Annotated in this window: 63 protein-coding genes; 14 read left to right on the top strand and 49 right to left on the bottom strand. The window is 66.2% G+C overall.

The genetic code is table 11. The annotated features are described in order from the left end of the window. The 8 genes from ACO1BU_RS24955 to ACO1BU_RS24920 form a co-directional block, all read right to left on the bottom strand. On the bottom strand, positions 1-241 hold a 241-nt coding region (locus ACO1BU_RS24955), incomplete at its 3' end, for a hypothetical protein (RefSeq protein ID WP_424138685.1). A 31-nt stretch (positions 242-272) separates the two neighbouring features. After that, positions 273-1,061: a hypothetical protein gene (locus ACO1BU_RS24950; protein ID WP_424138684.1), complete on the bottom strand. Its 789-nt coding sequence runs from the start codon at positions 1,059-1,061 to the stop codon at positions 273-275. A gap of 14 nt (positions 1,062-1,075) precedes the next feature. Next, entirely contained in the window at positions 1,076-3,367 is a 2,292-nt protein-coding gene (locus ACO1BU_RS24945; protein ID WP_424138683.1) for an SGNH/GDSL hydrolase family protein, read from the bottom strand. An 11-nt stretch (positions 3,368-3,378) separates the two neighbouring features. Then, positions 3,379-3,813, bottom strand: a complete 435-nt coding sequence (locus ACO1BU_RS24940) for a hypothetical protein (RefSeq protein WP_424138682.1) — start codon at positions 3,811-3,813, stop codon at positions 3,379-3,381. A gap of 31 nt (positions 3,814-3,844) precedes the next feature. Further along, a complete protein-coding gene (locus ACO1BU_RS24935) occupies positions 3,845-4,768 on the bottom strand; it encodes a tail fiber domain-containing protein (protein WP_424138681.1) in 924 nt (307 codons plus the stop codon). Further along, entirely contained in the window at positions 4,768-5,538 is a 771-nt protein-coding gene (locus tag ACO1BU_RS24930; protein ID WP_424138680.1) for a hypothetical protein, read from the bottom strand. Before ACO1BU_RS24930 ends, ACO1BU_RS24935 begins: the two co-directional genes overlap by 1 nt. A gap of 1 nt (position 5,539) precedes the next feature. Continuing rightward, a complete protein-coding gene (locus tag ACO1BU_RS24925) occupies positions 5,540-7,156 on the bottom strand; it encodes a hypothetical protein (RefSeq protein ID WP_424138679.1) in 1,617 nt (538 codons plus the stop codon). Beyond that, complete coding sequence (locus ACO1BU_RS24920; RefSeq protein WP_424138678.1) at positions 7,153-11,007, bottom strand: coiled-coil domain-containing protein; 3,855 nt, start codon at positions 11,005-11,007, stop codon at positions 7,153-7,155. Before ACO1BU_RS24920 ends, ACO1BU_RS24925 begins: the two co-directional genes overlap by 4 nt. A gap of 151 nt (positions 11,008-11,158) precedes the next feature. Here ACO1BU_RS24920 and ACO1BU_RS24915 point away from each other — a divergent pair, with 151 nt between their 5' ends. The 4 genes from ACO1BU_RS24915 (at position 11,159) to ACO1BU_RS24900 (ending at position 12,374) form a co-directional block, all read left to right on the top strand. Further along, positions 11,159-11,407 carry a hypothetical protein gene (locus ACO1BU_RS24915; RefSeq protein WP_424138677.1) on the top strand — a complete coding sequence of 83 codons (249 nt, stop codon included), beginning with the start codon at positions 11,159-11,161 and terminating at the stop codon, positions 11,405-11,407. After that, positions 11,404-11,616 (top strand): helix-turn-helix domain-containing protein, encoded by a 213-nt coding sequence (locus tag ACO1BU_RS24910; protein WP_424138676.1) that lies wholly within the window; start codon positions 11,404-11,406, stop codon positions 11,614-11,616. The genes ACO1BU_RS24915 and ACO1BU_RS24910 overlap by 4 nt, the downstream gene beginning before the upstream one ends. A 227-nt stretch (positions 11,617-11,843) precedes the next feature. Next, positions 11,844-12,098 carry a hypothetical protein gene (locus ACO1BU_RS24905; protein ID WP_424138675.1) on the top strand — a complete coding sequence of 85 codons (255 nt, stop codon included), beginning with the start codon at positions 11,844-11,846 and terminating at the stop codon, positions 12,096-12,098. Positions 12,099-12,110: 12 nt separating this feature from the next. After that, positions 12,111-12,374 (top strand): hypothetical protein, encoded by a 264-nt coding sequence (locus ACO1BU_RS24900; RefSeq protein WP_424138674.1) that lies wholly within the window; start codon positions 12,111-12,113, stop codon positions 12,372-12,374. Between the two features lie 37 nt (positions 12,375-12,411). On the opposite strand, the gene ACO1BU_RS24895 is transcribed toward ACO1BU_RS24900, so the two are convergent. From ACO1BU_RS24895 to ACO1BU_RS24885, 3 genes are read right to left on the bottom strand one after another with little or no spacing between them, the layout of a single operon-like run. Continuing rightward, positions 12,412-12,822, bottom strand: a complete 411-nt coding sequence (locus ACO1BU_RS24895) for a hypothetical protein (protein WP_424138673.1) — start codon at positions 12,820-12,822, stop codon at positions 12,412-12,414. Next, positions 12,822-13,250, bottom strand: a complete 429-nt coding sequence (locus tag ACO1BU_RS24890; RefSeq protein ID WP_424138672.1) for a hypothetical protein — start codon at positions 13,248-13,250, stop codon at positions 12,822-12,824. Before ACO1BU_RS24890 ends, ACO1BU_RS24895 begins: the two co-directional genes overlap by 1 nt. Continuing rightward, positions 13,250-14,131 carry a KilA-N domain-containing protein gene (locus tag ACO1BU_RS24885; RefSeq protein WP_424138671.1) on the bottom strand — a complete coding sequence of 294 codons (882 nt, stop codon included), beginning with the start codon at positions 14,129-14,131 and terminating at the stop codon, positions 13,250-13,252. Before ACO1BU_RS24885 ends, ACO1BU_RS24890 begins: the two co-directional genes overlap by 1 nt. A 392-nt stretch (positions 14,132-14,523) precedes the next feature. On the opposite strand from ACO1BU_RS24885, the gene ACO1BU_RS24880 reads away from it, so the two are divergent. Both ACO1BU_RS24880 and ACO1BU_RS24875 read left to right on the top strand, forming a co-directional pair. Then, entirely contained in the window at positions 14,524-15,027 is a 504-nt protein-coding gene (locus ACO1BU_RS24880) for a hypothetical protein (RefSeq protein WP_424138670.1), read from the top strand. Between the two features lie 350 nt (positions 15,028-15,377). Further along, positions 15,378-15,956, top strand: coding sequence for a hypothetical protein (locus ACO1BU_RS24875; protein WP_424138669.1), 579 nt, complete (start codon positions 15,378-15,380; stop codon positions 15,954-15,956). Here ACO1BU_RS24875 and ACO1BU_RS24870 read toward each other — a convergent pair. The 3 genes from ACO1BU_RS24870 to ACO1BU_RS24860 form a co-directional block, all read right to left on the bottom strand. Then, positions 15,953-16,720, bottom strand: coding sequence for a DUF6441 family protein (locus ACO1BU_RS24870; protein ID WP_424138668.1), 768 nt, complete (start codon positions 16,718-16,720; stop codon positions 15,953-15,955). The two genes, ACO1BU_RS24875 and ACO1BU_RS24870, sit on opposite strands and share 4 nt — an antisense overlap. After that, positions 16,717-16,842 carry a hypothetical protein gene (locus ACO1BU_RS24865; protein ID WP_424138667.1) on the bottom strand — a complete coding sequence of 42 codons (126 nt, stop codon included), beginning with the start codon at positions 16,840-16,842 and terminating at the stop codon, positions 16,717-16,719. The genes ACO1BU_RS24870 and ACO1BU_RS24865 overlap by 4 nt, the downstream gene beginning before the upstream one ends. Positions 16,843-16,961: 119 nt before the next feature. Then, positions 16,962-17,570 (bottom strand): hypothetical protein, encoded by a 609-nt coding sequence (locus ACO1BU_RS24860; protein ID WP_424138666.1) that lies wholly within the window; start codon positions 17,568-17,570, stop codon positions 16,962-16,964. A 150-nt stretch (positions 17,571-17,720) separates the two neighbouring features. On the opposite strand from ACO1BU_RS24860, the gene ACO1BU_RS24855 reads away from it, so the two are divergent. Continuing rightward, entirely contained in the window at positions 17,721-18,065 is a 345-nt protein-coding gene (locus tag ACO1BU_RS24855) for a hypothetical protein (RefSeq protein WP_424138665.1), read from the top strand. Between the two features lie 338 nt (positions 18,066-18,403). On the opposite strand, the gene ACO1BU_RS24850 is transcribed toward ACO1BU_RS24855, so the two are convergent. The 16 genes from ACO1BU_RS24850 to ACO1BU_RS24775 all read right to left on the bottom strand — a co-directional run bounded on the left by ACO1BU_RS24850 (position 18,404) and on the right by ACO1BU_RS24775 (position 29,439). Beyond that, positions 18,404-19,573, bottom strand: coding sequence for a hypothetical protein (locus ACO1BU_RS24850; protein ID WP_424138664.1), 1,170 nt, complete (start codon positions 19,571-19,573; stop codon positions 18,404-18,406). Between the two features lie 32 nt (positions 19,574-19,605). Next, complete coding sequence (locus tag ACO1BU_RS24845) at positions 19,606-20,070, bottom strand: hypothetical protein (RefSeq protein ID WP_424138663.1); 465 nt, start codon at positions 20,068-20,070, stop codon at positions 19,606-19,608. Further along, entirely contained in the window at positions 20,070-20,384 is a 315-nt protein-coding gene (locus tag ACO1BU_RS24840; protein ID WP_424138662.1) for a head-tail joining protein, read from the bottom strand. The genes ACO1BU_RS24845 and ACO1BU_RS24840 overlap by 1 nt, the downstream gene beginning before the upstream one ends. Beyond that, complete coding sequence (locus tag ACO1BU_RS24835; protein WP_424138661.1) at positions 20,384-20,659, bottom strand: hypothetical protein; 276 nt, start codon at positions 20,657-20,659, stop codon at positions 20,384-20,386. Before ACO1BU_RS24835 ends, ACO1BU_RS24840 begins: the two co-directional genes overlap by 1 nt. Before the next feature lie 14 nt (positions 20,660-20,673). Continuing rightward, a complete protein-coding gene (locus ACO1BU_RS24830) occupies positions 20,674-21,006 on the bottom strand; it encodes a DUF2190 family protein (protein WP_424138660.1) in 333 nt (110 codons plus the stop codon). Positions 21,007-21,069: 63 nt separating this feature from the next. Continuing rightward, a complete protein-coding gene (locus tag ACO1BU_RS24825; protein ID WP_424138659.1) occupies positions 21,070-23,172 on the bottom strand; it encodes a prohead protease/major capsid protein fusion protein in 2,103 nt (700 codons plus the stop codon). 42 nt (positions 23,173-23,214) lie between these two features. After that, positions 23,215-23,484 carry a hypothetical protein gene (locus ACO1BU_RS24820; RefSeq protein ID WP_424138658.1) on the bottom strand — a complete coding sequence of 90 codons (270 nt, stop codon included), beginning with the start codon at positions 23,482-23,484 and terminating at the stop codon, positions 23,215-23,217. Between the two features lie 5 nt (positions 23,485-23,489). Next, the gene (locus tag ACO1BU_RS24815) at positions 23,490-24,989 is read right to left on the bottom strand and encodes a phage portal protein (RefSeq protein WP_424138657.1); all 1,500 of its coding nucleotides are present in this window, start codon (positions 24,987-24,989) and stop codon (positions 23,490-23,492) included. Continuing rightward, entirely contained in the window at positions 24,989-25,243 is a 255-nt protein-coding gene (locus ACO1BU_RS24810; protein ID WP_424138656.1) for a hypothetical protein, read from the bottom strand. The genes ACO1BU_RS24815 and ACO1BU_RS24810 overlap by 1 nt, the downstream gene beginning before the upstream one ends. A 15-nt stretch (positions 25,244-25,258) precedes the next feature. Beyond that, positions 25,259-27,181 carry a phage terminase large subunit family protein gene (locus ACO1BU_RS24805; RefSeq protein ID WP_424138655.1) on the bottom strand — a complete coding sequence of 641 codons (1,923 nt, stop codon included), beginning with the start codon at positions 27,179-27,181 and terminating at the stop codon, positions 25,259-25,261. Then, a complete protein-coding gene (locus tag ACO1BU_RS24800) occupies positions 27,144-27,728 on the bottom strand; it encodes a hypothetical protein (RefSeq protein WP_424138654.1) in 585 nt (194 codons plus the stop codon). The genes ACO1BU_RS24805 and ACO1BU_RS24800 overlap by 38 nt, the downstream gene beginning before the upstream one ends. Before the next feature lie 198 nt (positions 27,729-27,926). After that, entirely contained in the window at positions 27,927-28,523 is a 597-nt protein-coding gene (locus tag ACO1BU_RS24795) for a hypothetical protein (RefSeq protein ID WP_424138653.1), read from the bottom strand. A gap of 4 nt (positions 28,524-28,527) precedes the next feature. Continuing rightward, positions 28,528-28,677 (bottom strand): hypothetical protein, encoded by a 150-nt coding sequence (locus ACO1BU_RS24790; RefSeq protein ID WP_424138652.1) that lies wholly within the window; start codon positions 28,675-28,677, stop codon positions 28,528-28,530. Then, entirely contained in the window at positions 28,674-28,811 is a 138-nt protein-coding gene (locus ACO1BU_RS24785; RefSeq protein ID WP_424138651.1) for a hypothetical protein, read from the bottom strand. Before ACO1BU_RS24785 ends, ACO1BU_RS24790 begins: the two co-directional genes overlap by 4 nt. After that, positions 28,808-29,134, bottom strand: coding sequence for a hypothetical protein (locus ACO1BU_RS24780; RefSeq protein WP_424138650.1), 327 nt, complete (start codon positions 29,132-29,134; stop codon positions 28,808-28,810). Before ACO1BU_RS24780 ends, ACO1BU_RS24785 begins: the two co-directional genes overlap by 4 nt. After that, positions 29,131-29,439: a hypothetical protein gene (locus ACO1BU_RS24775; RefSeq protein ID WP_424138649.1), complete on the bottom strand. Its 309-nt coding sequence runs from the start codon at positions 29,437-29,439 to the stop codon at positions 29,131-29,133. The genes ACO1BU_RS24780 and ACO1BU_RS24775 overlap by 4 nt, the downstream gene beginning before the upstream one ends. Before the next feature lie 101 nt (positions 29,440-29,540). Here ACO1BU_RS24775 and ACO1BU_RS24770 point away from each other — a divergent pair, with 101 nt between their 5' ends. After that, the gene (locus ACO1BU_RS24770) at positions 29,541-29,792 is read left to right on the top strand and encodes a hypothetical protein (protein WP_424138648.1); all 252 of its coding nucleotides are present in this window, start codon (positions 29,541-29,543) and stop codon (positions 29,790-29,792) included. Further along, on the top strand, positions 29,789-30,013 hold the full coding sequence (locus ACO1BU_RS24765; protein ID WP_424138647.1) for a nuclease: 225 nt from the start codon (positions 29,789-29,791) through the stop codon (positions 30,011-30,013). The genes ACO1BU_RS24770 and ACO1BU_RS24765 overlap by 4 nt, the downstream gene beginning before the upstream one ends. Here ACO1BU_RS24765 and ACO1BU_RS24760 read toward each other — a convergent pair whose 3' ends face one another. The 19 genes from ACO1BU_RS24760 to ACO1BU_RS24670 all read right to left on the bottom strand — a co-directional run bounded on the left by ACO1BU_RS24760 (position 30,014) and on the right by ACO1BU_RS24670 (position 40,300). Continuing rightward, on the bottom strand, positions 30,014-30,268 hold the full coding sequence (locus ACO1BU_RS24760; RefSeq protein ID WP_424138646.1) for a hypothetical protein: 255 nt from the start codon (positions 30,266-30,268) through the stop codon (positions 30,014-30,016). It lies immediately after the preceding gene. Continuing rightward, positions 30,258-30,515, bottom strand: coding sequence for a hypothetical protein (locus ACO1BU_RS24755; RefSeq protein ID WP_424138645.1), 258 nt, complete (start codon positions 30,513-30,515; stop codon positions 30,258-30,260). Before ACO1BU_RS24755 ends, ACO1BU_RS24760 begins: the two co-directional genes overlap by 11 nt. Positions 30,516-30,520: 5 nt before the next feature. Further along, on the bottom strand, positions 30,521-30,808 hold the full coding sequence (locus tag ACO1BU_RS24750; RefSeq protein WP_424138644.1) for a hypothetical protein: 288 nt from the start codon (positions 30,806-30,808) through the stop codon (positions 30,521-30,523). After that, positions 30,805-31,200 carry a hypothetical protein gene (locus ACO1BU_RS24745; RefSeq protein WP_424138643.1) on the bottom strand — a complete coding sequence of 132 codons (396 nt, stop codon included), beginning with the start codon at positions 31,198-31,200 and terminating at the stop codon, positions 30,805-30,807. Before ACO1BU_RS24745 ends, ACO1BU_RS24750 begins: the two co-directional genes overlap by 4 nt. Beyond that, a complete protein-coding gene (locus tag ACO1BU_RS24740) occupies positions 31,197-31,475 on the bottom strand; it encodes a hypothetical protein (protein ID WP_424138642.1) in 279 nt (92 codons plus the stop codon). Before ACO1BU_RS24740 ends, ACO1BU_RS24745 begins: the two co-directional genes overlap by 4 nt. Continuing rightward, positions 31,475-31,774, bottom strand: coding sequence for a hypothetical protein (locus tag ACO1BU_RS24735; protein ID WP_424138641.1), 300 nt, complete (start codon positions 31,772-31,774; stop codon positions 31,475-31,477). Before ACO1BU_RS24735 ends, ACO1BU_RS24740 begins: the two co-directional genes overlap by 1 nt. Then, a complete protein-coding gene (locus tag ACO1BU_RS24730) occupies positions 31,764-32,165 on the bottom strand; it encodes a hypothetical protein (protein ID WP_424138640.1) in 402 nt (133 codons plus the stop codon). Before ACO1BU_RS24730 ends, ACO1BU_RS24735 begins: the two co-directional genes overlap by 11 nt. A gap of 285 nt (positions 32,166-32,450) precedes the next feature. After that, positions 32,451-34,592, bottom strand: coding sequence for an AAA family ATPase (locus ACO1BU_RS24725; protein ID WP_424138639.1), 2,142 nt, complete (start codon positions 34,590-34,592; stop codon positions 32,451-32,453). 2 nt (positions 34,593-34,594) lie between these two features. Further along, complete coding sequence (locus ACO1BU_RS24720) at positions 34,595-35,458, bottom strand: hypothetical protein (RefSeq protein ID WP_424138638.1); 864 nt, start codon at positions 35,456-35,458, stop codon at positions 34,595-34,597. 432 nt (positions 35,459-35,890) lie between these two features. Then, positions 35,891-36,559 (bottom strand): hypothetical protein, encoded by a 669-nt coding sequence (locus ACO1BU_RS24715; RefSeq protein ID WP_424138637.1) that lies wholly within the window; start codon positions 36,557-36,559, stop codon positions 35,891-35,893. 1 nt (position 36,560) lies between these two features. Then, a complete protein-coding gene (locus ACO1BU_RS24710; RefSeq protein WP_424138636.1) occupies positions 36,561-36,884 on the bottom strand; it encodes a hypothetical protein in 324 nt (107 codons plus the stop codon). Between the two features lie 3 nt (positions 36,885-36,887). After that, positions 36,888-37,298: a RusA family crossover junction endodeoxyribonuclease gene (locus ACO1BU_RS24705; RefSeq protein WP_424138635.1), complete on the bottom strand. Its 411-nt coding sequence runs from the start codon at positions 37,296-37,298 to the stop codon at positions 36,888-36,890. After that, the gene (locus ACO1BU_RS24700; RefSeq protein WP_424138634.1) at positions 37,295-37,834 is read right to left on the bottom strand and encodes an HNH endonuclease; all 540 of its coding nucleotides are present in this window, start codon (positions 37,832-37,834) and stop codon (positions 37,295-37,297) included. Before ACO1BU_RS24700 ends, ACO1BU_RS24705 begins: the two co-directional genes overlap by 4 nt. Continuing rightward, on the bottom strand, positions 37,834-38,217 hold the full coding sequence (locus ACO1BU_RS24695) for a hypothetical protein (protein WP_424138633.1): 384 nt from the start codon (positions 38,215-38,217) through the stop codon (positions 37,834-37,836). Before ACO1BU_RS24695 ends, ACO1BU_RS24700 begins: the two co-directional genes overlap by 1 nt. Then, on the bottom strand, positions 38,214-38,627 hold the full coding sequence (locus ACO1BU_RS24690; RefSeq protein WP_424138632.1) for a helix-turn-helix domain-containing protein: 414 nt from the start codon (positions 38,625-38,627) through the stop codon (positions 38,214-38,216). Before ACO1BU_RS24690 ends, ACO1BU_RS24695 begins: the two co-directional genes overlap by 4 nt. Before the next feature lie 120 nt (positions 38,628-38,747). Beyond that, positions 38,748-38,915 carry a hypothetical protein gene (locus tag ACO1BU_RS24685; protein ID WP_424138631.1) on the bottom strand — a complete coding sequence of 56 codons (168 nt, stop codon included), beginning with the start codon at positions 38,913-38,915 and terminating at the stop codon, positions 38,748-38,750. Next, on the bottom strand, positions 38,915-39,382 hold the full coding sequence (locus tag ACO1BU_RS24680) for a hypothetical protein (RefSeq protein WP_424138630.1): 468 nt from the start codon (positions 39,380-39,382) through the stop codon (positions 38,915-38,917). The genes ACO1BU_RS24685 and ACO1BU_RS24680 overlap by 1 nt, the downstream gene beginning before the upstream one ends. Then, complete coding sequence (locus tag ACO1BU_RS24675; protein ID WP_424138629.1) at positions 39,366-40,070, bottom strand: hypothetical protein; 705 nt, start codon at positions 40,068-40,070, stop codon at positions 39,366-39,368. Before ACO1BU_RS24675 ends, ACO1BU_RS24680 begins: the two co-directional genes overlap by 17 nt. Next, positions 40,070-40,300 carry a hypothetical protein gene (locus ACO1BU_RS24670; protein ID WP_424138628.1) on the bottom strand — a complete coding sequence of 77 codons (231 nt, stop codon included), beginning with the start codon at positions 40,298-40,300 and terminating at the stop codon, positions 40,070-40,072. Before ACO1BU_RS24670 ends, ACO1BU_RS24675 begins: the two co-directional genes overlap by 1 nt. On the opposite strand from ACO1BU_RS24670, the gene ACO1BU_RS24665 reads away from it, so the two are divergent. The 5 genes from ACO1BU_RS24665 to ACO1BU_RS24645 all read left to right on the top strand — a co-directional run. Next, positions 40,289-41,092: a helix-turn-helix domain-containing protein gene (locus ACO1BU_RS24665; RefSeq protein WP_424138627.1), complete on the top strand. Its 804-nt coding sequence runs from the start codon at positions 40,289-40,291 to the stop codon at positions 41,090-41,092. The two genes, ACO1BU_RS24670 and ACO1BU_RS24665, sit on opposite strands and share 12 nt — an antisense overlap. 565 nt (positions 41,093-41,657) lie before the next feature. Then, positions 41,658-42,458 carry a hypothetical protein gene (locus ACO1BU_RS24660; protein WP_424138626.1) on the top strand — a complete coding sequence of 267 codons (801 nt, stop codon included), beginning with the start codon at positions 41,658-41,660 and terminating at the stop codon, positions 42,456-42,458. Positions 42,459-42,907: 449 nt separating this feature from the next. Continuing rightward, positions 42,908-43,387 carry a hypothetical protein gene (locus tag ACO1BU_RS24655; protein ID WP_424138625.1) on the top strand — a complete coding sequence of 160 codons (480 nt, stop codon included), beginning with the start codon at positions 42,908-42,910 and terminating at the stop codon, positions 43,385-43,387. A gap of 327 nt (positions 43,388-43,714) precedes the next feature. Further along, positions 43,715-44,284, top strand: coding sequence for a hypothetical protein (locus ACO1BU_RS24650; protein ID WP_424138624.1), 570 nt, complete (start codon positions 43,715-43,717; stop codon positions 44,282-44,284). A 146-nt stretch (positions 44,285-44,430) separates the two neighbouring features. Next, the coding region (locus tag ACO1BU_RS24645; protein ID WP_424138623.1) for a Gabija anti-defense Gad2 family protein at positions 44,431-44,966 on the top strand (536 nt) is incomplete at its 3' end.

Here is a 44,966-nt window from a genome sequence, read left to right as displayed (position 1 = left end):
CGTCCAGATGCAGCGCCAGGGGCTGGCAAATCGCGGCCAAGCCAACGACGGTAAACCAGACCCACCAGGGTGCCTTGTCCCCGATGAAGGACATGCTGGGCGCGACATCTGGGTCGCTGTGGTTCCAGGCACCCAGAGCCACGAACAGCGCCGTGGATAAGCCTGAGGCTATGTCGAAGAGGTCGGCCGGTCGGTGAACGAGACGGCTGAACCATAGGCGGATACGACGAATAGTAGCCATCGTCACCCTCCGATCAGCGCGGCGGGGCGGGTCATGCGACTGTCAGCCCATAACGGTCGCGCGCGTACTGCTTGAGCAGGCCGAGCAGTGCAGCATTGCTGGACGCGGAGAGGTCCACGTTGAACATCCCGCAGTCGAAAATGTCGCCGCATCCCGCGAAACCGCCGATCGGGGCCACGCCGCCGATGACCAAGGCCGGATCGCTACAAACGGCCGCCGCATTGGTTCCGCTCGTCCAGCTTGCGCCGTTGATTGCGACCCGCGTGGTGCGGGTGGCGCCGTCCCAGGTCGCCATGGCCAGGATCGGCACGCCCGGCGTGTAGGCGACGCTCGCGCTGGCCTGCGTTCCGCTCGTACCGACGCGGGAATGGATCGTGTTGGTTCCGCGGATGGCAAAGCGGTGCAGGCCAGCAGAGGCAGACTGCCCCGACAGGATGTCGTGGAAGACGTTGCTGGTGGCCTCGGCCACGGGGGTCAGCACAGCCCATTTGGTCCAGGCCGTCCCGGGCACGACGATGGGCGACAGGAGGCAGTCCCCCCGCGCGGCGTCGAAGGTCATGCTGGGGCGGTTGCCCATGGCCGCGACGGAGGGGTTAAGGAGGGGGCGCTTGGCGTCCGTCGCCTGCGAGGCACCCTTCGCGGCCGAGGACCGGTCCGCCAAGGCAGACACCCGCCCGCTCACCAAGGTCAGCCGGGCGGGGTCCGGCACATACCAGCCCAGCATCTCGGCGCGGGTGGCCAGCAGCTCATCAAAGGTCCGCGCATCGCCGAGCCCGGGCCCGGTGATGGCGCCATTCAGCGTAAGGCCGCTACGGGCCATGGGCAGTCCTCCAGTCAGGCGAACAGGTTGGCGATGACGCCGTCGATCTTGGGCGCCACGAAGGCTGCCTCCCTGGCTCGGGCAAGGTCGGTCTGGTGCGAGCCGTCCGCGAAATAGGCGTTGTTGTTCGCGTCGGCGGTTGACCAGAGCAGATCAAAGTCAATGAGGAGGGCGGCCCCGAGGTCCGCGGCGTAACCAGCCCGGAGAAGATCGTTGAAGGCCAGGCGCACCGCCTCCTTTGTTGGGTCGGCGTTGAATGCGGCCCTCGGTCGCACAGTTCCAACCACGATCGCGGCGTAACCAGTGGAGCGCGCCAAGTCGCAAATGCCCTTGGTTCCAGCGTACATGTCCTGAGCCGTGGGCATCGTCGTCCCGCCGATGTCGTTGGTTCCAAGGCCGTTGATGAGCAGGACATTGACCGCGTCGCCGCTCGCGAAGGCCGGCACCACCTCCGAGGTGAAGGTGGCGGTCTGGCTGGCGATGGTTGCGCCGGAGATAGCGAAGTTCCGCACGTTCATCGGTCGTTGGAGGAGCCGGGCCAGGCGCCGTGGCGTGCTTTCGAAATACGTTCCGAAGGCTCCGTCCGTGATGCTGTCCCCGAGCACATCCATGGTGCCCCGCACCTGCGGCCTGAGATTGAAATGCGCGACACTCGACTGCCGGAAGGCTGCGATTTCATCCCCGGACAAGCCGCGCCCATAGATCGCGACCGCGCCCGCCATATAGCCGCCGTTGCGGCGCGTCACGCCGTCGCCCGCAACGAAGATGTCACTGGTATTGCCAATGGTGCCCCCGGCGAGGGCAACAGAGGACAGGGCGGCGAAGGAGGCTGTCTGCCGGTCGCTGCCGTAAAGGGTGAGGCCGCTTGGCGACGACGAAAGCGCAATCACCTGCCCGGCGAGCGATGGCTGGTAGCGCCCGAGGCTACGCCATCCGGCGAAGTAGGCGGCCACACTCTCCAGCCCGCGCTGGGAGGAGTGCCCGAGCGCGAGCTTGGTGGAGCCCGAAAGCTCGACTACCGGCACGTCCCGGCCTGAATGGGAGAAGCACCCCACCGCCAGCACCGCGACGTTGTCGCTCTGCGCCGTGACACCGGCCGGAATGGCGATGGCCTGGTCGGGCGTCTGCTGGCCGTTGTAGATGACACTGTTCTCGAAGACGGCCGCGAAGCCGCCGCCGCACTGCGGGGCGGGCGCGACCGCGGGACGGCTCGTCCCAGCCCAGGGGGCCAGCGTGCCACGCAGCAGCCCGGCCTGGATGAAGAGGCCCTCGATCCGCAGCGTGGTGCCGCGCGCCCAGGCGATCGCCTCCGCCATGCTCGCGGCGTCGAGGGTGGTACTGTCGCTGTCCCGCCCGAAGCGGGCGATCGGGCCATAGTAGTCTGCCCGCAGGCGAGACAGTCCGGCCAGGAAGATCGGCTCCAGCCCAGGCACGGCATCACCCGGAAGTGGCAGGCCACCGCCGGCGAGCGCATCGCCGGCTGGGGGAAAGGCCGCCACAGCAGGCGTCCAGATTGCGTCCGCACCGACGCTCCGCGCGACAAAGACCGACCCGCCAGGCGCACCCCACTCATGCCCCGCCGAAAAGCCCACCGTATCGGTATCAGTTGGTGCACGACCAGCGACGGTGTAGCCGTCCATAGGCGACCGGCGGATCGTGCGGGCGGTGTCGGGCGTGGCGTTGAAAGCCAGCCGCCCGGCGGCATCCCGCGCCAGAATCATCTTATGGTCAGCCATGGCGATGACCGGGATGAGCGGCTTCTCGCCGTCCGCCTCCCCGCTGAGCACCACCTCATCGGCCGTGAGGCTGGATACCGACAGATCGTCCGGGAGCACGGGCGGAGGAAGCTGGCCGGCGATGCGCCCGATCAGGGTCGGCGACGGGATCGCATCAAGGCGCGCCTGGTCATCCCACTCTGCGAGCCCAATCCCGTTCGCGCTGCGCAGGAGGATCTTGTTTTCGGGTCTTTCGTCGTCACGGTACTGCGTCGGATTGACCGCGCTGGCCGCCGCCTGCCGCGCCACATTCGCCTGGGTCGTGGCCTCCACCGCTTTGGCCTCGGAGGTGGAGGCAGAGCCTGCGGCTTTGCCGGCTTCGGCGGTGGCTGTCTCGGCGTTCCTGGCCGCCTCGCCTGCCGCAGTGACGACCGCCTCCCGGTTCCCCTCCACCTCCACCCGCGCCTCCTGCACGGCGGCGGCGGTGGTGGTGACGGTGTCGGCGGCCCCTGTCAGGATCGTCCCGAGCGGCGTTTCGGCAAGCACAAGGCTTATCCCCTTGTGGCCAAGGGGAGGCGTCGTCTCTGACATGCGAGGCTCCGTCAGGCCGTAATCAGCGCGCCGTCGTCAGACAGCAGTAGAAACAGGCCGGTGTCATCGGTCACGAATGTCTGCGGCGGGGGCGGGGTTCCGGCCGGAAGGGGGTCTACGAAGAAGGACCGCACGTCGACTGAGGCAGTCGGGCTGGTGCAGCGCCCCACTGCCTGCCAAGTCCCTCCGAGCGCAGGGACAATGCGGCAGCCGTAGCGCCCCTGAGCAAGGCGGAGCATGAAGCCCTCCGGCGCCACTGCCTGGTCCTTATCTGGACGGAGGAAGGCAATCGACACGCCCTCCACGTCCGTCAGCGGGCCGTTGCGCCCGTTGCGGAACTGCAGCTCGAACGGCACGCTTTCATAGGCCCAGACGCGAACCGGCCGGCCCGCGATGCCGTTGACCAGCAGCGTCGTCACGACGTCTGCCGGTAGTGTCTCCGACATCCGCGCACTCCTGATTGTGGGTGGTGGTCGGCTAGGCGCCGGACCGGGTTTCAAGCGCCTCAAGGCGCGCCGCGAGTGCCTTCGTCGCCTCGATCAGCAGGGCGATGAGGGCGTTGTAGTTGAGCCCGAGGAAGGGCTCGCCGTTCGGGTCGCTCGCGGGAGGCGCCATGTTGGCAAAGACCGCCTCAGGCAGCACGCGTCGCACATCCTGAGCAATCACGCCGACATCGCGCCGCCCGCCCATGTCCGCACGGGTGTAGGTGAAGCCGGTCAGTTCGCGGACCTTCGCCAGCGCGTCCGTGATAACCTCGCGCTCCACCTTCACGCGACCGTCGGAGCCGCTGATCCAGGAGCCGTTCGCGACCGCGGAGCCGCTGTTATAGAAGCTGAAGGGACTGCCGATGAGCAGTTGGACGATGGCCTCGACGCTGGGCTTGTGCAGCGTGCGAAGGAAGCCCTCATAGCCACCGGCGTTCATGCTTATGCCCATGGAGGCGTAGTAGCCGTCGGGCTGGAGTACGGAGCCCAGCTGGATGAAGCCGTAGCCGTCCGGGTAGTTGGCCGCGAAGGACCTGGAGGTACGAAAGCTTTCCTCTGACGACACGATCCCGTCGGTATCGCGCAGGACCTGCCGGTCGGCATGCACCGTGAGGAACAGGTACTTGGTCCCGGCGCTCCAATTCACGGCCGAGCCCCCATTGGAACTGGCCTTGATGGTGGAGCGGCTCAGGGTTTCGGGCGGACCAGCGCCGAAGATGCCCTCTCCTTCTTCGAACTCCGTGGGTGCGCTGATGCTGTCCTGGACCGTGTACATGTAGCGACGCCCAGCCACGCCGCCGGCCTGGCCGATGGTGCGGAAGGTACCGCTCGCAGCAGCCGCCAAGGCATAAGCGCCAGTGCCGGTCGTGTTGGTGATCGCCAGGACACGGTCCGCGGTGAAGACCGGGTCGCCCATCAGAAGTCCTCCTCAAGCGAGACCTTGGTGGTGAAGGCAGGCTTGCTGGTCTGGGATGGAGCCAGCGGTGCCGCGAGGCGCCCGAACATGGCACGTCCCATGTTGTCGAAAGGTGCGGCCAGGATCTGACCGGAGGTGCCTGCGGCGAGGGCGATCCGGTCCAGCGCATCCGCTTCGGCCCCAGTCAGCAGCAAGTCGAAAGCCAAGGTCCGGGCGACGGCCCCGCGCTGGACGCTGCGCACGCCCGAGATGGCCGCGCGCTCCGAGGAGCCCGTGTCCAGCACACCCCTCTGCCACCCGTAGGAGGGGTTCCGCTGCGTCACCAGCGCCTCCCCCGCCCAGACGCGGCCGAGCTGCAGGTAGGGGTCGGATGCCGCGCCGTAGAAGCTGAACTGCACGTAGCGGCCGCTAACCGTGGCGGGTGCCAGGAAGGCAAGAGTACCCCGTCCGCCATCGGCCGGCAGGACGCCTGAATTCAGAACTTCACTCTGGCCGATCGCGACGTTGCTCACCCGCACGCGCCAGGTCGCGCCAGGGCCGGGCAATACGCCGTCCCGGGGCATGGCCGCGGCGAACACCCGAAGTGGCTTGGCCGCGCCCAGGTTTGCCCCGATGCGATGCGTGGCGGATCCGCCCAGGTCCGAACGCCACACGTCGGCGATGGTGGTCGAGAGCACGGACTGCACGCCAAGACCCGGAGCCTCGGATGAGGCGGACAGGCTCACGCCCGCGCCCTCCAGCGCGTTCACCCATGAGAAGACCGCGCCCATGCTACCCCCAAAGCTCCAGCGTCAGGCGGTCGCCGCGCGCGGAGAAGGCGCGAACGACCAGGGGACGGCCACCCTGCAGGGCGCGCACCGCCGGCCAGACAAGGCTCACCACCGCACCGGGCTCTGCCACGCCCCAGAAGCGCCAGGCCTCTTCCGGCCGGATACCGATCTGCCAACCGCGCCGCGGTGCCGCGAAGATCCGCAGCAGCTCGTCCGCCAGGTCTTCAGCATCGTCGAATGTGTCGAAGGCGGTTTCCACCAGCGGCCCATCGATCGCGCCTGGAAACCGGGTCTGGGTCTCGATGCTGTAGGAAGGTGCCACCCGGTAAGGCTGGGCGAGATAGGCCCGGTACTCCTCGGAGACGACGCCGGCGACATCCTCGCCCGTCTGCACGCTGCCCAGCGTCTCGAAGGTGGTGCGCACCCGGTACCAGGGCCCCTGTGAACTCTCGGGAACCTCCTCGGGCGGCGCGGACAGCATCCAGGGCTGGATGGTCAGGATAGGTGTGGCGGCCTCCGGACGATGGAGAACCGCGCCGCGGAAGGCGCCATCCAGGCCGGCGCCCCACCAGCCGCAGACACCAGATGCGAGGCGGTCCAGCGCGCCGGCGACGGTCAGGCCGGTCGCGTCCAGCCGCACCTCGCCCGCGGGCCAGGCGAAGGAGGCAGCGACGGCCCGGGATGCATCGATGCCGCCGGGCGCCCTGAGCAGATGCGCCGCAATGCCGGCAGCCGTGCCCAGATAGCCAAATCCAGCCGGGGCCGCGCCGCGGAAGTTCACCGACAGGAACCCGGTCGGGGTTCCGATCCGCAGCACCCCGGCTGCCCGGCAGGTCGCGTAGGTACCCTCGGCGAGGGCGGCGGCGGCCAGCGCGGGCCAGGAGGGATAGTCGCCCGCGAAGGTCACGTCGGTGCCGCGGGCATGGACCGCCGAGACCTCCTGGATCGGCCCGTCGTGCAGCATGTAGGCGAGCAGCCCCGGGTGGAATTGCACGGGCTGGACATTGATGTGCTTGCCGTAGCGGACGGGCTTGTCCTGCCCCGCCATGTCGGCCGTCCCGTCCAGGTCGCCCGTGCCCGCGAAGATGGACGAGACCGGCATGGTGAGATCCGCCGCGGCGCTGCCCAGGGGCAGGCGGAGCTTGCTGGTTCCGGCCGCGACCCCCGCCACCCGGAAGCGCGCGACCGTCGTGAACTCGGCCCGGGCGGCGCGGAACGGTGCCCGGTAGGGGCCGCGCAGCACCTCCAGCATCCGGCCGGCAAGACGCCAGTCCGTAGCCAGGTTGTCGAGCGCGCCGTCCCCGTTCGCCAGGATCACCTCGCCGCCGTTCACCTCTGACCGCCGGGTCTCGGTCGGATAGATCGGGATGGCCCGCTCCATCGCCGGCACGTCCAAAATGCGTGCCGGCCAATGCTCATTCGGCGCGTCCGGGTCGTCCGGCTCTCCGGTCCATCCCCGATCGGAGAAGCGCAGCGTCGGCAGGTCACTTGCCGCCATCACGGGGAAAGCCACGACGGCCGTGGGCAGTCCGGCGGTCAACCCGAAGGGCACCAGGACAGGCTCCGGCGACGCCGGGCTGTCCATGGCGATAGCCCAGATGGGCGGCGCGGCGCTCATGCCGCCGCCCGCAGCCGGTAGGAGCGGAACTCCTGGCGCAGACTGGCCACCTCAGCCGCCAGGGCCCGGTTCGCCGCCGCCTGGTCGCTCTGGGCCGCGATGAGGCGGTCCGCCGTCGCATCCCACCGGTCGCTGAAGGCGGGCAAGCCAAGCACGGCACCCACGGAGGTGATCTGGCTCATCACCCCCGAGCGGATCATCGCGGCCTGCGAGCCCTCCCCGTAGAACGAACTCGTGGCGCTCAGCAGCGTGTTCGCCGCGCTGGTGAGGCCGCCGAGGTCCGCCGTGTCCGCCGCAGCCCCCCGCGCCGCCTGCAGGGCCCGGTCGTACTGCTCCTGCGCCGCGCGGAACGCGTTTTGCGGGCTCACCGCGGCGCCCACCGCCTGCTGATCCAGGAAGGAGGTCAGGACCCCACTTTGCGAGGCAAGCGTCTGGAGCGCGTTCCGCTCGTAGCCGAGCCGGGTGTTTTCCTCCTGCGCCGTCGTATTCGCCGCGACGGCGTCGGCGTTCGCCAGCATCTGCTGGGCGAGAGATGCCATGGCGTCATCCCAGCCCACGAAGTTGGTCGCCACATCGCGCAGGGCATCGGTGGTCAGCTGGCTCAGCGCGGCGATGGCCTGCTGGTTGAAGAGATCCTCCGGGTTCCGCCCGACGCTGCGGTAGAGGCTGGAGTTGGTCTCGTAGTTCTCCCGGATGCCGCGCAGCGTGGTGATGTAGCCGCGGCCCTGCGCTTCCCACATGGCTTGGTCATAGCCCTGCGCGACTTGCCACCGGGCGTAGTCCACCGCCTCCTGCTGCCGGGCGTAGAGCTGCTCCGTCGCCAGTCCCAGGTCACGAGCCTTGGCCGCGGCCTCCTCGAAGGGAGCCTTCAGCGCCTCGATCTGAGCCTGGAAGGAGGCCAGGCCGGAGCGGGTCTGCTCAGGCGCCTCCTGCATCGCCTTCCAGGTGTTCTCGTACCAGTCGAGATTGGCCATGATGGCGTCCGGGTCACCGCCCGGCGTGCGCCCGATGATGCTGCGGATGTTCGCGTCCGGCGTCTGCTCGGCAGCGGCGGCAAGAAAGGACTGCACCACTCGCGCGGTGACCGCCTTGACCCCTTCCTCGTCTATCGTGGTGGCCTGCGCGATGGTGTCGCCGTTGACGAACTTCAGGCCGTCGCGAGCGCCAACCTCGACGCGGTAGGTGGCATTCACAGGGCCGTTCATCCCCGTGGCCTGCCCTACCTGCCGGGCCAGTTCATCGAACGAACGCGCGAACTGCTCCGCCTGCGCCCGGTTCTCCGCCGAGTAGCGTTCGCCGGAGAGGCCGCCGATGTCCATCTGGCCCGTCAGCGTGTTGTAGGTCGCCGCGCCCGTGCGGTCGCTGGGCTTCTGGCCAGGGAGCAGGGCGCCTAGGACCATGAGCGCGGCGGCGGCGATCCAGCCGTAGACGGGGACGGCCATGCCAGCCATCGCGGCGGCGCTCAAGCCCGCCGTGGCCGCGCCGCCGGTCGCCTGGGTATACCCGCCCACGCCGCCTCGGTTGACACCCTGATAGGCCGCGTAAGCCCCGCCCGCGATGCCAAGCGCGCCCATCGCAGCGCTGCCGTACGACATCGCCGGGCTCACCGCCCCACCACCTCCGGTGAAGGCGCCCGCCTCCCCGGACAACGCCGTGCCAGGGATGAAGCCGGAAGCGTTCGGGCCGGCTCCAAGGGCCTGCGTTGTCCCGATGCCGCCCCCCCACGCCGGCGCGTTCAGTATGCTGTCTGCGGAGCCCCAGCCGGTGCTGAAGGAATAGCCAGGGCTCATCATCGCCCCCGGGTTCAGGCTGGAAACTCTGTTGTAGAGACTGTAGGCCGAGCCCGCCTGCTGCGCGTAGCCTACAACTCCGGAGCCACCGCCGCTGGTGCCGGTCACCCCTTCGACGGTTCCGGCGACGCCACCGCCCCCCACGAACTGCTGCACCACCGGCATGATGATCGGGCGAGCGGCGGCCTCGAATGCGATCTTGGCGAAGGTGGCAATTGCCACCCTTTCCAGGTTCGCCATGGTCTGCTTCCAACCACCCTCAGTGTTGAGGAAGACGTCCGCGAAGGCATTGCCGGCGTAGTCGGAGATCCGGTCGAAGGTGCGTTCCGCCGTGCGCTGCTGGGTCTCGTAGGACTTCTGCCACTCGCGCTGGGTCTTCTCTGCCGCCTGTCCCTCTTCGCGCTGTCTCCGCTCAATATTTGCCTTGAGGCGCTCCTGCTGTTGGTCCTCAAAGGGCCCGAGTGACGCGAGCCCAGTACGCGGATTGATCGTCGCTTCGCTGTAGAACTGGGCCTCCAGGCGAAGCAGGTCCTCCATCTCCTTCTTTGCTTCACTATTCGCCTGAGACTGGGACTTGCGTGCAGCTGCCTCGGCTTCCTGCTCACGCTTGGCGACTTCTTGGCGGCGAGTGGCATAGGTCTGCGAGGCGGCGTCGGTCTCGGAGAGCTGGCGTCGGATCTCCGGCTCGCGCTGCTGACGCTGGTCGTAAAGACGAGCTTCGCCTTCGCGAAGAAGATTGGTGGCTTCTTCTCGCTTACCCTGTTGCGCTAGAGCATCAGCCTCGGCCTTGATCACGGCCCGCTGCGCTGCCTGCTCGCGATCCAACTGAGCGCGCACCCGTCCGTCCAGGCTTTCAGTGGCGGCCTGCTGCCGCTGCAACGCCTCGGCCGCCTTTGTGCCCTGGCTCTCTAGTGTCGTGAGGAGCGCCTGCGCATTAGCAAGAGCCCGCTCCGGCGCGGCGGCGGCCTGCGTGGCCTGCCCCTGCAGATCGGCCAACTTTGCCTGTGCGCGGCCAGCCGCAGCGGTCAGGGCATCGAGGCCGTTCGCCGCAGCAACGTTGCGAAGGCCAAGAGCCTCCAGGCGAGCATTCAGCTGCTCGGACGCCTCGGACAGCTGGCGCGCCTGTGGCGCCGCCTTCTCCAAGGCGTCGGCCACCCGGTTCAGTTCGCGAGCAGCAGGCGCCGAGGCAGTCTCAGCCATCTCACGCAAGCGAGCGATGATTTGGGCCAGGGCCTCGGACGTGTTGGCGCCGTCCGTCTGCACCGTCTTCGTGAAGTCGATGACAATGCGCTGCGCTTCCTCGTAGTCAGCGCGCAGCCGGGCTAGGTCGGGCGACGTTAGCATGGCCTCCCGCTCGGCCGACCCCGCCGGGTACAGTCCAGCCTGCCCTTCGATGTCGCGGACGCGAGAGCTGAGCGTCTCCGGCAAGTTCTGCAGTCGCCCGATCTGGCTGCTGGAGAACTCGTTCAGCTGGTCCTGCAATGCAGCCCGATCGCGCTCGACTAAGCGCGTCTCCAATTGGCGGCGAGCAGTGGACAGGGATGCATAGTAACTGGTCAGGTCTTGGACCTGCTGAGCTTCCTTCTCCAGGCCATTCCGCCAGTTGTCAGCCGCCCCAAGGGCAGACCTTAACCCCTGCTCTTGGGCCTCCAATGCGCTCTTGAACGCCCTGGATGCGTCAACGGCGCCCAGGATCTGCGTGACCAGAACACCGACCGTCACAGCCGCGCCAGCGATGGCTCCGCCCGTGCCGAAGACGCCCAGCAACTGCGGCGCCTGCTGCCCAAATGCCACCAGTGCCGACTGACCGGCCGACACCTGCACGGCGAAGTCCTGCACCTGATAGCCGGCCTGGCCCATGACCTGGCCGAACCGCTGCATACCGCGGCCTGACTGCTCCGAGGCGGTGTCGATCTGGCGAAGCGCCGGCGCTACCCGACCCGCACCAGTCTCCAAAGCCTCCAGCGCCGCCTTGCCGTCGTCCTTAATGGCCCGAAGTCCATTCCGGACAGCATCGGCCTGCTCAAGGGTCAGCCGGATTGGAATCGTGCGACCAGCCATCCCCGTTCACCCCCTTCCCAACCAAAAAGGGCGCCCCGGATGGGACGCCCTACACCGATCCGCACAGTGCAGACTTGACCTTTAGCTCTACCGACCGCATATTGCGGTCACGGCAAGGGGCTGACCCGGCCGGAACCGAGTGGAGACACCGATGAGCGCTTCAACCGCCGACCTAAATGACCGCAACGTCCTCGCCCAGATTGACCGGGCACAGGAGGAGACCCGCAAGTTCGCGGCCGAGCAGCACAAGCTGGCCGCCGAAGCGGCGAAGCTGACCGCCGAGGCTGCGAACCTTCGCATCGCCCGGTTCGTCACCCCGGTCGCCGCTGTTGTAGCTGCCCTCGGCGCCCTGACGGCCGCCGCTCCCGTAATCGCCCGGTGGCTAGGAGGCGGGGGATGACCCCTACCCGCCTCCGCGAGTGCATCGCCCTTCTACGCTGGTCGCAGCGGGGTCTCGCTGACGCTCTCGGCATCGATGAGGCCCGCGTCCGAAAGTGGGCGCGCGGCGTGGGCGAGGTACCCGAAGACATTGCGGCCTGGCTGGAGCGCCGGGCCGAAGCTATGGCCTCCGATCCGCCTCCTAGCCGCAGAGCGGCCGAGGCCGCTTAGAAAAGCCCCGGTTTTTGTGTGTCAGGATGACCGGGAACCCCGCGGCAGCAGCCCATCCTGCATTTCGCTCCGGCGGAGGCTGATGGCCCGAAAGCCCTAGGCAGGTCAGCCGCCCGCAAGATACTCAGCTCGACCGACCTCCTTCAACAGCGAAGCACCGGAGCCACGACGATGACCTGGCATTAGGTTCGCCCTGGATCGTCCAGGGTGTTCAGGAGGGGACCAATGTGTCCCGCACCCGTCACCACTCCCGTAAGTGGGGCCCGGACCACCGCTGGGCCGACTTACCCGACCGCGCCCGCTACTCCGGTAACCGGGATGCTGGCGAAGCACCTGGGTGGCACGTCCGTCTTTACGACGAGCGCCCCGGCCGCCGTGCCGACAAGCTGACCATCGGCAGGCTCATCGTTGGCAACGAAGACCCTGAGGAAGCCACCTTCATCCGGCAGGGTAATCGGAAGCCGCATACTTGGTACTGGTAAGGAGATCCGGTCATGGATAGGCCTCGGCCCATAGACACCGCCCCGAAGAGCCCTGAGGCATTCATCTGGCTCTACCTTGAGGAAGGGAATGTCATCCTTGGCTCTTGGCGGCACGTGCTCGATGAGAACGCGCCCACCTCGAACAATCCGGACAGATCTGATTACCGCCAGGGCTTCGTCGCTGAACGTGAGCCTGACACGATTCTGCACCCTACCCACTGGGCACCCTATATCGCCGGCGAAGCGCCTCCGCCTCCGCCAAGTGAGATCGCCTGAAATGCGAAGGGCCGCCACCGGGCGGCCCCTCAGTCTTCTACGCCACGCCCACCCTAAGCCGGGCGAGATCCTTCAGCACGGACCATGCGGCTACCTCGCTGAAGGTCATCTCCGCCTCGGGCTGCGCCAGCATCTCCCAATAGGTCCAGACGCAGCGGCCCTTAGCCGCAGCGCCTTCGAGAGTGAGCGCAGGCAGCGCGATGACGCAATCTAAGGCGTCGTAGGACACATCGCCAGCGGCGTCCCAGGCAGCCAACGCCGCCTTCTCTTCTGGACTATCAGATGCTGCCCGATAGATAGCGAGCAACTGATACTCCTTGGCCGCAGCAGCCCTGTACCGCTCGCAGGCAGCGAGCAGTGCCGCGTCAGGATGAGGCGGGCTGGCGGCAGCGAGCACCATGGCCGCACCCGGTACCGCGAGCGCTGCGCGGCGGGAGAGGACGGGCATCAGTGTGCCTCCCCATGCGCGCCATGCCGCTTGAAGGCGTGCATGACATACTCGAATTGCCCCACCGGATCGGCGATATCTGCCGTGATGACTTCCATCGCGGCCGACGCGCCGTGGCAATAGTCGGCATCCACATCGTCAGTGAGACGACCGATCTGCTTCATACCGTCGATCATGCCGCGCGCCATGAAGTGCGGGGCAATCACGACGATTCCGTCCGCCGTGGCGACAGTCCGGATATCGCTCTTCCACTCAGAATGAAGCCGGCTGATCTGCTGCCGCCGGAACTCCCGGGGGAGGTCCAGCGCCTTCAGCAGGTCCTCGGCGCCATGCCAGGGCATATCCGGCCCCTGGAAGGGGGACCGGAAGAAGCGGACAGGGTGGCCGTTCACCACGTGGGTGTGGATGGGGTCAACGATAACAGACATCAGTGAGATTCCCCCTTCAGAAGGGCCACCACCCCCGAACGCCACCGAAGCTGCCGCACCGGTGTTCCATCGCCTTGCTTCTTGCCGACATCGACCATGACCGCGTACCGCTGGCCTGCCTCCGTCGGTTCCCAGACGATGTTGCCCTTAGCGTCGCGGCTGTCGCTCTGAAGCCCCTTCGCCTTGAGCATCCGGTTCACGTTCCGGCCGGACTGACCGCCGATCTGCTTCCCAATGTCGCTGGCGTTCAGGTGCATCTCCGCCTCAGGCGCCTCCAGCATGGGGATGCCCATCATCTCCATCGGGTTAACCCCAATGTGCCGCTCCGTAGCGCGTGAGGCCATCAGCAGGGCTTGGTTGCCCCGGATGCCGAAGCGGCTTGCAATCCGGAGGCCGGCGTCCAGGGCCACCGCGACCTCGCGGAGGCTAGCCCGCCGGATGGTGGTTCGCAGGACCGCCCCCTCAGGCGCCAGGGTGCTGGCAGTCTGCCCCTCCATGTGAGCCCGGACGATGGTGTTGCATGCCGCCCGAAACTCGGGGCTGAGGTACTGGGCGTAGGCCATGGCGATCTGCCAGTGCGCCCAGGTCCCAGGTTCTTGACCTCCCCGGTCGGTCCTCACCAGACCAATGTGGGAAATTTCCACATTGAGGGTGCCAGCCAAGAAACCGATGAAATTCTTAGCGTCGGCGGACCGGAGCCATTCAGCAGGGCGCCGAGACGGGTCGCCGCCCGCCGCCTTCCACATCTCGGTCAACGACAGCATCTCGCCGCGCTCGTGGATTAGGGTGGCTCCGTACTGATATCCGCCTTGGACGGGGATCATCTGGAAGGGTTCCTGTTGACCCCGAGGGGTGGAACCACCGATATCTTGCGTGCTCATGGCCGATCTCCTTCGGTTTGAGCGGTTGACCCAGCCCGGCAAGGCTGGGTGGAACTTGATGCAGACGACGGGGCCGTGGCCTAGGAACCTGTCCCCGTCGCCTGCGCTCCGCCCGTTCCCGGGCGGGAAACAGCCTCCAAACCTCGCTGGATCAGCGTTCGAATGGCAGCCGTCCTGCTGGCCATGCCAGCGGGGACACCCCAGCTATCAATCGCTTCCAGTTCGTCCTTCGGCATTTCAACGATCACTCGGGCCTTCTCCTCAGCGCTGGAGCGCCGGTATCCGGCCGTCTTCATACTCATCACATCACCTCCTTGCGGAGACGATGCCATACGCCAACGCATATCGCAATGCTGATGACGCGCGGGGCTTGCGTATGTGAGATGCGATGCATGGCCGACCGTAAGCCCCTGCCGAGTCCACCGCCAAAAGGTATCCCGATATCGCCTTCCCCCAAGGCGGCGTCGACTGAACGAAAGATCTACGTCCTTCCGATCGAGCAGGTAGAGCGCATTCGCGCTTATCAGACGGCCAACGGCATCGGCTCGGAGGTCGAGGCGGTGCGCCGCCTGCTCGATACTGCCTTGGAAATGCGCGATACGGTCCGCGACTTGCTCAACAAGCTCAAATCGAGACATGCACAAGAGAAAGACCTGCGGGTATTGGCCCGAGACATTCTCGCAGGTCACTCGCGAGTTCGGTCAATCAACTATACTGATGATAGCCTTGAATTTTCGTTCTCTGCGGATGAGCGAGGAAAGATTAACAATAAGGGCCGAATTTTCGAAGGCGATGGCAGCTTCGACGGCTGGACCGAGATCAAGCCATCGAACTCTGGCAGAGGTGGCGGCTGGGACGCCCCCAAAGTCGATCTCGACGATGACATCCCTTTCTGAGGAGTAGCGCCATGCGCTGGATTGTTGCTGCTCTTATTGCTTTTCTACCGGGCCAGCCTCACAGCGCACCGCTATGTAGCGCATCAATCGGAAGCCAAAGCTCGCATGCTTCTTCTGCCCGCGATTACGGCGCCCTAGACCAAATCCTTCAGGCAAACTGCAAACCTGGCGATAACTTATCGCTCCTAACCTTTCGACCGTTTGCCAATCCCTCAACGATCGCCCGCTACTGTGACCTCGGGAGGGAAGTCATCTGGGAACGCATGTCAGAGGGGACGGCACACCTCGTTTGCTCCTATGGAGAACCGGCTCAAGATCGCTTCAACCCGACAGAGCGACGTGGTTGAGCCATGAGACGTTTGCTCACCTGGCTATTTGGACGGCGCGACAAGCCGACAATCACTAAGCCGTTGCCGCCGCCTCAGGTTTTCGCCGAGCCGCCTGCTGAACCAACTATACTGATCATTGAAGAGACGGCGCTCGAACCGGTTGAGCGATCTGTCCCGAAGCTGCAGCAGAGCGCCCCTCTAGCTAGTCAGCCTGCTCGCAAACCCAAGCCCCGCCCCTCCTCTGCAGGCGCGCCAGCCTCGATAGTAGTGGACGAGGAGACCGGGAACTACATACTCCGCGGCATTGAGACTACGGTCTTTCTGAGATATCGGGACGCGAACGGCTCCGAAACAGAGCGGAATGTCACCATCAAGACCGCCGAGTTTTATATGCAGAACCAAGAGTTCGGCATCGTGGGTTTCAGCGGGTTTTGTCACCTTCGCAAAAGAGCACGCAGTTTCCGGGCAGATCGAGTCATCGAAATTGCAGACCACGACACCGGTGAAGTCTGGGACGATATAATCGTCACAATGCTAGAGCGCGGCGGACAAGATAGCCTCGTCGCAATGCTTGCCGCCGCACGCACCCGAGAAGGCTAGGCCTTATTCAGAGCCCGCTCGATATGCCCCACCAGTCCGGTATCCGCGTCCCTGATGGCGCCATCAATGTCTAACTTCTTCGGCAGGGACACGGTGCGCGCCATAAAGAACATAGGGATGATACCCCGACCGGCTAACTCCTGAATGCGGGCTTCCTTGTCACCCTTTTTCAGCTTGCCAGTCGCAACCCGGACATTGCGGTTTCCCAGACCAAGATAGAGTTGGGTCTTTCCTTTGCTCCGCGATCCAAAGCCCTGAGCCTGACGCAGCCGCAGGCACCACAGCGAAATCCCTGCAGTCCGCGACGGCAGGACTACCGTTTGACCTTTCGCTGCCGCCATTTCCTGCGGCGTGACCCTCACCCCACCTCGACTGCCCGCATTCCGGCGTCCCCCGGTCGCATTATATGGTGTTGGCCAAGTGAGCCACTTGGCCCTCTTGGCAGTGATGACTGAGCCCTCATCGAAGGCCTCAATCAGCCTAATGATAGTGGTCGGCGTCCCATCCTTCTTCTTCGTGGGAACATAAACGCTAGCAGCGGGGTGTAGCGTCAGGGTGAACGGGTTCCGAGGATAGACAGCCATCCGCCAAGCGTTCGCTAGTCCTGGCACGCGGGGAAAAGCCGTCCGCGTCTGGTTCCGCAGATCTTCCTGCAGCGCCTTGCCCGCCGCGGCGATGCCGTCCCGCAGCCCGCGCGCGGTCTCTGCCGTCTCGTCCTGGATGATCTCCTGGAGGTCGCCGCGAACCTGAAATCCCAGCCTCACGTCGGTCGCTCCTCCTCGTCCAACTTGGCGTTCAGAGATACCAGGATGCCGAAGGCATCCAGCACCCAGGCAGCCTGGTCGTTCAGGCCGCCTCCGTCCGGCCAGATGGCGTAACCGCCCATCCCGCCGCGACAGGAGAACCACGCCCGAACGAAGTCAAAATAGGGCTGAGGAACCACCAGCCGGGGATTCTCGGTCCACTCCTCACCGGCGACGGACCAAGTGCCGCCGCCCGGGGGCTTTAGCCCTCCGTCCCAGACGTCTGGGTCCCGGAGTACACAGAGGGCTCCTCTGAGTTTTTTTCCGCGTCCTTCGAGGGGCGCGTCATCGCGAAGGCGCGCCAGCCGACCAGGGTAATCTCGTCCTCGGGCACGCCTTCCATTGCCTCGTCTGACACGACGCCGGCCTTGCGGGCGAAGGCCGGCAGGTCCGGGCCTTCCCAGCCACGCACCGCACGCCGGAAGTAGACGAAGGGGATGGCGCCCATGTGCCGGGCACGACGAGCCAAGAGCGCGGTATAGGCCGGCGCGGCCTGGCAGGCCGTCTCGATGCGCCTGACCTTCTGGCGCAGCTCGTCGGCCTCGGCGCCAGTCTCGTCCGCGGGCATCGCCTCGGCGGCATCGAGGGTGGCCAACAAGTCATCCAGCCCCTCTGTCTCGGCCTCGCGCAGCACCTGGCGCATGGCCTCGTAGAGGTCCGCCTGCGACGGGTAGGTGCCGCCCTCCGCCACAACCTCAGCACGGGCAGCCATGCGCTCGCGAACCGTTAGCGGGGCGATCTTGTAGGTGCGCGGCGAGCCGGGAGGGGTGAATTCCTCCACGTCGCGGCGCGACAGAACCGGGTTTTCCATGAGGTCTCCTGCTTAAAGGAGCAGCGTGCGTCGCGCACCCTTGCTTAGATTGTCTCTGGCCCAAAGTGGCCGCAGGTTCGTTAGCGCCCATGCGGCACGGAATTCCGGGCACTGAGGGCCGGTAATCTGGAACGATGGCAGCGGCACAATATGGTCGATGTGGATGTCGCCTGCGATCAATCGATCCCAGGACATCCCGTGCGTAAATTGCCGCTCCAAATGAACGCGCAAATCTTGCAGGCTGTAGCCAAGCAACGCTGTCCACTTGGACGACCCTTTGCTTCGCCCACACACATGAAGATGGGCACGAAGGAGACGGGCAAATCTTTTGTGCAGCAGCCTGGGATGGCTGTCATCCTTGAGCCGCTGATGACGCTTGATTTCATACTCACGCATTTTGCGGCGGTTATCCGTCCGGTATTTAGCGGCAGAGGCCTTCGCCTTATCAGGATTCCTTGCGGCGTAGCGCTTGCGGGCAGCTTTCGCGGCCTCTGAGTTAACCCGAGGACGATTGCGTGCGGCGGCTCCCGGCAAGACCGATGCTGTCGCACGCTTCAGCCGCGCCGCCTTAAGCTTCTCCTGATTGGCCGCCGCGTAATCACGGTTCTCACTTCTTACGCAGTGCTTGCACCTCGGATTCAGCCCATGACGCCCCTTTAGGTGCCTGTGGAAGAATTCTGTGGTTGCGGGAAAGTCCACGCCACACTTCGTGCACACCCGGATAGGGTGTGCTACCTCACCTTCAGCCATTGCTCGCGCTCCAACGCGGTGATGGTTAGGGTCGGCGGCGGTGCTCCAACACCTCGCCGGCCCGCTTTGATTCTAGCGCAGCATCAAAACGCTGCAATAAACAAACCGCTATCCGCGCCGTCCGCATCTGCGGTGATCTGATTAGTAGCAAGCCCATCGCGGTTGCCGGGGTTGTTCTGCGTGGCGCGCGCCGCCGGGACGGTCAGCACGAAGCGGTTGCCCGGGACCGTGCCGATGATGGCCTGCAGCGGCATGGAGGTGCCCTGCCGGAAGGCGTTGAAGAGCGGGACGTAGGAGGTCACGTTGGTATACGGGTCGAGCGTCACGGTGGTGTCGCGGCTGATGGGAACGGCGGGGTCGTAGCCCTCCAACGCCTCCGGGTTGTCGGGCAACACCGTGCCGACGCCGAGGTTGAAGGTCAGGGTGCGGACCTGAGCCGTCATCCGGTTCAGCTGGCAGAGGCCGTTGACGAAGCGCGGCGGGGTTGGCCGGACGATACCAAGCGCGGCAGCTGGGAGCGCCACCACATCCGGATCGGCCGCAAGCTGCGCCATACCCTGGACCGAGACCACGCCCGTCCCGCCGGTTGTGAGGGTGATAGTCGGGGTGCCGACGAAGCCCGTCAGGCGCCAGCGGAGGCCGTCCTTGTAGAGGTAGATCGTGGCCGTCTTGTAGACCGCCTCATCCGAGGTCGGGCCGTAGAGGACGTTGACCGGGATCTGGAAGCTGTCCGACACGCCCAGGGCGGGGTCGAAGGTACGGCCGAAGGACGCCACACGCTCTGCGGTGTAATCCACCACGCCATCCACGCTGGTGTGGGCTCCGCTGAGCAGCATCGGCATGCCGCGGTAAAGCTGGGCGGTCGCGGCGAAAGGCGTGGCCAGCGTCGCCCCGATCTCGGTACCGTCCGTGGCGGCCGTCGGGGCGCCAATGGCAGTGGGCGTTATCGTCTCCTGCATCGTGCCGCAGCGGAGCAGCCGGCCGAAGTCCGGGGCGGTGCCAGGCGCGCCAGAGCCGCGGAGAGGCGTCGTCAACGTCACGCGGGCACGAAGGCCGCCCACGATGCCCGGCGCGCTATCCAGGCTGCCCGTGAACTCGTTATTGGGCGTGACGCTCTGGTCCCATTGCACCTCGCAGGTGCCACCAAACCAGTCACCAGCCGCCGGCGTGCTGCCGATCGCGTCCGTGCCCGGCGTGGTCTCGATCTTGACCGCGACCGCGGAAAACCGGTCACGAATGAGGCTCCCGCTCATGCGGCCTCTCCTCTGCTGTCAGGGTGGGGCCGTCAGGAGACGGCGTATGGATGCCCCGTGGGGCGGACGCTTTCGACCTCGAAGGAGGCCGTGAACTCGCCCAGGGCGCGGGCGCTATCCTCGATGTCGTAGACCAGAAACTCAGCGGTGCCGGCCTCGCGAACCTCGTTCAGGTCCACGCCATCCGGCTGCCAAGCGGCCAGGGCGGCCACCACGCGTGCGTGGAGGTCGGAAAGGGCCTGCTCGCAGGAGAGGTCCTGGTCTTCGGCGTCGGGCTCGGCGCCGGTGTAGCCGGTGACGATGACCGTCACGGTGTAGGTGGTCTCGCCGAAGGATGTCCCGTCGTTCGGCGTTACGTCGCCGGCCCGCACGATCAGCCGAGGGAAATCCTCGTCAGCCGGCGCGGCGCGGCGAGCCCGTTCGACTGGAATGCCCGGGATCTGCTCAGCAAGCCGCTCTGCAAGAGTTGCCGGGACCTTCTCGCGGATCGGGGTCATCACCGCCCCCTGCTGAAGGAAAGGCGCCAAGCCCAGCCGCTCCAGCCGGGCAATGCTTGTTCAACCTTCAGCACGTCGAGAGCACCATCGACCTTGGCTGTCAGCGTGTCACCACGTTGGGCTTGGCCGATCTGAACAGCATCCTGCGGAATGAGGGCCGCGATCGGCCGCCCCACCCGCCCCAGAGACACGTCGTCATACTCGAAGACCACACGCACTGGCACCGGCGGGCCATTTCCAAGGATCCGGTACTCAGCATCCTCGCCCAGGTCGCTTGCCGCTAGGTCGGCCATGGCTTGGGCGAAGACGTCCATCACTTCGCCTTCTTTCCCACCGGCGGCAGCTCGACCTGCACCGGCTCAGGCTCAAGCGCCCGGGCGGGCTCTGCCTCGGCGGGGGCGGGAAGCACCTGGACGGGCGCACCCTCCTCCACCTCGCTCTTCAGCACCTCGACGGCATGGCCCATGGAGATAAGGCGCTCGGCATCCGCCGTGGGCACGTCAACCGCCTTCCCCTCGGCGAGCAGCGAGCTGTCCGCCGTGAGGATCTGGGACTGCGGCACCACCCGGAGCGTCTTCGGCTTGCTCATGGCGGTTCCCCGCCTCAAGCCGCGAAGTGGCCGCTGAGGCGCAGCTTCACCGTCGTGTCGCCAGTGGCCGCGGCAGCAGCAGCGACGCCGACGAAGGTGTTGCTCGTCGCCGTCGTGGTGAAATTGCTCGCCGCGGCATCCCAGTACAGCGCCTGGCCCGCGGTGATGGCGCCGGCCGCCTTCGCGGCCTCGAAGACGCCCTTGACCTTGAGAGCGTAGGTCTGGCCGGAAACGGCATCGCTCTCCGCGAAGCCGAAGATCTTCCCGACGATCTGAAAGGAGCCGGAGACGACTGGCCCTGTGGCGAGCACGTCGATCGTGTCGCCCTGATGGAGGAAAGTGCGCATAGATAGGGTTCCTTATCGGATGGGCCGGATGGCGGCCGGGGCGCTGGGCCCCGGTCCATCCGATCAGGTGCCAGGGTTGAAGTAGCCACCGCGGAAATCGATGGCGCCGACGCCGAAGTCGTGGATGACTTCGACCTGAACACCATCGTGCCCGGACACGCGCTCCGTCCGAATCTGCGGCCCCTCGGCACCGTTGAGGAACCCGTAGACGAAAACGGGCGCACTGTTGGGATCGGCAAACAGGTACCAACGGTTCCCGACGATGTTCGCGTCCACCACTACGCGCGTGAAAGCGGCATAGGGATTGACGTTGCTACCCTGGGTCGGCGTCGTGGCGGTGGTGAGCTGCAGAGCAGCGAGCTCCTGCGCCGGTCCCACCAGGAGGATCATCTGCTGGCCGACCGAGATCGGCGTGCCGTCGATGGTCTTCTGCACCATCACGGCAGCACGCGCGGCGCCAAGATTGGGCAGATCCAGCACCGTCCCGGAAGCAGCCTTGTTCTTCCGGGCATTGCCCGTGCCGAACACGGCTCCGTTCGCCGAGAGCGCCGGACCGTTGCCGCTGTCCGTGTTGATGAGGCGATAGGCTTCCATGTTCTCGAAGTCGGCAACGCGCCGCCCGATCATGGCCGCGAAGTCGGTGAAGGCGCCCAGATCGTCATTCACCAGCATCTGGCGCGTCACCCGCACATTGCGGGCAAACGTCCTTAGATAGACGAGCTCCTGGCTCTCGCCGATGGTACCGGACTTGATCTCGCTGCCCTCTGGCAGCTCTAGCAGGTTCGGGAAGTCACCGACCCGCAGCGCGCGGTGTGGCTTAAAGTCGCGGAAGTCGCGCCGCATCATGACTTGGCGGTAGGACGGGGCTACCGGCTGGTAGGCAGCAAGAAGCATTTTGTTCGCGGCAGATCCCAGCAAAGCCGGGAAGTCCGACGTGGTGTGGAAAGCACGCGCCGCGAGATTGACGGTATCGCGCGGCACGTTCCGCTCACCACGTGCCCGCAGCAATTCCTCCACCATCTGGCTCGGACGCCAGCCGGCGTACTCGCTGTGACGGGCCGACTTCGGCTCGAACCCCGGCATGCTGCGCACGGCAAGAGCATCTGCCATGGCATCCAGCATAAGCGCCGGATCGCCGTTGGACGGTCCAGTGACTGGAGCGGCAGGGGTGGATGGGCGCGGAGTGCTCTTCAGTAGCTCATCGAACAGTCGACCGCGGAGCGCCTCGGCCGTCCAGCCCTCGTTGATCGCCTGCTGCAGGAGCGGGTTGATCTGCTCCGGAGAGAGAAGGGAGCGAGAGGCGTCCGCAGCCCCATGCAGCCCCGAGATGCGGTCACGCTCCATACGCACGGCGTCCATGGCAGCCTCCTTCGCGGCGCGGGTCGCGTCGGGGTTCTGGTTCGGGGGGAGCGACGGCGGGGGCGCGGTCGGCTCGGGGGACTGGGCCGGAGGCACGGCGGGCGCGGCCGGAGTGGCAGGGGCGGCTGGCGCCGGGGCCTGGACAGGCGCCACCGGCGCCTCGGCCCCGCCGGCCGGGGCAGCCGGCTTTGTCTTGTCAGGCATGGTCTGATCCTTGATGGGTGAGGTGGTGATGGCAGGCTCGACGGCAGGGGCGATGGCGGCCTGCGCGCCCTCCCCTCTCACCCCGGCGGCAGCGTCCACCGGGACGGCCACCAGGCTGATCTCGTAGGGTTCCCAATCCACCGCACGGTGGATCTCGCCACTGCCGGACGGGTCCTTTTCGACCTCGTATTTGAAGACCCGGTAGCCGACGCTGACCGAGCGGAGCGTGCCATCCACGATCCGTTGCCAGACCGGCTCCACGTCGCTGGCCGTCGAGAAGCGGAGCGTGGCGACGCCACGCCCGCCTTCCAGACGAGCAGCGGCCACGACGCCCAGCACGTCCCGCGCACCCCAACGGCTGTGGCTATCCAGGACCGGGGCGGCACCGCTCTGAAGCCGCCCCATCCGAACCGCGTTGGGCGACATCTCCAGTTCCTCGGTGATGCAGCCGAGCGGCATCACCGTGTTGTTCGCGCGGGCACCGGTGGACCAGATCACGTCCACCGTCCGGGCTTCCTGGTTCACGGAAGCCGGAGCGGTAAGAGCGCGCGCAGCAACAACGGGCGCCGACGGGGTCGGCCCCGGCACAGCGGTCTCTGTCATGTCAGGTGTCCTATGCTGGCCGTGGCCGCCTGGCGGCGTCGGCTAGTTCTCTTCGGCCGCGACAGCGAAGCTGCGGGCCATGAACCAGTGCTTCGCCGATTCCATGAGGCCGACAGCGCGGGCTCCGTCTCCTCCGTCAGGCCCGAGGCCCCAGGCCGACATCCGCAGGCCTTCAGCCTCCAGGATCACGACGGCGTTGCGCGGCTCGCCGCACTCGCCAGCCTCGATCTGGTCCGCGATCTTCCGCAGGCGGCTTGGCACATCAGATAGTGCGGCCGTCCCTTCGCCGTGCAGCAGTACGATCTCGGCCATGTCGCCTACTCGTCCTCATCCGCCGGTGCCGGCCGGACCACGCCACCCTTCGCGCCCAACTCCACCGCAGCCATCTGTCCGGCATCCTGAGCCGCACCAGTTTTCGCCACCCGCCGCGGGTCGGTGTCGAGAGACAGGCCGGCTTTATCCAGCACCTCATTGGCACTCCGGATGATCTCCACCACTTCGCGGAAGTCGTAGCCGAAGGAACCCACAGCCTCAGGCTGCGGCACGAAGCCAGCACGGACTTGGGCGATCAGGGCCGTCGTGTCCTTCAGCGGATCAATCATCTCGTGGGCTGGCGGGACGTGAGCGACGTCGTCGGGCATTTGAGCGGGCCAGAGCCCAAGCATGGCACCCTGCTGGTGGAAGCGCTCCGCGATCGGATGAACCAGCATCGGGATTGCCATCCGGTACTGGTGCTGCTCGCAGAGCCGCCGGAACTCAATCTTGCCTGCACGCAAAGATGAGTAGTTCGCTCCTGTAAGGTCGCCCGAGACCTGATCATAGGTCAGGCCGGAACCGACGGAGGCCGCCTCCAGCTGACGACGAGCAAAGGTGGTGTGGCCACCCGAGCCGGACGGATTCACCACGTCGACCGATCCGCCGTTGCGGCGATAGAGGATCATGCCGGGTTCGATGGTCTCTACCGGACGCCCATTGGCATCACGGAAGAGTTCCATCCCGTTCTGGCCCTCCTGGCCGCTCAGGCCGCCGGTGACAGTCTCTTCAGCCTCACCTCCCGTCGCCACGAGCGTCAGACAGGCCTCAATCTTGGCCTTCATGATCATCGCAGCCTCATAGTCCTGGAGGTCGCGCAGCTTTGTCAGTACCGGCGCCAGCCAGGACACGTCGTTGATTTGCTCTGGGCGCCGCTTGTGGAACACATGCAGCACGTCTCGGGCGGAGACGAACTCGCTCCGCCCAACCTCGCCGGGCAGCATCCATGTCGCACCGGGATGCTGCCGTAGGAGCCAGTAGCCGTAGGGCGCCGGGCCATCCCGGAAGGCAATCCCCTGCGAGACCGCGTTGCCCCCGATCATGCCGTACCGGGACGCGTCCAGGCGATCGATCTCTTGGACGTGCAGCTGCAGTCCGATCGGATTGGCCAGGCTCGGCTTCACCGGGATCATCCGGACGAGCACCGCCCCACTCTCCACCACAGCTCGCATTGCCATGGCTTGCAGCCCGTAGAGATCCTGCTGCCCCTCGGCGTCACATGCCCGGCTCCCCGCCCAGCGCTTCCACGCGGCACGGTGAGCCTCACCCGACCAACGGGTCGTGATGCCGGCACCAACGATGTTGGCCGTCCACAAATCCACGATGCGGGCGGCGTAGGGGTCGTTCCGGACCGCATCCCGGGCCCGGTTCGCGATAGGGCGTTGAGCGCTCGCGACCTCCACGCTGGCCGCAGCGCCAGAAGGACGCCAGATGGACGAGCGCGTGTCCTGGGCGGCGTCGTAGCCCCGAACAGCATCCCACACCCGCCGGATGTATCCTGCCATCAGCCGCCCCGTGAGAAGCGCGCGCGGGTGACGGACGGTCCGCGCGGCAAGGGTCCGGCCATGCCACCGTCGGGGCCGCCGATCGCTCCATAAAGCGCCGTGAGGACGCTGGCGATCTCGGCGGGCGAGCGGTACTCGATAGTGTTGCCGTTCACCGTGACCCGTGTCGCGGCCATGCTGTATGCCCGCGCGTGCGCTTGAGCGGGCGTGCCGACAGGCTGCGTCAGGGCCCAGGCGAGGACAACAGGATTCATTACCTCCGTATCCTCTCAGCGCCCTCGACGGCTGATCCAGGTCGAGGGCCGGTTGATCCATGCGGGCGGCCGGGTGTCCGCGGTGCTCTCGGCCGAGGCTGCGGGCCGCAGCACCTCACCGACGTCTTCCTCGTTCATCTGTCCTCCGAGGCTGCGCGCGTACTGTGTCCAGAACCGATCGCCCATTCGGTCTGCGCCAAGCTCGGACAGAGCTGCCCGGGCATAGACCTCGCAGTCCAGCGCCTCGTTCCTCTCGCGGAGTTTCCGCCACTCCTGCCGGCTGAACTTCTGCCGGGTCTGGACGGTCACAAACTCCTCGGAGACCAGCTGCTGGCACTCCTCGGCGTCGATCCACGCCGGGAGGTGCACCCAGCCGGGCGGGAACCCCTCACCGGTGCGCGGCTGGCGCAGACGGCTGTAAAGCTCGCCCTTCCAATGCCCCGAATTGATGGTCCAGAGCCGCAGGGCCCGGCGCAGCTTTCGTGCACCCTCTTTGGCATCCACATAGCTCGGCTGCGAGACCGGCCTGGAGGCGTTGTTGCCGCCTTTGACCGGCATAATCCGTACATCGGCCAGCCGCCGGAGATGGCCGTAGACCGCAGCGGTGTCATGGCCGCCGGTATCCACCGCCATCCTGGCGATCACAGCTTCCGGCCCGCCGTCCTCCGCTGGGAAGGTACGCGCCAGCAATTGCCGTACGCCCGCCCAGGTCTCCCATACCGCGGGCGACCCCATGAATATCTCGCGCGCCACAAGCCACTGCTCAAATCCAGGCCCCCAGGCCCAGACGCGGGCCTCGATGCGGTCCCCCTGGCAGTCTGCGCCAGCGGTCAGGATGAGCGCGCCACGGGGCAGCACGCCCTCGGCGAACTCCTCACGGCGCTCCAGCAAGCGCTCCCACTCCGGGGCCTCGCCCTTCTCGCGCCAGGTCTCCCCGAGCGAGGTGTTGACGAAGACCTGCAGTTCCTCAGGGCTGGAGCATGCCAGGAATTCGGTGACCGTCTCCTCGATCGTGCGCCAGGGCGAATAGAGGACCGAGATGTGGAAGCCCGCCACTCGCGCGCCCGGCCTCTCGGCCCGCCACCCACCTCCCCGTCGGCGTGCCGTTGCCACAGCTTCCCAGCGATCAGCGTCCGACCAAGCGGCCCCGCAATGTTCGCAGTGGTAGGCGGCGTCGGCCGCCTTTGCTTCTGGCGTTGGCAGGTCGTTGTTCCAGCGGACCTGAGCCCACTTCAGCACCTGGGGCTCGTCGCAGTGCGGACATGGCACCCAGTAGCGGCGCTTGTCCGACCGCTCGTATTCGGCCTCGATGCGCGACGTGCCCGCCTTCTTCGGACTGCTGACGATGACGATCTTGCGGTTCCAGAAGTTCTGGGTCCGCTTCACGCCCTGCCCAATGGGATCGCCCTCGCCACCGGCATTTGCGCCGTAGCGGTCCACCTCGTCGAAGCAGACGATCCGGATGTTCTTCGCGGCCAGGCCGGTCGGAGCGTTCGCGCCGACGATGTAGAGCCGGCCGCCCGGGAACACCTTGTGCAGCGTCGTGTTCTGGCTGTCCCGGCTGCGCGCCGGGGCGATCTTGCTCCGAAGGGACGGGCTGTCGCGCAGCATCGGCGCCAGCTTGTCCCGCGACCACTCCTCGGCCGCCGTCTCGGTCGGGTAGACCACCAGAATCGGCGCAGGGTCCTGGCCGATGTGGAAGCCGCAAAGATTGTTGATCACCTCGGTTTTGCCCACGCGGGCCGAGGCCATGAACACCACCCGCTCGACGCGGGGGTCACTGATCGTGTCCATGATCTCGCGGAGGTATTCCGCCCGCGCCGTGCTCCAGCGGCCAGGCTCAGCGCTCGTTTCCGCCGAGAGGTAGCGGTAGGTATCGGCCCACTGGCTGAGGGACAGCCTAGGCGGCGGCGCCAGCCTCCTCAGCGTCCGCGTCATCAACCGCGCCGCGACCGGCCCGGCGTCGAGCGCGATCCTTGATGGTGGCGACGGCCTCGGTAGCGGCGAGGTCGCCGCAGGCGTCATGGACGATCTCCGTCAGCTTGTCCTGAATGCCCAGGGCTGTCTTCTCGCCGACGAGCACCGGTGCGGCGCGCGACGGCACGGCCAGCATCTTGCCGCGCACAGCGTCGAAGACCGTGCCCACCACGGCTTCCATCTCGGCCGCCGGCACCAGCTCGGCCCGCAGCTGGGCGTTGATCAGTTCGAGGCGGTCACCGCGCAGTCGGCTTTCGCGAGCGCGGTTGGCATCCAGGTCTTCGGCCGCCTCGGAGCCGCCGCCAGCCGCCTTCCCAGCAGCCGGGCGGATATGGGCGCAATAGGCGCGCACCGCGTCGCCAAGCACGTAACGACCCGCCCCGTCGTCAGGAATGACCCCCTCATCCCGCAATTCGCGGATACGCCGTTCTGACACGCCGATGATGGAGCCAAGGGTCGCAGCCGAGATGACCTCGGCGGCTGGATTGGCGGCGGAACCCCTAGCCACGGCCAGAACCTAGGAAATTGGCGCGCTCCTGCCACCCGCATACGTTGCAGACTGGGGAAGGACCCGTGGCCCGGAAGCCACACTCGCGCCCGACGCATAGCGCTGCGCGCATCACGCTCAAAACGCATAACACCCGGAGGCCGAAGACCACCGGGCGCACGTATCCGCGCGCTTCTTGCCCCATCTTCAGCGAGCCCGTCAAGAGGAATGTTCCGGGTCGAGGCGCTTCAGCTTCGACACTTCGGCCAAGGCGGAATGCAGAGTGGCAAGCCACCGTACGCCGGGGTGCTGTTGTAGGCACATCGCGATCAGCAGCTCCGCCTTCTGCCCAGCGATCTCCCGCCGCTTCAGAAACCGCGTCCAGGATGCGCGCGCCTCATCTGTCGCGTCGTCAGCCTCAACGGTAGGGTCGCGCCGCTCGCCGGGCGGGGAGCAGGTACGAGGCTCCAATCCGGCTCGGCGGAACAGGCCATAGACCCGCAGCGCCTGCTGGTGCTGATCGTCGGTCATTTGCCCCCGGTCCCACATGCGGTCGATTAGATGCACGTCTCGGTAGGCCATGGCCGCATAACCCGGCATGTCGCTCGGCAAACGCTCTGGCGCGCCACGATCAACCATAGCCGGTCCCTCAGTGCCACGATCCCCAGCCGGCATCGCCGCCTCCCGCTCTTCGCGCTCCGCCTGGATCTCAGCTTCGCGCCTCGCTTTAGCGTTCCACGCATCGGCATCAGTGGTGTGGTGCACGTACATCCGTTCGGCAGTGCCAGCGGGCATGGCCGTCTTGGCCATCATCATCCCCTCACTCCCCATCATCATTCGCCCTGTGCCATTCCATCCGCTCCACTTCCCCCGTAGTGAGGTTGATCTGCAGGGCGACGCGGATGGTGTCGCGGAGCTGGCATCGCTCGCGGCTGAGACGCAGGGCCCAGCGGTCGAGGGGCGGGGTCATGGCTTCACCACCAGAAAGACCACCGCGCCGATCAGCACGGCCAGGGCGGCCATGAGCGGCAGCGCGATGACGGAGGCCAGCGACCCCGTGGTGACTGGCGGCGACACTGGAGGCTTCGGGCGCGGCGGCTTCATCGCGGCTGCCTCCCGTAGGTCGCCAGATCGCGCGCGCACTGGGCGCACATCGGCGGACCGCCACAGCGCATTCTCACCCCGTCAGGCCGTGGCCAGACATGACCATGGCCGGTGTTAGTGCCCCAGCCCGACGCGCCGATGATAGGGCCATCCTGCACGCGTCCGTCCGAACCGACGCGCTTCCACTCGGCCGGGTTGCTCACCTCAACCGTGCGGACGGCGATCTTGCGGTTACCCCGGTCGAGGATGACGACATACCCATCGCCATTGGCGTGCTGCACGACGTCGCCCTCGCGGAGGGCCCTCAGCTCGGCCTCGGTCACGGCTTCGGCTCCACAGTCCGCACATTCGCGGCCGCCAAGGCGTCGAGAACCTCCGCTGCCGCCGCGATGCTGTCCCGGCAGGCGAAGGCCTCCATACCGGCCGCCAAGCGGCAGACGGTGCGGGCCAGCAGGACAGCCTTGAGCTGCTCGCTACTGAGCATGTTCAGCCCGGGCGGCGGCTTGGTGCCGGACGGCATGGGGATATTCAGGCCGGGGAACCGGACCTCGGGCTTCCTGCCACCGGTGCCCTGGTGGGGCGGTTCACCGGGACCACCCTGCGGCATGGTGGGTTGGTAGCCTCTCATGGGGTGCGCTCCCCGATTTCCCCTTGCAACCCGCGCCCATCTAACCCATTATGCACACATGGCGAGACGATGAAGTCCGCCGGAACGAGAGCGAGCCTCCGATGAGCACCACCACCGCCGACCTGACCGACCGCAACCTCCTCGCCCAGATCGACCGGGCTCGCGAGGAAGCGCTGAAGTTCGCCGCCGAGCAGCACAAGCTGGCTGCGGAGACGAGCAAGCTGTCCGCCGAGGCGGACAAGCTGCGTCGGGATACACGCCTCGCCCCGTGGGTCCTGGCCTCGGCCATTATCGGCGGCGTGGTCGTGTCGGCGGTGAACATCATCCTGAAGGTCGCGGGGATAACCCCGTGACCCCCACCCGCTTTCGAGAGTGCCTGGACGCGCTGCACTGGACGCAGCGCGGGCTGGCCACGATCCTGGGGTGCGCGGACACCCTGACGCGCGGATGGGCTTCCGGGCGCGGGACAATCCCCGAGCCAGTGGCCGAGTGGCTGGAAGAGCGCGCCCGCCAGGCGGCTGAGACGCCCCCGCCGGAGGATTGGCGCCGGCCGAGGTTTGGGCGGGCCGCATAGTCACCGCTCCCTCCCGCGTTTCAGGGCGAGGCCGAGGCGAATGGCCCGCTCGGCCTGTTCAGGCGTCAGCGGCAGAGCGCGCACAGCCTCGATGAACTCGCGCGTCTGGGCGGTCGTCTGGGAGGGGGAGAGGAAGCGCTCCGAGGGGTTCCGAGGCAGCCACCAGCGCCGGGCCGCCCCACGCCCAGAACCGCCCTCGCGCCCCTCCCCCACCTCGCCGCGCTGGCCGCGGGCGGTCATGGGCTCAGTGGACATGCCGTGCTCTCCAAGCCCTCTCCAGGTTCAGCAGCAGATCGACGCTCACCCCAAAGGCGCGGCTCATTCCCTCCGCACTCCCGCCAAGCAGCAGAAGCGGTTCATCGGGGCCCACCTCGAAGTAGATATCCAGCGCCAGCCGGTTCACCGCCACGTCGCCGCCCATGCGCTGAGCAAGGTCGTCTCGTGACCAACCGCGCGCCTCTAGTTCCTCCTGGATGAACTCGCTCGGGTGAAAGACTTCCATCGGTCTCACTTCCCCTCCTCCCGGCTCGCGGCGGGGGCGGTGGGGCGGAGGTAGCGCCAGTCACAGTGGAAGGTCTCCTCGGCCGTCTTGATGACTAGCCCTTCGCCGGGTCGGTGCTCGGCGCACAGGAGACCAAGGCGACACGCCATGTCGGCGTCGCTTCCCTGGGCCACGACCGCGCCCCCATCAGACAGCACGATCTCAAAGTCCGGCCACTCGTTGCTGCCAGGGCGGAGACCCCAGAACGGAGCAACCTCGGCCAAGCGGTTCAGGACGTTCTGCTTCTCACTCACCGCCCCCCCCTCCCCTCGCTCTCGACCACCCCCTGGGCGGTGGTGAAGACCTCGCGGTACACCTCCTCGCCGTCCGGAGTGCTGACGCGGATCGACACCTCGCCCTTGCCGTCATCGACCCAGATGAAGGTCTCGTGCGGCACGTTGAGCAGCTCGACGCCCTCGAACACGCCTCGGTAGGCGTGACCGATCGCCAGCCAAAGACCGAACTCCCGCAGGCATTCGTCCAGCCGGTCCAGCGGCACGTCGAGGAAGTCCTTGACCGACCGGATGGTGTACGTGGAAGGCCCACCAGCGCCTTCCGCCCCTTCCCCGCTACCCTGCCCTACCCGACCCCCGGAAACGCCGCCCACGGCGCCGCCATCACCGTTTCTGGCCATGTTGGCGGTCATGGGGTTGGGTCCTGCTGATTGGTGGTGCTAGGCGCCCGCAGCATCGGCGGCAGGCCACGGCGGGCGAGCCGGAACTCGATCACCACGGCGTTGAGCGGCTCGTGCCGGTGCATGCACTCGCCCAGCATCCGCCGGTACTCGTCCGCGAACTGCCGCTGAGCCTTGCACTCGCGCTCCCAGAACTCGGCCAGGGACCGGTAGATGGCGAGCCCCGCCCAGCCGATGCAGAGGCCGATGGAGGCGCCCAGGACGGCGCCTGCGATGAAGGGTTCCATCACTCCCCCTTCCCACCCAGCCGGTCGCGCATGGCCTGGAGGCGGGTGCGGTCGGTGGGCGGGACGGCCAAATCCTCCCTCAGCGCCGGCCGGTCGCTCGGCCCGGCATAGGGACGCAGCCAGCGGTCATCGGCGGAGCAGGCGGCGCTGCACACGACCACCAGCGGCGGCAGGCAGCGAGCAGCGTGGCCGCCCATCTTCACCCGCCCGCCGCAGACGAAGCAGCCGGTGGGGCGGTCGGTCTGGCCCAGGGGGACGTAGTCGATCGCGCCGGCGATCCCGGTGCCCTCACGCGCCATGGGACGCACCCCTCTTGGCCAAAGCCCGCGCCCAGTCCGCCTCCGCCAGCTTGGCGAACTCCTGGCGGGCGGCCTGGATATCGACGTAGCCAGGCGAGTAGCTGTGCGCGACGAACAGGGCCCGCGACTGGTCGTGGGCGTCGCTGGCGTCCAGGCACACAGGGGTGGTGAACCCGCCCGCCGCGTCCACGCCCTGCTTCCAGGCGATGAACGCGCGGTTATCCATCTGCGACACATCCACCACCGTGGGCCTCCACCTCTCCACCTTGGCGTCCCAGGCAAAAGCCACCCAGGCGTTCATGGACGGAATTAGGTTGAGGTCGGCTGCCTCCTCGGTCGCCTTCTCCTTCACCGTCGAGGTCGGCGCGGCGTCCCAGTCGAAGTCAGACATGGACCGCCTCCGTGGTCCCGAGGGCGGTACGTGGTCCCCTCTTAAGGGAGGGGACCACGGGACCACTGCCCTGGTCCGGCGTGGTCCGAAGTGGTCCGGGACCACGGGACCACTTGTTTTTGCTGGGTTTTGCGTGGTCCGTAACCGGAGCGCAAAAGTGGTCCCGGACCACTTTTGCGACGTGCATTTTTCGGGACCACGGGACCACCGCATTTTCAAAGGCTTGCGTGCAGTTATCCACAGTCCGAAAATTCAGTGACGGACCACAACGAAAGACCGCGAGGGTCACGACAAATCCTCCCTGTGGAGCATGACGGGGCTGTTGGGGGCGTCGCCATCGATGACCTTCCACATGCGGACGGTCTTGCCATCGAGGCTGATATCGACGGTCTGCGGGATCATAGGCACCGCCTGGCCCAGCGCTTTCCGAGCGTGTCCGCTCGTCATCCCTAGCGCCTCTGCCACCTTCCGTAGTGTCAGCCGCCCCTTATGGCCGCCGAGGGCGTGCGCGATCTGCGTCAGCAGTTCTATGGGCTTGTCCGGCTCTGGTGGGCGCTCTGCGGGATCCAGGGGCATGGGCACCAGCGATGACCGCCCGATGCCGACGGAGACCTCCTCGAGCCGCAACACGAGGTCGTCGGCCTCCGCAGCATCCTTCTGGTTGTCATTGATGAGGCGGACGAGGTGGTCGCCGGCCTCCTGGACGAGGATGGAGGCTTCCACGGCGCCGGTGATGGCAGTGGATCCGCGCATGCCTCGCTCCACATCCTTGCCGGTGTGGTGAACCGGCATGACGGTGCACTTGATCTCCTCTTTCACCCGGTCGCAGCCCGCGATGACGAGGCCGATGTCCTGGGCGCTATTCTCGTCGGCGCCGGGCATCATTCGGGCCATGGTGTCCAGCACTGTCAGCCCGATCGGCTTGTCTCCGACTGTGTCCTTGATCTCTTGGATCAGCTCCCCGACCACGGTCTCGTCCCGGAAGTTGATCCGATGCGGGATGACCCAGAAGGGGATGTCCGGCCCGATGCCGTAGCGAGCTCGCATAGCCTTGGACCGGACCGTGAGGCCGCGGACACCCTCGCCCGCCACATAGACCACCCCGGCTTGCCGAACCTTCTTGCCGCACCAGTCGCGGCCGGCGGCGATGTGCAGCGCCATGGAGTAGACCACAAAGGTCTTGCCCACCTTCGGCGGACCGTAGGGGATGACGATCCCCTCTTCCGGCACCAGGCCGTCGATCAGGTATTCAACCGGCGGGAGGGCTTCCATTTCCTCGAGCGTGAGGATCTGGATCTTCTTCTTCGGTTTGGGCTGGTCACCGGTCCCACCAGTAAAAGGGGGCGCCTCCCCTTCCCATGAAGCGGAAGCCGGCCTCGTCCATCCGGCCTGCTGCGCCAGGTAAAAGATGGTTCCGGCGCCAATCTTGGTCGGCGGTGAGCGGAAGAAGTGCTCCCAACGCCGCCGGCAGGCCAAGTCATCGTGCTTCGGGGACTTGGCAGACCAGTCCATCCACGCCGCCAGCCCCTCAGCGGATCCGCCTGTCGCTGCCCATGCAGCCATGCCGACGCGATTCCAGATCTCCCAGTGTTCGTCACCGTTGGGGATCGCGCCCAGCGCGCTCGCGATCATAGTCGCATCGGCTTGCCGCAATGTCTCACCGAAGAGGGACGAGACGATCTTTCCCGGCTTGGTCCCCGCCCCCGCCTCGAAAGCCGTAATACCCGCCAGGTCCACCGCCTCGCCAAGGGCGGACAGGGCCTCTTCGAGATGGATCTCGTGATCCTCGCCCTCGGCCACGATCCGGGCGAGCTTCGGCCGCGCCTTGCAGTTCCAGGACCCCGGCCAGCGGAGGGGGTGAACCGGCGGGGCAGCCGTTGTATCGCCGCCAACCAGCAGGGCAGCCAGCCGCCTCGCCTCCTGGAGCTGGTTATGCTCGCGCTCGGTCGTGGTAGGCTCCGCAAGCCGCCAGTGGATATGCAGCTTCGGGAAGACCTCTCCCGTCGCCGGATCCACCCATTCACCACCGGAAGCGACAACCAGGGTGGCCGGCCCCAGAAGGAACTCCAGACGCGCCCGGGCACGGGTTGTGTCGCCCTTGTCGATCTCGACGGAAAGGGCCACGCCACTGGCCACGTCCACCATCCGGGCTCGCTGGCCGTTAAGGAAGGTCGCGACGGGCGGTGCGAAGACGACCGGCGGCGACTGGTTCGCCACCATTGTCGCCACCTCGGCCGCCCGCCGCGCCAGGTTCTGCGTCCCATCAGCAACTGGGACTGCCTCGATAAAGACCGGCGGCTTGCCGCGGTCGAACTGGTCGAAGGCCCGAAGGGACACGAAGGACGCAGGATCGGCGTAGCGGAACAGAAGGTCCACGAACCGGGCGAGAGCCGCCCCCTCAGCAGCCAGGGCTCCTGCGTCCGACATGATCACCGCCCGTCGAACCGGTGCGCGCGTGCAGCTTCCGCGGCCCCGCGGTTGCCAACGCAAAGGTCCATGAAGTCGGTACCGAAGTTGTGGACGTACCGGTTCTCAGCGACATGCAGCGGATCGCCGAAGGTCATCACTGCCGAGTTGCTCGATCGCCCCAGCGCCGAGATCAGACGGTACTCGCGTGGCGTGGCCGCCCGGATCTGCTTGGCATGGAACCGCCAGGCCTCCGGGAGGTCGAAGACGACCGCTGAACTATGCCCGGCCGCCTGGATAAACCATAGGTCCGTGGTGCCGATCGTGTTGTGGTCGGGACCAGGACGCCGCTCATAAGACGCCGCCAGGGACATCGAGAGCGATACGCTAACCACTGGGCGATGCGCCATGGCCCGCGCCAAACCGATTTCCACGATGGTTCCGAAGGCGTCACCCGACGAGAGATGGGCGCAGACCACATCCGAATGGCGGATCGTATTCAGACACGTCTCAAAGATGGTTGCCTCGTGCTCCCCCATGCACGTCTGGGCCATATGCAGGTTGTCCGGCATGTGACCGCAGCCATGGTCGCACGAGCCCGGAAACGGCCCGACCTGCATCAGGGCAGCGTCGTCCATCCAGGCCAGCCGAGCCGCATCGAGCCACGCCACAGGAGAAAGCTCATCCTCGATGCCAGCCCGCCGGTTGCGGTCCGTGACCGAGGCCTCGCCTCGCCACTCATGCTCAGCCGACATCTTGCCCGCCAGATAGACGCGGGGCGCCTGGATCCGCGCCCACTCGTTCTCTGGCTTCACCTCATGGGTGATGTTCTTGCCTGCGAGAGTGACGAGAAAGTCCGGGAGGTAATTCTCGCCGTTCACGCTCACTGGCTGTACCTCATAGGTCCAAGGCACGCCCACCAGGTCAAAGAAGAATGCCCAGCGCGCCTCAAGCCGGGACCGGAACCGGTATCCCTTGTAATTCGTTTCTATCGGACGGATTATGTTCACCGACTGTCTGCCCTCTCAGGTGTGGACGGGGATGCCGGGTGGGTTCGCGGCCAAACCAACCCACCCGGCTCTTTCCTCAGAACGAAACAGATCTTTCCATTTCACGTGCAGCCGGCGACCTGACGGTTTTCAGCCGCCAGATGCCTAAGGCGCGGGACGCACCGCAGGTAGGCCAGCGCTCCAAGACGCTTTTCGCGTGGTTGACATGCACCCGCGCTGAGGCTGCATCTTCTGCGACCTCAACCTTCTGCTTGCCAAAGCGCGTCTCGTAGACGACGAAAGCCTTTGGGTTGCGGAGGCGGCGAGGCATCACCTGAACTCCGGGGCGAACGGGATAGCGTCTTCGAGCATCGCGGCGGTGGTCTGAACGGGAGCAGGCGACGGCGCAGCAGTAGTCACTGCGGGCTCCGGCCGAAGCTGCTTCACCGGCTGCGGTACAGTCCGCTCCCCCAGCTCCGCCGGGCGGTCCTGCCACCCGATGATGTTGAACACCGGCTTGTAGTTGGTGCTCGACTGGCCCTTCCCCTTGGAGACGACAGCCGTAGAGCCGGCGAACTCCACGACCGGCACCTTGCCCTCAGCAGCCTCCGGCGCCGCCTCGAACTTGGTGTGCAGCTCGTTCACGGCCTCGATCACGCAGCCGGCGCTTGAGGAGAACTCGCGGACGCCGCCCAGCATTTTCGGCGCGAAGAGTTGGGCCAGAAACGCCTGCTTGTGGTCCGGCGACGGCCGCGTCGGCATGGCATGCCCGAGCGGGACCATCATATACTCCGGCCCCATGCCGGCGACGTACTTCGCCCAGCCGACCTTGATGCTGCCGAAGTCGAAAATGAACTTCGGCTTATCCATGGTGATGTCGGTATCAGTCTTGTTCCCACCGCCGTCACGGTCGGGGCGGAACATGCGACCGGCACGCGCGTCGTACTTCACGTATTCCTTGAACTCGCCGGACGAACCGGTGGACAGGCCTAGAGCCATTTTACAGATCCCATTGTACAGGCGTGGTGGCCGGTGGCGCCGGCCGCGCATCGGCCACGGCCCAGATGGGCGTGGCGATCTCGTAGGCGGGCAGAGCCCGCAGGGCCGCATCCACTCCGGCGCGAAGGCGCAACCAGGAGGGGCGGTCGAAATGGAGAAGGCGCTCAAAGAGGTGCCTCGTTGCTGAGGAAGTCAGCACCGCGCCGGCGCAGCCACGGCAACAGCACTGGGAGACGGAGATGATGACCGCCTCCATCCGCGCCTCTGTCGGGATGCGGGTGCCCATGATGTCCATGGGCTCAGGCTGTGGGAGGTTGAGCGCCACGCCCTACACCTTCGCCACGGTCAGGACGGTCTGAGCCTGCTCGGCGTAGCGCTTACCCACGACCATGCGGACGATCTGCTTGTCGTCGCGCCAGACGATGCCGTTCAGGGCGTCACAAATTAGCTTGGCGCAATTGTCGAGGTCGGGCTTGCTGGTGGGCCAGAGACCGCCCGCAAGGGCATCGGCGCGCTTCCGCTTCGACCAGCTTTGCGGGACTTCCACGGCGATCTCCACTTTGACCGTCACGGGCCCATCGAGAGGGGCACCAGCCATGGCGTCGCGGCCGCAGGACCGAACCCAATTCTCAGCCGTGACCGTCTTCTCGTCGCTGTATGCCCGCGGACGGCCGCCGAAGGATGAGAACCGAGGGCGGCCTTTGCCGCGAAGCATGCCTGGAATGGTGATTGTGATCATGCCGGGCTCCTGGCGAACTCGCCGTGAAGTTCGGCCGCCGCAGCGGCGCGAGCAGCGCCTGCCGCTTCTGCTGTCCCAAAGCGCCCCAGCCTGATCGTGCGCCCGTCTTTCTTGATCTCCGCGATCCACCGCTGACGAGCGCGGTCGTAGCGAACCCCCTTGAACCCAGAGGTGTTATTTCGCTGCATGCGGCTGTTCCGCATGTTCTCAGCGTGACTGGCTAGGCGCAGGTTCGCCCAGCGATTGTCGGACGGCTCGCCGTTGATGTGGTCGATGAAACGGCCCGGCTCATCTCCGGTCATCATCAGCCAGATTAGGCGGTGCGCGAGGTAGTTGCCTCCCTCAAACCGGACGTAGCGGTAACCGTCCGGTTTGACACATCCGGCATCGTCCGAGCGTGACTTTGGGCCGGGGCGGGTATGGCGCCAACGCAGGACGCCCGTCGTCGGGCAGTAGGCAAGCCGCGAGCGTAGGCGATCGACAGGAGGGAGGGGCCTCACGCCGCGCATCTCGCCGGGGATGACGATCGTCAGCATCAGGCGATCACCGCCGCCAGCGTTGGCCCAACCTGATGCAGGCCAGGCCGGCTGCCGTCAGTCGTTCCCCGCCCCACAACAGGGCCGCCCCGAGGCGCCCCAAAATCCATTCCATGCGTCGCCTCTAGGATATGAAGTTCGTGTTTGGCCCGGGCGATCCGGGTGCGCAGAAGCTCCGCGCGCGCAGCCTGGGCTGCGAGATATTCGGCGGCGTCGATCCGGCCGGCCGTTCCTTCAGCCAGGGAGCGGGCGCGGCGTTCGGTGATGCCTACGGTCCGGGCGAAGACCTCCAGCCCCCGGGCGCGGCCGTGCTCCTCGATGAAGCAGCGGACAGCGGCCTGGGTGGATTGCGCCACGTCCTTGGCGAAGATGGACAGCTTCATGTCGCGTGTTCCTGTGCATGCTTGTGGACATGCAGGACGACGTGTTCACCAGACGCATTGCAGGAGTTGGTCGGGAGGGCGTTGGTAGCGCCCTCCCCGCCCTGCGCGGCACGGCGATCCGCACCGAGTGCAGGAAGGACTTCCTCGCGCGGCAGACCGCCGGCGTAGCGAAGCTTGCGATAAAGCGGGGAACGGCTGGGCGCCGTCCACACCTTGGACCCAGGACCACGAGGCCGACCACGCGGATGGCATGGGACAGATTCAACGCCAGCCTTCTGAGCGCGCCGGACGATGTCGCGGACGGTGGAATAGTTGATGCCAAGTTCCATCGCGATCGCGGACGGCCGCTTGCCCTGGCGAGCCAAGGCCAGCACGGCGTCGTAATCGTGCCTGCGGGGACGCTTGGCCATCTAAGCCCCCCTCCCCGCGCGGTGCTCCATTTCCTCGATCCACGAAATCCCAAGGACGAGGACGAGCAGCCCGGAGATGGCGTACCAGAGGCAGGCAATGGCGGTGATGGTGGCCACGGCTCAGCCTCCCGCCAGCCACACGACTAGCCCGATGACGGCGAGCCAGCAGGCGATGGCGAAGGACAGGAAGATCGGAACCGGGTTCGCCGAACGCTCCGGCTCAGGCATCTCCGGCGGGTTGGCGCCCGTGCGCCGCATCCCGGCATGAAGGGGGATGATGCGGGACATCAGGCGGCGTCTGCTTCGGGCGATTGCATCTGCGCCAGTCGGATGAGCGCTTCGCCGCGACGGATCGTGTCGCGCCCGTGGACAAGCAGATACTCCCCGGCCTCCCGCAGCTCGGCAGCCGTTAACGCGTCCGGAACGAGTTCCACAAAGTCACCTCGGGACGGCACAAACACCCGCTCGCGGTCAATCTGCTCCACGGTGCTGCGCTGTTCCTCCGGCCAGAGCGCGAGCTGCGCGGCCCGAGGCGGCGCCGTATCGTCATCGCGGAAGTGGCGAGACAGAACCTCGCGAACGAGTTGGTTCCAACCCTTGGACAGGACGAGGGTCATGAGTTCCTCGTCAGCGAATGCTTCCTCGCGCCGAACCGTCAGCAGAGCGTTGACGACAGCCGGGGCATTATCAGGACTGACGGCATCGGCTCGCGCCAACTGCACCAAGCGGCGTGCGCGTTCATGCGGCTTCGACATGCGACTTCTCCATGAGGGCCAGCCATTCCGAAAGGCGCTCCGACGCAGTCCGCGCTTCGGTAAGCAGCGGCCCACGCAAGGACGGCGGCGTCCGATCGGCCACGGCCGTCAGATCAGCGGAAAGGTTTGCCAGCGTCTTCACGGCGCTGGTCCAGTCGATCCAATCGGTGCCGATGGGGGCGACGGAGACAGGCTCGGCAGCGCGCGGGGCGCGTGGCTCTCGCGGTCCGACCGTCGCCACGATGGCGTCCTTCACGGCAGACCGCAGGCCGTCCATGGTGGCCGGCTCTCGCTCCTGGCGGGCCCGTGCGAAGTAGGTCTCGGCCGCAGCCTTCGCCGCGTTCTGCGCCTGCTCCTGTCTGCCGCCGGCCAGTTCCTCGTAACGGTGCGCGGTGCTGGTGCTGAGACCGGCCTCGGCGAGGATGGCCGTCTTTGTCTGCGTCCCAGCGTCGGGATGCAGATCGGTCCGCGCACGCTCCGCCGTTTCGATCTCTCGCGCCAGCTCGCCAATGCGAATGCTGGCGCGAAGCTTGATTTCCTGCACCCACACTTCGAGGTCGCGGTCGTCTCGCTGGCGCGCGTAGAGAGCGAGGGCTGCAGCCTTGTCGAGAATGTCCTTGGCGTCATCGACGCGGGCACATTCAGCGAGCGCGACGCGGGCCTGCTCGTAGCGGACGAGGGGCCCCATCAGGCGGCCTCGCTCGGGGCTGGCGTGCGCTGAGTAACAAGCCGCCGTCGCTCGCTCGCGATGTACTCCATCGCCCTGGCAATCGTGCTGAGGGTCATGTTCTGCCGCTCACGCAGGCGGCCGACGAACTTCCCGTCGTTGACGGCCTTCCGGCCGAAGGTGCTCTCGGCAATGCCGCGCTCGGCCACGAAGGCTTCGATCTCGGTCAGAAGGGCGGATTGGGCGTCCATGATGAGGGGAGCGTAATGGGACGCCTCCCATCATGTCAATGGGATACATCCCCTCTGACGCGAATCGATCCGGAGTGGGACAAGTCCCACATGATCCAGGAACCAGGGACATTCATCGCGAGAGAGGTCGAGCGCCGGATGCTGGCCCTTGAGATGAACCAGAAGCATCTCGCTAGAGCTGCGGGGCTGAACGAGACTTACGTTCGGGACATCCTCAAAGGGAAATCGAGGAACCCGAAGCATGAGCACCTAGCCAAGCTGGCCGATGCCCTGGGCTGTACACTCAATGACCTTCTCCCGCCCTCCCCGCGGAAAATGGGGTACGTGCTGAAAACGGACCCCATCGAGGCGGCTGAGGGAGAGGAATCTCTGTTCACCACCCCCGTGCCTGAGATCGACGTCTATGCGGGCATGGGCGCCGGAGGGCTGAGCGACGAGGAACACTCGCCGGGCCAGTGGCGCCTGCCGACAGAATGGCTCAGGCAGGAAGTCCGCGGCGACTTAGCCATGATCCGGATCATCACTCTTGAGGGGGACAGCATGGCTGACACCCTGGATCCCGGTGACAAGGTGGTGGTGGACCTGAACCGTACGACCCCGAGCCCGCCTGGCCTGTTCGTGGTGTTCGACGGCATGGCCCTGGTGGCGAAGCGCCTAGAGCACATCGAGGGTTCAAACCCGCCCAGGGTCCGGATCATCAGCGATAATCGCCGGTATCAGACCTACGAACGGGTCCTGGAAGAGATGCACGTTGTTGGCCGGATCATGGGCCGATGGCAGCGCCTATCGTGACCCGCCTTTGGCCAGCCCCGCCCCTGGCCAGGGCGATGACGGAGGGGGAGCAGGGGTGACGCCCTTCCAGACAGCCATTGACCATTTTATAGCATCAGAGAAGGTCGTCGTTGGTGACTTCGCCTGGGAGGATTCGACCTATACTGATGAAATGTTCGGGTATTGGCTTCTGCAATATAAAGGGGAGGTAGGACCGCATCGTTTACAAGTAGTCGCCCGACCCTTTACTCCGTGGAAGGGATACGTGGTGATGATAATGTTTGAGTGGATGGGGCGCCTCTACCCGGTTGCTCGTCTCAACGCGGACACACCCGACCACGACCACGTAAATCAGCCACCTTGGCCGCCAAGCATACCACCCTCGGTGAGGGGAAATCGGGTATATATGTGGCGCGACAATAGACTGGCGTTCACGCCGACGCTTCTCGGGCTTCCGTATGCGCGGCAGATGGCGGAGCGGCCATTAACCTTGCATTCAGCCATCCGTTTCCTAGCAAGCGAACACGCAATTGTTGTCGCAGATGCCGCGCTGCCCGATTATCCTCACCCAAACAGGCTTCTGTAAATGATTGATTTTCAGGTTGCCGCCGCACCAGGCTCGGGGAAAACCCTCACCATCCTGCAGCTTCTCGGCAGGGTTGAGAACCTGCGCCCCTTTGGCGATGCGGTACTCGTCTCGACCGACGTCCTCCTGCCTGATGGGTCAGCCGTAGTGCTGTCGGTTGAAGGCGGCAGATCTGGCACTCGGTTTGTCGTGCACGATAGCGGCGCGGGCCTCGCGGTCCTCAGCAATGCCGGCCTTCCCGGCGGCCCTCATGTTGTTGCGGCTGCAAACAGAGTCGTTCGGTCGCGGGGACTTCACATGGAGGGGGCAGCGGTTGCGTCTCCCCCTGTAGAAGCCGAAGCAGTTCCCGCCATGATCAAGTGGGTTGCCGACAGCGCCAGGCGGGCTGCTGAGGCAGCGGTTTCAGAAGCGCGCAAAAAGGAACGGCGGCTTCTTCGGGAGCGCGTCCAGGGTGAGCTGCGTCGAATATTTGGAGAGGCCACCATCCTGCAGAAAGGGACCCTTAGGGGGCGCAGCAATGACGCTCACAGGTTTGATTTCCTGATTTCTGCTCCTGGCGGCCTGAAGCTTGCCCTTGACACCCCGACGCCTGATCCCTCTTCAGTTGCGGCAGTTGTAATAAGACATCTTGACGTGAGAGCTGCCGAATTACCGGGAGTAAGACAGGCGATCGCGTTCGACGAAGCAGACGCTTGGCCGTCCAACAGCCTAGACCAGCTAAGATTGGCTGGTGTGCCACTGATAGCTGAACCTGAACTCTGGCGTCTCCCAGAGCGGTTTGGCTTAGCTCAAAGCACCTAGAAGACAGATCGGCCCCGCCCTAACCGGCGGGGCTTCTTCGTTCAGGGCAGCAGACAAAGAAAAGCCCGGCAGGGATCGGCCCGCCGGGTAAGTTCTTCCAGACTACACTCATCGGGACGTCTGCGTTTGTAAGGCGTCCCGTCTAGAGGATGGCAGTCCGACTAGATCTCCTCAACCCCGGCGGCGCCGTGCCCAGACAAAGAAAAGCCCGACGAGTGGCCCCGCCGGGCGAGTTAGTGGAGCGCACCATGCCAATGCGGCTGATCTAACCGCCCGCCCAGAACGATTCCGCACCGCATCAGGTTGCCGCCTCACCCCGCCCGCTCCGGCCGGCGGGGATTTTTGTGCGGCGATGATGGGATGCCTCCCATTTCTATGTTGACAGTGGGATGCCTCCCATTCATCATCCCCTCACCACCCGCCACCCCGGCCGGGAGAGAGGAAGACGAATGGCACAGGAAGGACAGCGCGACCCGGAGCGAGCCCTATTCGCCCGCTCCGCTGCGACCGCCGCTCTCGTGGATCTTCTGGTCGCCTGCCCTGAGGGCGGGGCCGTCTCCTTCGCGGAGATGATCAAGGTCACGAACCGCGATGTGCAGCGGAAGGATCGTCACCTTCTGGACCGCGCGCGTGCCATTGCACTGACCGAACATCGTGCCGCCTTCTGCGCGGTGGTTCGCGAGGGGCTGCGCCGGCTGCGCGCGGACGAGCTGGCCCATGAGGGACAGCGCCGGATCAAGACCATCAAGGCCGCTGCCAAGCGCGGCGGCAAGATCATGGACAGCGGCGATGCCGCCCGCCTCAAGCCAGAACAGCGCCTCCAGCACGCGGCCGTCCGCGGCCTGCTGAGCGCTATCGAGACGACGGCCGGGACGCCTCAGGCGCCGGCCGCAAAAGGATCACGCGACCCCTACGTGAGGATCGCGTGATGTTCACCGTCCCGCGCCGCGGCGTATCGCAGCGCAGCGCGACGCAGCACATCGCAACGCATCGCCCGGCGACGCTCCCCCGGCTTCGGCCTGGGGAACGCCGCTGGTGTTCCCGCCACGTCGCTCCGTATCTCAGCGCAGCACACCGCCGCGCCGCGCATCTCATCGCAACGCTCCCACCTCCCGGTGCTTCGGTGCCGGGAGAGGGGAACGGTGTTCCGTTCCACTCCGCGTGTTCGCGCGTCGCATCGCCCCATGGCGCTCCGCTGCGTGTCGCAGCGCATCACGCCGCGTCTCACCGCACCGCCTCTTTCTGGGAAAACATCAATGCTGACCTGCACCGCCACTATTCAGGGCATCAGTCCTTACAGCCCGTCTCGCTATGTTGACCCAAGCCTGAAGAAGGCTGGCGAGAAGCATGACGAGTTCGATCAGCGCATCTGGCGTGAGAAGGCGCACACGGATGCCCAGGGGCGTATCGTCATCCCCTTTATGTCCTTCAAAAAGGCATTGGACGGTGCCGCTCGCCTCACGCCGCGCAAGATCAAGGGGCGTGGCCAGCAGACATACGGCGCCCAGTTCAAGTCAGGAGTATTGCTGACCGAGCCGCTTACCCTGCCGGTTCTCGCTTCTGAGGTCCGAGGCGAAACATTCATGTGCAGCAGCACGGGCGACAGCCGAGGCGTTGGCGGTCGCGTACCGCGCACCTTTCCAATGATCGACGAGTGGGGCGGCACCCTCACCTTCTACATCGTCAACCCGACAATCGACCGGGAGACCTTCGCCACATACCTGCGGGAGGCAGGGCAGTTCATTGGGATCGGACGGTTCCGGCCCGAAAACGGCGGCGTGAATGGTCGCTTCAAGGTCGACGCAACCGAGTGGGCGGAGGTCTGACGCTCACCTAGAGGGCCGGTGCGCCGACCCTCGAATGATCGTCAGACAAGGAGAACGAGCGAGATGGACGGCACTGAGAGCACCCTGAGCGCTGCGATCGCGCTGGCCTCGTTCCTGGCCGTGGCTGTGGCGATGGTGGGGTTGTGATGAGCACGCAAAGATGGCCGCTGGTCGATCTGCTGAGCAGGTCCACCGACGTGGACTTCGCCGAGACCACCCTTGCAAAGGTACTGGCTGGCCTGCCTCCGCTCACTTCGCAAGGACCATGGCTGGCAGGAGGCGCGCTGCGTCGCACGTTGCTGGGTCAGGAACCGAAGTCTGACTTCGATATGTTCTTCCGCGATGCCGACCAACTCGCAGCGTACCTGAGCAAGCTGGAAGCCAGCGGCTTCCGCAAGGTGCGTGAGACAGAGCACCACGTTCACCTTCGCGGCGCATCGGGCGAGATGAAGCTGGAGATCGACGTGCAGTTGATCCGCTTCGCCTTTTACCCGGATGCAGAGGCTGTCCTCGACAGCTTCGACTTCACCATCTGCCAATTCGCCTACGACGGGGAGACGCTGACGGCGGGTGAATTCGCGCTCTGGGATCTAGGACGGAAGCGCCTCGCCATCCACCGGGTGTCCTTCCCGGTCTCCACGATGCGCCGGATGATCAAGTACGCGTCTCAGGGCTTCACGGC

The organism is Roseomonas chloroacetimidivorans, assembly GCF_049629625.1.
GTDB classification, from domain to species: Bacteria; Pseudomonadota; Alphaproteobacteria; order Acetobacterales; family Acetobacteraceae; genus Roseomonas; species Roseomonas chloroacetimidivorans.
Note: the sequence above shows the minus strand (reverse complement) of the source record. Positions and strands in the feature narration are given on the sequence as shown.

What these genes read in the sequence shown, in the direction of transcription:
- ACO1BU_RS24880 (WP_424138670.1), top strand. Translation starts at nt 14,524, where the DNA reads ATGGCCGACCGTAAGCCCCTGCCGAGTCCACCGCCAAAAGGTATCCCG.
- ACO1BU_RS24840 (WP_424138662.1), bottom strand. Translation starts at nt 20,384, where the DNA reads ATGGACGTCTTCGCCCAAGCCATGGCCGACCTAGCGGCAAGCGACCTG.
- ACO1BU_RS24850 (WP_424138664.1), bottom strand. Translation starts at nt 19,573, where the DNA reads ATGAGCGGGAGCCTCATTCGTGACCGGTTTTCCGCGGTCGCGGTCAAG.
- ACO1BU_RS24735 (WP_424138641.1), bottom strand. Translation starts at nt 31,774, where the DNA reads ATGGCGCGTGAGGGCACCGGGATCGCCGGCGCGATCGACTACGTCCCC.
- ACO1BU_RS24845 (WP_424138663.1), bottom strand. Translation starts at nt 20,070, where the DNA reads ATGACCCCGATCCGCGAGAAGGTCCCGGCAACTCTTGCAGAGCGGCTT.
- ACO1BU_RS24660 (WP_424138626.1), top strand. Translation starts at nt 41,658, where the DNA reads ATGATTGATTTTCAGGTTGCCGCCGCACCAGGCTCGGGGAAAACCCTC.
- ACO1BU_RS24925 (WP_424138679.1), bottom strand. Translation starts at nt 7,156, where the DNA reads ATGAGCGCCGCGCCGCCCATCTGGGCTATCGCCATGGACAGCCCGGCG.
- ACO1BU_RS24730 (WP_424138640.1), bottom strand. Translation starts at nt 32,165, where the DNA reads ATGTCTGACTTCGACTGGGACGCCGCGCCGACCTCGACGGTGAAGGAG.
- ACO1BU_RS24725 (WP_424138639.1), bottom strand. Translation starts at nt 34,592, where the DNA reads ATGTCGGACGCAGGAGCCCTGGCTGCTGAGGGGGCGGCTCTCGCCCGG.
- ACO1BU_RS24865 (WP_424138667.1), bottom strand. Translation starts at nt 16,842, where the DNA reads ATGGGCGGTTACGCCATCTGGCCGGACGGAGGCGGCCTGAACGACCAG.
- ACO1BU_RS24690 (WP_424138632.1), bottom strand. Translation starts at nt 38,627, where the DNA reads ATGGCCAAGCGTCCCCGCAGGCACGATTACGACGCCGTGCTGGCCTTG.
- ACO1BU_RS24795 (WP_424138653.1), bottom strand. Translation starts at nt 28,523, where the DNA reads ATGATGATGGCCAAGACGGCCATGCCCGCTGGCACTGCCGAACGGATG.
- ACO1BU_RS24740 (WP_424138642.1), bottom strand. Translation starts at nt 31,475, where the DNA reads ATGGAACCCTTCATCGCAGGCGCCGTCCTGGGCGCCTCCATCGGCCTC.
- ACO1BU_RS24815 (WP_424138657.1), bottom strand. Translation starts at nt 24,989, where the DNA reads ATGGCAGGATACATCCGGCGGGTGTGGGATGCTGTTCGGGGCTACGAC.
- ACO1BU_RS24825 (WP_424138659.1), bottom strand. Translation starts at nt 23,172, where the DNA reads ATGACAGAGACCGCTGTGCCGGGGCCGACCCCGTCGGCGCCCGTTGTT.
- ACO1BU_RS24935 (WP_424138681.1), bottom strand. Translation starts at nt 4,768, where the DNA reads ATGGGCGACCCGGTCTTCACCGCGGACCGTGTCCTGGCGATCACCAAC.
- ACO1BU_RS24775 (WP_424138649.1), bottom strand. Translation starts at nt 29,439, where the DNA reads ATGAGAGGCTACCAACCCACCATGCCGCAGGGTGGTCCCGGTGAACCG.
- ACO1BU_RS24930 (WP_424138680.1), bottom strand. Translation starts at nt 5,538, where the DNA reads ATGGGCGCGGTCTTCTCATGGGTGAACGCGCTGGAGGGCGCGGGCGTG.
- ACO1BU_RS24695 (WP_424138633.1), bottom strand. Translation starts at nt 38,217, where the DNA reads ATGAAGCTGTCCATCTTCGCCAAGGACGTGGCGCAATCCACCCAGGCC.
- ACO1BU_RS24900 (WP_424138674.1), top strand. Translation starts at nt 12,111, where the DNA reads ATGGATAGGCCTCGGCCCATAGACACCGCCCCGAAGAGCCCTGAGGCA.
- ACO1BU_RS24760 (WP_424138646.1), bottom strand. Translation starts at nt 30,268, where the DNA reads ATGTCCACTGAGCCCATGACCGCCCGCGGCCAGCGCGGCGAGGTGGGG.
- ACO1BU_RS24770 (WP_424138648.1), top strand. Translation starts at nt 29,541, where the DNA reads ATGAGCACCACCACCGCCGACCTGACCGACCGCAACCTCCTCGCCCAG.
- ACO1BU_RS24680 (WP_424138630.1), bottom strand. Translation starts at nt 39,382, where the DNA reads ATGTCGAAGCCGCATGAACGCGCACGCCGCTTGGTGCAGTTGGCGCGA.
- ACO1BU_RS24685 (WP_424138631.1), bottom strand. Translation starts at nt 38,915, where the DNA reads ATGTCCCGCATCATCCCCCTTCATGCCGGGATGCGGCGCACGGGCGCC.
- ACO1BU_RS24675 (WP_424138629.1), bottom strand. Translation starts at nt 40,070, where the DNA reads ATGGGGCCCCTCGTCCGCTACGAGCAGGCCCGCGTCGCGCTCGCTGAA.
- ACO1BU_RS24855 (WP_424138665.1), top strand. Translation starts at nt 17,721, where the DNA reads ATGGTCGATGTGGATGTCGCCTGCGATCAATCGATCCCAGGACATCCC.
- ACO1BU_RS24755 (WP_424138645.1), bottom strand. Translation starts at nt 30,515, where the DNA reads ATGGAAGTCTTTCACCCGAGCGAGTTCATCCAGGAGGAACTAGAGGCG.
- ACO1BU_RS24860 (WP_424138666.1), bottom strand. Translation starts at nt 17,570, where the DNA reads ATGGAAAACCCGGTTCTGTCGCGCCGCGACGTGGAGGAATTCACCCCT.
- ACO1BU_RS24835 (WP_424138661.1), bottom strand. Translation starts at nt 20,659, where the DNA reads ATGAGCAAGCCGAAGACGCTCCGGGTGGTGCCGCAGTCCCAGATCCTC.
- ACO1BU_RS24705 (WP_424138635.1), bottom strand. Translation starts at nt 37,298, where the DNA reads ATGATCACAATCACCATTCCAGGCATGCTTCGCGGCAAAGGCCGCCCT.
- ACO1BU_RS24810 (WP_424138656.1), bottom strand. Translation starts at nt 25,243, where the DNA reads ATGAATCCTGTTGTCCTCGCCTGGGCCCTGACGCAGCCTGTCGGCACG.
- ACO1BU_RS24920 (WP_424138678.1), bottom strand. Translation starts at nt 11,007, where the DNA reads ATGGCTGGTCGCACGATTCCAATCCGGCTGACCCTTGAGCAGGCCGAT.
- ACO1BU_RS24915 (WP_424138677.1), top strand. Translation starts at nt 11,159, where the DNA reads ATGAGCGCTTCAACCGCCGACCTAAATGACCGCAACGTCCTCGCCCAG.
- ACO1BU_RS24650 (WP_424138624.1), top strand. Translation starts at nt 43,715, where the DNA reads ATGCTGACCTGCACCGCCACTATTCAGGGCATCAGTCCTTACAGCCCG.
- ACO1BU_RS24820 (WP_424138658.1), bottom strand. Translation starts at nt 23,484, where the DNA reads ATGGCCGAGATCGTACTGCTGCACGGCGAAGGGACGGCCGCACTATCT.
- ACO1BU_RS24895 (WP_424138673.1), bottom strand. Translation starts at nt 12,822, where the DNA reads ATGCCCGTCCTCTCCCGCCGCGCAGCGCTCGCGGTACCGGGTGCGGCC.
- ACO1BU_RS24700 (WP_424138634.1), bottom strand. Translation starts at nt 37,834, where the DNA reads ATGCTGACGATCGTCATCCCCGGCGAGATGCGCGGCGTGAGGCCCCTC.
- ACO1BU_RS24745 (WP_424138643.1), bottom strand. Translation starts at nt 31,200, where the DNA reads ATGACCGCCAACATGGCCAGAAACGGTGATGGCGGCGCCGTGGGCGGC.
- ACO1BU_RS24910 (WP_424138676.1), top strand. Translation starts at nt 11,404, where the DNA reads ATGACCCCTACCCGCCTCCGCGAGTGCATCGCCCTTCTACGCTGGTCG.
- ACO1BU_RS24715 (WP_424138637.1), bottom strand. Translation starts at nt 36,559, where the DNA reads ATGGCTCTAGGCCTGTCCACCGGTTCGTCCGGCGAGTTCAAGGAATAC.
- ACO1BU_RS24940 (WP_424138682.1), bottom strand. Translation starts at nt 3,813, where the DNA reads ATGTCGGAGACACTACCGGCAGACGTCGTGACGACGCTGCTGGTCAAC.
- ACO1BU_RS24655 (WP_424138625.1), top strand. Translation starts at nt 42,908, where the DNA reads ATGGCACAGGAAGGACAGCGCGACCCGGAGCGAGCCCTATTCGCCCGC.
- ACO1BU_RS24670 (WP_424138628.1), bottom strand. Translation starts at nt 40,300, where the DNA reads ATGGACGCCCAATCCGCCCTTCTGACCGAGATCGAAGCCTTCGTGGCC.
- ACO1BU_RS24805 (WP_424138655.1), bottom strand. Translation starts at nt 27,181, where the DNA reads ATGACGCGGACGCTGAGGAGGCTGGCGCCGCCGCCTAGGCTGTCCCTC.
- ACO1BU_RS24950 (WP_424138684.1), bottom strand. Translation starts at nt 1,061, where the DNA reads ATGGCCCGTAGCGGCCTTACGCTGAATGGCGCCATCACCGGGCCCGGG.
- ACO1BU_RS24945 (WP_424138683.1), bottom strand. Translation starts at nt 3,367, where the DNA reads ATGTCAGAGACGACGCCTCCCCTTGGCCACAAGGGGATAAGCCTTGTG.
- ACO1BU_RS24785 (WP_424138651.1), bottom strand. Translation starts at nt 28,811, where the DNA reads ATGAAGCCGCCGCGCCCGAAGCCTCCAGTGTCGCCGCCAGTCACCACG.
- ACO1BU_RS24890 (WP_424138672.1), bottom strand. Translation starts at nt 13,250, where the DNA reads ATGTCTGTTATCGTTGACCCCATCCACACCCACGTGGTGAACGGCCAC.
- ACO1BU_RS24790 (WP_424138652.1), bottom strand. Translation starts at nt 28,677, where the DNA reads ATGACCCCGCCCCTCGACCGCTGGGCCCTGCGTCTCAGCCGCGAGCGA.
- ACO1BU_RS24885 (WP_424138671.1), bottom strand. Translation starts at nt 14,131, where the DNA reads ATGAGCACGCAAGATATCGGTGGTTCCACCCCTCGGGGTCAACAGGAA.
- ACO1BU_RS24830 (WP_424138660.1), bottom strand. Translation starts at nt 21,006, where the DNA reads ATGCGCACTTTCCTCCATCAGGGCGACACGATCGACGTGCTCGCCACA.
- ACO1BU_RS24875 (WP_424138669.1), top strand. Translation starts at nt 15,378, where the DNA reads ATGAGACGTTTGCTCACCTGGCTATTTGGACGGCGCGACAAGCCGACA.